This window comes from Pseudomonas sp. WS 5010 (assembly GCF_012985565.1).
Classification (GTDB): domain Bacteria; phylum Pseudomonadota; class Gammaproteobacteria; order Pseudomonadales; family Pseudomonadaceae; genus Aquipseudomonas.
Genome location: NZ_JAAQWQ010000008.1, coordinates 1 through 56,903 on the forward strand (window position 1 = coordinate 1; position 56,903 = coordinate 56,903).

The window sequence follows — 56,903 nt, forward strand, 5'->3', positions numbered from 1 at the left end:
GCGACATCAGCTATTACCTGATGCATCGGTACAACTGGATTAGACCGCATCAGTTCAATAATGGGCTGGCCCCGGCTCAGGCCGAGAAAAAACTTAACGTCGTGTCCGGGATTAGTTGACCACTACATGGTCGCCCTCTGTAGGAGCCGGCTTGCCGGCGATGGCGGCTGATAAGTCAGCACAAGGCTCAAAGGCCTCATCGCCGGCAAGCCGGCTCCTACAGGGGATATTCGTTGCTGACCTGATTCTGATGAGTCCCCATGAAAAGCAAATCCCCTGCCTGGCCGACACTCTCGCGGATGGTCGCCGCGCTGATCGGCGGCTACCTGTTTACCTATGCGTTTACCGCCGCCCTGGCGCGCCTGTTGCCCATGGACAAGGTAGATGCCCTGGTGGTCGCCAGCCTGCCCTCGTTCCTGATCTACACCCTGGCGATCCTCTGGGCCTTCGCCTGCCGCAACGCCTGGCGCGCGTGGGCCGGAATGGCCCTGGCGCTGCCCTTGGCCGCCATCGGCTTCTGGCCCCAATGGCGTGAGGTCCTGGGATGAAACACAAGACCCTGACCCAGGCCATGGCCTGGCTGCATACCTGGAGCGGGCTGGTGTTCGGCTGGCTGCTGTTTGCAATCTTCCTCACCGGCACCCTGGCGGTGTTCGACAAGGAAATCGACGGCTGGATGCGCCCGGAAATCCCCACCGCCACCCTGTCGCAAAGCGCTGCTGCGCAACAGGCCCTCGGCTATCTGGCGCGCCAGCATCCCGAGGCGCGCACCTGGAACATCGGCCTGCCCGGCGAACGCTCCGACACCCTGACCGTATCGGCCGGCGAACAACGGCGTGGCGGCGGCACCGCGCTCGACCCGCACACCGGCGAGCCGCTGGCCGTGCGCGAAACCGCTGGGGGCGGGTTCTTCTTCCGCTTCCACTTCACGCTAAACCTGCCGCGCGACCTGGGGATCTGGACGGTCGGCCTGGCTGCAATCGCGATGCTGGTGGCATTGCTCAGCGGAATCGTGATCCACAAGAAATTCTTCAAGGAATTCTTCACCTTCCGCCCGGCCAAGGGCCAGCGTTCATGGCTGGATGCGCACAACGCCACTGCAGTGCTGGTGTTGCCCTTTCACTTGATGATTACCTACACCGGGCTGGTGATTTTCTACCTGATCTACATGCCGGCGGCGGTGGACGCGCTGTTTGACGGCGACCGCGACAACCTCTTCCGCGCCTTGCGTGGCGCGCCCGCCGAGCACCAGGTACGCGGCGAACGCCCCAAGCACAGCGAGGCCGCCGAACTGACAGCGCTTGGCCCGGTGCTGGCCGAGGCCGAGCGCGCCATGGGGCCGGTGTCCAGCTTGTCGATCCACAATCCCGGACGCAGCGACGCACGGATCGAGGCGCGCCCGGTGCTGGGCAACCGCATCGAGTTGACCAAGGGCCAGAGCATGCTGTTTGACGGGGTCAGCGGTGAAGTCCTGCGCCAGCCGGCGGTCAGTCGGCCCAGCCTGCTGACCCAAAAGGTCATGGCCGGCCTGCACTTTGCGCAGTTTGGCGGCTATTCCATGCGCTGGTTGTACTTTGTCTGCGGCCTGGCCAGTTGCGCGATGCTGGCGACCGGCGTGGTGCTGTTTACCGTCAAGCGCCGCCGGCGCCACGATGGCGAAGGCGCGGTCGGCGCCCTGCTCTACCACATCGCCGAGCGGCTGAATGTGGCGGTGGTGGCCGGGCTGATAGTGGCGTGCGTGGCCTTGCTGTGGGCCAACCGCTTACTGCCGGTGGAACTGGCCCAACGCGGTGGCTGGGAGGTGCGGGTATTTTTCCTGGTGTGGCTGCTGAGTCTGGGCCACGCGATTGTCCGCCCCTGGCGCAGTGCCTGGCGCGAGCAACTGGGCTTGGCCGCCGCCCTGTGTATCACTCTGCCGGCCCTGAATCTGCTGGGGCAAAACCTGGGTGATTACGTCTACCTGGAATTGACCACCGTGGGCCTCGGCCTGCTGCTGGCCTGGCCGTGCTGGAAGCTGTACCAGGCGCCCAAGGAACGCAGCGCACGGCGCGTGGCCAAGCACGCCGTGGCGCAGGTCAATTGAGATGGTGTTGATAGTCGCGTTATTACTGGCCTGCGCGGGGATGGTGGGGTTGTGCCTTGGGTTGGAGCGCCATTACCAGCAACTCATGCGGCGCCTGCCCTCGCCGATGCTGCGACGTGGCCTGCGAGTGCTGGGCTGGGGGATGCTGGCGGCGAGTCTTGCCGTCAGCGTACTGGGTTGGGGCTGGGCCATGGGGCCGGTGGCGTGGTTTGGCTTGATGTCGCTGGCGGGGCTTGGCGTGGTGTTTCTGTTGCCGTATAGCACCCGTTGATTACCCAAAAAAACTTGTGGGGGCTGGGTTTGGGTACATATCCGTTGCTGCGGTCATGGCCACTTAGGGTTCCGCCCTTACGGCGGGTCACTTTCGGAAAAGAGCCCGGAGTGCCGGCCCAGCCAAAAGTCCACCAAAAGGGCTCCTGCCCCACCACTCGGTGCCTCGCCTAGGCTCGGCATGCCCCTGTAGGAGCTGGCTTGCCTGCGATAGCGGTGTATCAGTCGATGAATCTGTTGGCAGACCTGCCGTCATCGCAGGCAAGCCCGCTCCTACAGGGGGACGCGTACGCTTCGATGATCAGGTCGGCTGTCAGGCCGCCTCGCTTAGCTTGTGAAGGCGCCCCGTTAAACCACGCTGGCCGTCATCCGATATTGATTTGGGGGGGTAACCCGGCAGGACGCCGGGTTAGCCGCGCTGGGCCAGGGATGGCCCATCGCGGCGGCCCCCCAAATCAATGTCGGATGACGGGCACACCGAGCCTAGGCGAGGTGCCGAGTGGTGGGGCAAGAGCCCTTTTGGTTACTTTTGGCTGGGCCGGCACTCCGGGCTCTTTTCCAAAAGTGACCCGCCGTAAGGGCGGAACCAATAGCCGCCATGACCGCAGCAACGGATATGTACCCAAACCCCGCCCCCCCATCAGACCGCCTGGATCTCGCGCTTGAGGCTATCCATGTCGATCACAAAGCGATACTTCACATCACCCTTGAGCATGCGCTCATAGGATTCGTTGATGGCCTGGATATCAATCATCTCAATCTGCGAAACGATCCCGTGCCGGGCGCAGAAGTCCAGCATGTCCTGGGTCTCCTGGATGCCGCCAATCAATGACCCCGCCAGGCTGCGGCGCTTGAAGATCAGGTTGAACACCGAGGGCGATGGGTGTGGGCTGTCCGGCGCGCCCACCAGGGTCATGGTGCCGTCGCGCTTGAGCAGGTTGAGGAACACATCCAGGTCGTGGGGCGCGGCCACGGTGTTGAGGATGAAGTCCAGGCTATTGGCGACCTTGGCCATTTCGTCGGGGTTCTTCGACACCACCACTTCGTCGGCCCCCAGGCGCAGGCCGTCTTCGCGTTTGTTGGGCGAGGTGGTGAACAACACCACATGGGCGCCCATGGCATGGGCGATCTTCACCGCCATATGGCCCAGGCCGCCAAGGCCGACCACGCCGACTTTCTGCCCAGGGCCGACCTTCCAGTGGTGCAGCGGCGAATAGGTGGTGATGCCGGCACACAACAGCGGTGCCACGGCCGCCAATTGCGCCTCGTCGTGGGAGATGCGCAGGACGAACTGCTCCTTGACCACGATGTTGTCCGAATAGCCGCCAAAGGTGTTTTCGCCGCCAAACACCGGACCGTTGTAGGTGCCGGTAAAACCGTTCTCGCAGTACTGCTCCTCGCCTTCGGCGCAGGATTCACAGTGCTGGCAGCTGTCGACCATGCAGCCGACGCCGGCCAGGTCGCCGACCTTGAAGCGGCTGACATTCGCCCCCACCGCCGTCACCCGGCCGACGATTTCATGGCCCGGCACCGACGGATAGAGCGTGTTGTGCCACTCATTGCGCACGGTGTGCAGGTCGGAGTGGCAGACCCCGCAATAGAGGATATCGATCTGTACATCGTCGGCCCCGGGGGCGCGGCGCTCGAAGGTATAGGGCTTGAGGGCATCCTTGGCGTCACGGGCGGCGTAGCTGTAAGTCTTGGCCATTGCGGTCACCTCTTTGCGTCGACATTGAAGGTCAGTTGACCAGCATAGCCGCCCAAGCGTTCAACCGAAGTAAATCAGCGGTAGTTCAAACAAACACAGACCCTCTGTGGGAGCGGGCTTGTCGGATCGCCGCGAAGACGTCGGCCCAGCAAACATTGATGTTGACTGACCCACCGCTTTCGCGAGCAAGCCCGCTCCCACACAAGCCCACACACAAGGCCACGGTCAGTGAACCATCGCCCGGGTCACCAAAAAGCTCAGCAGTTGCGGCTCGTCATCCAGCTCAATGGCCTGCACCGGGCGCGGCAGGTTATCCAGTACGCTGCGCCAGAACGCCTGGGACACCTCGTCCTGGTCATAAAAGCGCACCAGCCAGTCGGCCTCGCCGCTGGTCAATACCTGGGTGGCCAGTGCTCGGCCTATGCCCTTGCGCCGATAGCGTTTCAAGATAAACAGGTCAGCCAGTTCCAGGGCGTTGATCCCCGGCAGTTCGCTGCGCTCGATCAACAGGAAACCGGCGATGTAGCCATCCACCAGCAGCAGATTGGCGCTCCATTGCGGGTCTTGCCAGTAGCGCGACAGGTGTTCTTCATGGATGTAGAAGCGGCCGTCCTGTTCGACGTCCTCTTGCTCCCAATCCGAGGATTCATAGGCATAGAACTGGTAGAGATTGCAGATCAGTTCGGCCTGTTCAGGGCCGGTCTGGATCAGTTCGACAGTGGTGTCACTCATGGCGGGGCTCACGCGGGCGGGGCGCCACAGTAGCGAAGGGTGGCGCCCCAGGCAAGCCGCTAGGCCTGCTGCTTGAGCAAGGGCTGCGCGCCCAACCACTGTCCCAGTTCGCGATGCACCTGCGGCGCCAGCAGTTGCCGGTCGGCCATCCATTGGTCGTTGAACACGGTGTCGAGGTACTTTTCGCCGCCATCGCACACCAGTGCCACGATCACGCTGTGGGCCGGCGCGTGCCGCGCCTCGCGCAGGGCCTGGTAGACCACTCCACCTGCCGAGCCGCCAAGCAGCAGGCCGTAATGCCGTGCCAGGTAGCGTGCGGTTTCAAAGGCCTGGGCATCACTGACGGTGAGGCCTTTATCAATCAGTTCGTAGTCGACCACGGCACCGATTTCCGCGCCCTCCGGGGTGCCGGTGCCGGACTGGTGATACGGCGCCCCGGGGCCGCCGAAGATCACTGAGCCGCAGGGCTCGACACCGATCACTTGCAGGCCGTGGGCATGGCGTTTCAACGCACGCGCGGTGCCGCACAGCGAGCCGCCGGTGCCCACGGCGCCCACCAGGTAGTGGATTTCAGCGCCGAGCACCGCACGCAGTTCCGCGGCCAGTTGCGTGTAGCCGTTGGCATTGGCCGGGTTGTGATGCTGGCGGGTCCAGTAGGCGCCCTGCTCCGTGGCGATACGCTCGGCGGTGGCATCGCGGTCGGCGGTGGCCAGCCCGCCACCGGGGTCGCCGACCCGCACCAGTTGCGCACCAAAGGCTTGCATCGCCCGCAGTTTGTCGGGGCTGGCGTGTTCGTCGACCACGGCGGTGAAGCGATAGCCGCGCTCGGCGGCCAGCAGCGCCAGGCCCAACCCGGTGTTGCCTGAGGTCGACTCGACAATCCGCCCACCCGGCTTGAGCTGCCCGCTGGCCTGCGCCTCGTCGAGCATTTGCCGGGCCATGCGGATCTTGGCGGTACCGGTGGGGTTGAATTGTTCCAGCTTGAGCAGCACGCAACTGCCGTTTTCGGTGACGCACAATTTGAGCAGCGGCGTATCGCCGATCAGTTCGGACAGGCAAGTCTTGATCATGACAACCTCTGGGCAGTATGAAAAACCGGCTCGGCGCTTACCCGGCCAGGGCCGCGACGGCGCGTTGCAGGCTGGCGAGAAACGCCTGGTTTTGTTGGGCCAGGCCCAGGGACACGCGGATAAAACCGGTGTACCCCGGCTCGCGCCAGGCCTTGACGATGATCCCGTCCTTGAGCAGTTCGTCGACCACTTCCAGGGCGTTGCACGCGGTGTCGATAAACAGGAAATTGGCCTGGGACGGTGCCACGCGAAACCCCGCCGCCTGCAACCCTTCGGTCAGCCGCTGGCGCTCGATGGCGACAAATTCTCGACTGCGCGCCACGTGTTCCTGATCGAGCCAGGCAGCCTTGGCGGCCTCCTGGGCCAGTTGATTGACGTTGTATGGCGTGCGCACCCGGTGCAGCGCATCGATCAGGCTTGGGTGCGAGGCAATGCCATAGCCGATCCGCAGCCCCGCCAGCCCATACGCCTTGGAGAATGTGCGCAGGACGATCCACGGCCGCGACTGCGCACCGAGGATCGCCAGGGCATCGGCGCCCTGCTCGACGAATTCGAAGTACGCCTCGTCGATCACCAACAAGGTGTCGGGATGGGCGGCGGAGATCAGTGCCGTCAGCTCAGCGCTGGACAGCGCGGTGCCCACCGGGTTGCAGGGGGTGCTCAGCATCAACAGCTTCGCCGGTTCCTTGAGGGCCGTGGCCCAGGCGTGCAGGTTGAAGCTGAAATCCGGGTTGAGCGGCACCTTGTCCAGCGTCGCGCCCATCATCAACGGCAGGCTTTCATGCAAGCTGAAGCAGGGTTGCTGGGTGACCACCCGGTCCTGGGGATCGAGCAGCGCCAGGCACAACAGCTCGAGGATATTTTCCGAGCCATTGCCGAGGATGATCCTGGCCGGATCCACATCCAACTGGCCGCCGATCAGGTGGCGCAGCGCCCGGCCAGTGGGGTCGGGGTAGCGCTCCAGCCCTGCCCCGCCCTGGCGTGCGAGCATGGCCGCGGCAGCCGGCGACATGCCCAGCGGGTTTTCGCAGTTGGACAGCTTCGTCACCATTGGCGTACCCATCTGGCGTGGGTCGGCGCCCGGGTCATACAGGGGCAAGCGCCGCACACTGGGCCGCACCAGCGCCTCGATGCGCTGTGCGGGGTTGTCTTGATGCATGGAACACCTCCTGGTCATGACAGTGCGATAGCGCCCGCGCGATCCAGCGCGTTGAGTTGGCGTTCAAACGAAACAATCAGCAGCAACGCCGTGGCCGCCAGGCCTATCGCCAAACCGGCCCACACGCCAAAGATCCCGTAGGGGCTGACAATGCCCAGTAACCAGGCAGCGGGCAGCCCCACCAACCAGTAGCCGAACAGGGAAATGCGCAGTGGCCCCGCCGTATCGCCGATGCCGCGCAGGATGCCGTTGCCGATGTTCTGGCTGGCGTCGAACACCTGCAGGACGATGGCGATCAACAAACCGGTGGTCGCCAGACGCACCGCATCCAGGTTGTTGGCGTGTTCGGTACTGATGAACAGGCCGATCACCTGTTCGGGCAGCAGTGCGTAGGGAATGGCAAACAGCAGCATGACTAGCAGCCCCAGCCCCAGGCCCAGGCGCCCCAGCTGCCGCGCGCGTTGATACTGCCCGGTGCCGCAGGCGTCGCTGATGTGGATCGAGGCGGCATGGGAGATACCCGCCGAAAACATGAACACGATGTAGATGATCTGGTTGAGCACGGTCTGCGCCGCCAGCGCTTCCATGCCCAGGGTGCCGATCAGCAGGGTCAGCACACTGAAAAACCCGGCCTCGCTGGCATAGGTCCCGGCAATCGGCAGCCCGAGCTTCCACACCGCCTTGATCGCCGCCGGCGAAAAACTCAAGTGCGAAAGCTTGAAGTAACCGGCCAGGCGCCGATGGGTCAGTACCACCGCGAAGAACATCAGGAACGACAGCAGGAACACCACGGCGCTGGTGATCGCCACCCCCGCCAGCCCGTAGGCCGGGACGCCGAACTTGCCGAACACCAGCACGTAGTTCAGCGCCGCCGTGAGGAAGATCGACACCAGGGTGATCGCCAGCAACGGCCCGGGGAATTTCAGGCCCACGGTAAAGTGGCGCAGCGCCTGGAACCACAGGCAAGGCAGCAGGCCGGGAGCAATGATCAGCAGGAAATCCATGGCATTGGCCACCACGCTGGCATCCTGGCCCAGCCAGGTCAGCGGCTGGCGCAACCCCAGCAACACCCCCATAAACACCAGGCCACTGACGGTCGCCCAGAACAGCCCCGCCACCAACAGCGCCCGCACCTGGGCTTCATCGCCCTGGGCATTGGCCTGGGCCACCAGGTTGCTGACGCCGGTGACCAGGCCAGTGCCGGTGGTGCGCAACTGGTTGAACAGCGCGATGGCCAGGCCACCGGCGGCCAGCTCCTTGGCACCCAGCATGCCGAGCACCACGATGTCGATGGTGGTCAGGGCCACGTAGGCCAGGTTGGTCAGGATCAGCGGCAACGCCAGCAACAGCAGGGCCCGGCTGTCGGCGCGCCAGGCGCCGGGTTGTGCGGCAGTCAGGCCGACCATAGTTGGACCCTCTGCCCACGGTTCTGCGCCAGGGCGCGGTCGGCCATCAGGCGGCCGAGGGCGACGTCGGTCACCACCATGCCGCTGTTGTAAGCGAACACCACATCGCTTGGATCGCGACGTGCGGGCGCCAGGCCCAGGAGAATGTCCGGCAGTTCGGCGTCTACCTCGGGCAGGCTGCCGTCGGCGGCGGCCAGGTCGGCGCTGGTGACTTGCATCTGCGCGGTGTCGGTGGCGATTAGGTAATCGGCGCCGTGCAGCACGTCGGCGTCGATGCCATAGCCGACCAGCACCGCCACGGCGCCCGGCTTGAGCCACGCCCGCTGCACTTGCTGGCGTGCCGAAAGCCCGGCCACGCCAAGGATGATATCGGCCTCGCCCGCCGCCGCCGGCAGGTCATCGACCACGATCACGTCGCGCAGCGGGTAGTGTTTGCGCAGGTTGTCCTGCACCGCGCGCAGGCCCTCGGCGTAGTGCCCGTAGACATACAAACGCTCCAGGTCCGGCATGGCCGCGAGCAACATGGGCAACGCCACCTGGCCCTGCACGCCGGTACCGACCACCAGGGCACTGCGGGCATCCGGGCAGGCGGCCCGGGCCATCAGCGCCGAGGTGGCCGAGGTGCGCAGCGGGCCGAGCTTGACCACGTCCATCAAGGCAATCGGGCGGCCGGTGCGGTCATCACACAGGAAGATAAACGAGTGGAACTGATAGGCGTCGCGAGCGCGCTGCGGGTCATGCTCGTAGACCACCTTGAAGCCCACGGTGTGGCTGGCGCCATCGCGGCCGACCATCGAGTAGCTGATGGAGTGGCGGTCCGCAGGTTCGACAATGGTCTTGAGCGGGTTCTGCGAGTCGCCGCTGCGCAAGGCCTTGTACGCCTGCTCGACCACCTGCAGCACTTCACGGTAACTCACCCCCAGGTCTTCGAGCGCAGCCTGGGGCAGCACCCATAGGTCGGCGGGGGCTGCGGGTTTATTCAAACTGTTCACTCGGGGCTCCTTGTTGAATGCGCTCAAGCCAGGCTGTCCAGCTTCCAGCGCAGGTAGGGGTTGCGCAGCTCCAGCACCACTTTGTGTGGCAATGGCGCTTCGTGAAACGGCGACTCGTTGGAGTCCATCTGATAGCCGGCGGTATTGAGGTAGATAAGCAAGTCACCCGCCTGGATCGGGTAGTCGAAGGCGACTTTGCGCCAGGTCAGCATGTCCGACTCCAGGCAGGTGGACCCGCCAATACACGCGACAAAAGGCGACCGCGACCGTGGCGAGGCCGGCACCAGCAGCGGGTCGGGCAAGAATTCGCTGTTGAACCACTGCTCGGAGAGGTTGAAGCTGCTGCCCTGCACGGTGACCTGGGCATAGCCGTCGCAGGCCGTGCGGTCCTTGACGCCCTGCACGCGGAACACGCTGATACCGGCCTGGTCGAGCAAGGCGCGGCCGGGTTCGATGATCAGCCGCACGCCCTGTTCGATGACCTTTTGCGCCAGGCTCAGGCCGGGGCCCACGGGCGTGGCGAGGACATCGTCAAGGGCCTCGGCGCCGGCGCGTGGCGCACCATAGGGATAGAAGCCGGCGAAGCCCTTGTCGCTGTGGTAGCGCTCGGCGCAGTCCTCGGCCATAAACGCCTGCCACTGCGCCGGGTCGACATAGCGCACGGCAAAGCCACCGCCCAGGTTGACCGTGCGGCAGTTGTCCAGCTCACTGGCCTGGCACAGGTCGACCAAGTGGCTGGCGACGTGCGCACGCTGCGCGGTGTCATAGCCACCAAGGTGAAAGGAAAAGCCTTGCAGATCCAGGTTCGCCACATGCTTGCGGCAAAACACCAGGGCCTGGTCACACTCCCGTGGATTGAGGCCGAAGCGGCTGTGGGGCTGGCTGGCAGGGCAATAGCGCAACAACAGGCGCGCCCGTTGGCGCAGGGATAACGCCAATTGCTGGATACGCAGCAACTCCTCCAGCGAATCCACCGCCAGCAGGCACTGGTGACTCAAACTCAACCCAAGCAATTGATCGCTTTTACGCGGCCCGGACACGCCGATCTCACGGCCGGCCACCCCGCCCGCCAGGGCCTTTTGCAGCTCGCCGACGCTGGCCACATCCAAGCCAATCGCACATTGCGCGCAGGCCTGGGTGAAGCAGTTGGCCTTGTTGGCCTTTTTGGCAAACAACAGGCTGCCGCGCACCTGGGCCTGGGTAAAGCTGTGCTGGAAGGCTTCGACATTGGCGTGAAATACCTGCGGGCACAGCAAGTGCAGCGGCGAGCCAAGGCCATCGACCAACTCGGTCAAGGTACCCGCGTGCCGCTCAAGCAGGCGCTCGACCCACAGGTGGCGCAGGCCGGGCAATGAGCTGGAATACGTCATGGTTCTAGAACTCGAACTTGGCCGACAGGAACACTTCGCGCTCGCGCCCCACATCCAGCCCGCCCTGGTAATAGGCGCTGGCGTAGTAGTACTTGTTGGTCAGGTTCTTGCCGTGCAGGCGGTAGGTCACCGGGGTATCCGCCAGTTTCGAGCGGTAGCTGATACCGGCGTCGAGCAAGGTGTAGCTGGGGATGTAGCCGCTGTTCTGCGCATCCACCGGGCGGCTGCCGACGTAGCTGACGGTGCTGTCCAACGACAGGCCGGGCACAGCGGCCACGGTGTACAAGGCACCGACCGCGCCTTTCCACTTGGGCACGCTTTCGGTGCGTTTGCCGTCCACGGTGACGTCATCCACATCTTCCATGCGCGTGGCCAGGTAGGCGGCGTTGGCGCTTAGAGTCAGGGCATTAGTGACGCGGTTGGACAGGGTCAGCTCGGCGCCACGGTGGTGGAATTCACCGTTGCTCACATAAGTGTTGCTGGTGTTCAGGTAACTGGCCTTGCGCCGGATATCGAACACCGCCAGGCCCAGGTTCAGGCGATCATTGAGGTCCAGCTTCAGGCCCACCTCGTATTGCTGGGACTCGATGGCGTCGGTGGGCTGGTTGGCGTTGGTCGCGTTATAGGGGGCGTAGTCGCCCTTTTCAAAGCCTTTGGAGTAGCTGACGTAAGTCATCACGCTGTCCCAGGGCCGGTAGATCAGCGCAGCGCTGGGCACGAATACGTCATGGCTTTGCGAAGGTGCGATGGCCGAGAGTTGATCCGCGCGGTACCAGATATAACGCCCGCCGAGCATCACCTGGAATTGCTCGGTGAGGGAAATCAGGTCGCTGGCAAAGACCGAGGTTTCCTTGATGGAAGACACAAAATCGGTGGGCCGTTCCGGGCCGAAATGCCACTTGGGCGGATTGACCGGGTGGCGGATATTGCCCACCGATACATCGCCGATGCCGATGCCGGGAGTGCCGCTGTCCACCGAATCCCAGAACGGGCTGACGTCCTTGAACTGCTTGTAGCCGGTGCCGAAGAACACGTCATGATAGATGTTGCCGGTGGCGAACTTGCCGGCCAGGTACGACTGCAGCGACCAGGTGCTGAACACTTCGCCACGGGACACGTAAAAGTCGGCCGAGCCGATATCGCCGTTGGGCTTGATCCCGAACAGGTCGTTATAGCCGCCGTGGCGCTCGACCCGCGAGTAGTTGCCCTGGGTCACGGAGGTCCAGTTGTCGTCCAGTTCGTACTCGAACTTGGCATCGAGGTTGGCGCCTTCGGTCTGGTGACGGAACCAGGAGCCGGTCAACAGATCGCGGCGATTGACCTTGGGCGGCAGCACATAGCTGGACGGGTCCAGCGGGTTGGCGCGACCACTCTGGTCGGCACGCAGCAACGGGTCGGAGACCGTGGACTTGCGCGACCAGTCGGCATTCAGTTGCAACAGTGCGCGATCGCTCAGACGCAAGTCGGTGGCCAGGCCGATAAACTTGCGCTCCATGTCGCGGGCATGATCGAAGTCGCCGTTTTTCTCGTAGCCGGCATTCAGGCGATAGCCAAAGGCGCCATCGTTGAACGAATCGCTGGTATCAATCGCCACGTAGCGGCCGAGCAACGAGGAGCCTTGCACGCTGACATTGAGCAGCGGCTCCAGGGTCGGGCGCTTGAGGATGTAGTTGATGGTGCCGCCCGGCGAGTTGAAGCCGTAGAGGAAACCCGACGGGCCCTTGAGCACGTCGATGCGCTCAACGTTTTCCAGGGGCACGTCGTGGTGCGGGGCCAGGGTCAGGCCATCGCGGCGGATGGTGTTGAAGTTGTCCATGGCAAAGCCGCGCAGGCGGAAGTTGTCAAAGCCGCTGCCGCCCGACGAACTGAGCACCGAAGGGTCGAGGCTCAGCACATCCACGGCGGTGCGCGCGGAGCTGTCGGCGATGGTCTTGCTGGAGTAGCTCTGGATGGCCAGGGGGATCTCCATGGCGTCCTTGGCGCCGAAGCCACCGGCGTTGACTTCCAGGGCCTTGTTCAGCGGCGCACTGACCCGCGTGGCTTCAAGCTCGGTGACCGACTCTTCACGTTCCAGCGCCGCGACGGCGGGCAAGCCGGTGAGCGAGGACATCAGGCCTACTGCCAACAACGTCGAAAACCCTGGAGCTACCCCGTGCAACTGGTTCATCTGCAATCCCTTGAGCCGAAAATAAACGTATCGACCTCAAGCCCGGCAACACTTGAGAATCGATCTCAAAAGATACAATATAACGTTTCTTTTAGCCTGGCAATCGCACGATCATTCAATACCCGTTCTCACGTGGCACTTAATGTCAGGCTTCGATCACCAGAGATGACTGCCATGCCCTCCTACACCGCCATCAACTTTGCGCAAAAATACAGCCTGTTCAGCGAGCAATGGACACCCAAGGTCATCGCGCAGATGAACGACTACCAATTCAAGGTGGTGAAGATCGAGGGGGATTTTATCTGGCACAGCCACGCGGACACCGACGAGACCTTTATCGTCCTCGAAGGCGCGCTGCGCATTGATTTTCGCGATGGCGCGGTACAGATCGGCACCGGCGAGATGTTTGTGGTGCCCAGGGGCGTCGAGCACAAACCGTATGCCGACGGCGAGGTGAAGTTGCTGCTGGTCGAACCCTGCGGCGTGTTGAACACCGGCAATCAGGGCGGCGAGCGGACCCAGCAGAATGATGTGTGGATCTAGATCACCACGTTGCGGATAAAGCGCACCGCCACTGGGCCCTCATTGCGATAGGCATGGGGCTGGTGGCTGGGAAACATAAAGAACTCGCCGGCGGCGATGGTGGTTTCGACGTCATCCACTACCAGGGTCAGGCTGCCCTCGAACACGAACAACTGCTCGCTCCAGCCTTCCAGGTCTGGGTCCGGGCAATAGCGATCGCCCGGTTCCAGGCGCCATTCCCATAGCTCCACCTCACGCCGGGCGGTGGCCTTGGCCAGCAATACGGCCTTGCTGCCATCGATCTCACCGGCCCAGGCCAGTTCGTTGATGCGGCTGTGGTCACGGGCGTCGGGGGCCTGGATCAGGTCGCTGAAGGCCACGTCCAGGGCTTCGGCCACGCGGTCGAGGGTGGACAGGCTGACGTTCTTTTCACCCGCCTCGATGGCCACCAGCATGCGGCGGCTGACCCCGGACTTTTCTGCCAGGGCTGTCTGGCTCAGTTCGGCCGCGTGGCGCAGGCGTCGAACGTTCTGGCTGACGTGCTGCAGGACCGAGGCCCGTTGCGGATTTTCTTTGTGCACTATATTGCTCACTCGGTGGGGTTGCGCAGTATACTGCCCAGCTGCGGCGCATTGTGCGTTCCGCGCCCTTCCTGTGCAAGACCAGAGCCGCCATGACCACCTCGACCGCCTCCCCATTGTTTTCCCGCTTCAGCAAAGCCGAATGCGTGCTGGTGCTGATCACCATGATCTGGGGCGGCACGTTTATCCTGGTGCAACATGCCATGACCGTCAGCGGGCCGATGTTCTTCGTCGGCTTGCGCTTTGCCGCGGCGGCACTGGTGGTCGGCTTGTTTTCCCTGCGCAACCTGCGTGGCCTGACACGTTTTGAGCTCAAGGCCGGCGTGTTTATCGGCACCGCGATCATGTTTGGCTACGGCCTGCAAACCATTGGCCTGCAGACCATCCTCAGCAGCCAGTCGGCGTTTATCACCGCGCTCTACGTGCCCTTTGTACCGCTGCTGCAATGGCTGGTGCTGGGACGGCGCCCGGGGTTGATGCCGAGCATTGGCATCATGCTGGCCTTCGCCGGCCTGATGCTTTTGACCGGACCGGCCGGCGCATCGTTGAATTTCAGCCCCGGCGAAATCGCCACTTTGATCGGTGCTATCGCAATTGCCGCCGAAATCATCCTGATCAGCGCCTATGCCGGCCAGGTGGATGTGCGCCGGGTGACCGTGGTGCAACTGGCCACCGCCTCGTTGCTGTCGTTCCTGCTGGTAGTGCCCACGGGCGAGGCATTGCCGGACTTTTCCTGGGTACTGCTGTTCAGCGCCGTGGGCCTGGGCCTGACCAGCGCGGTGATTCAACTGGCGATGAACTGGGCGCAGAAAAGCGTCTCGCCCACCCGCGCCACCCTGATCTATGCCGGTGAACCGGTGTGGGCCGGGATAATCGGGCGGATTGCCGGCGAGCGTTTCCCGCCGATTGCCATGCTCGGCGCGGTGTTGATTGTGGCGGCGGTGATTGTCAGCGAGATAAAGACGCGGGAGCAAAAGCCCGTTTCCCTATAGGAGCCGGCTCCTACAGCGCGACAGATAGGGGTTTTCGGTCCATCTTGTAGGATCCTGCCACAGGTTGCCGTTTGGTAATCCGGTTTCCGGCACGTATGATGCATCCCAAACCACCGCAGATTAGAAGCCTATGTCCCTGATAGTTCTACTGCTTCTGCCTTTCATCGGCAGCTGTCTGGCGGCCTTGCTGCCGCATAACGCACGTAATACTGAATCCCTGCTGGCCGGCCTTGTGGCTCTGGTCGGTACCGTACAAGTCGCCCTGCTCTACCCCCAGATCGCCGACGGTGGCGTGATCCACGAAGAATTTTCCTGGCTGCCCAGCCTGGGCCTGGACTTCGTGTTGCGCATGGATGGCTTTGCCTGGCTGTTCTCGATGCTGGTACTGGGCATCGGTAGCCTGGTGTCTTTGTACGCCCGCTATTACATGTCGCCGGATGATCCGGTGCCGCGTTTCTTCGCGTTTTTTCTGGCGTTCATGGGCGCGATGCTCGGGTTGGTGATCTCCGGCAACCTGATCCAGATCGTGTTTTTCTGGGAACTGACCAGCCTGTTCTCGTTCCTGTTGATCGGCTATTGGCACCACCGCTCCGATGCGCGCCGGGGGGCCTATATGGCGCTGATGGTCACCGGTGCAGGCGGGTTGTGCCTGCTGGCGGGGGTCATGCTGCTCGGCCATGTCGTCGGCAGTTACGATCTGGACCAGGTGCTCGCCGCCGGTGACCAGATCCGTGCCCACTCCCTCTACCCCATCCTGCTGACGCTGATCCTGATCGGTGCCCTGAGCAAAAGCGCGCAATTCCCCTTCCACTTCTGGCTCCCCCACGCCATGGCCGCACCGACACCCGTGTCGGCCTACCTGCACTCGGCCACGATGGTGAAGGCCGGCGTGTTCCTGCTGGCCCGCCTGTGGCCCTCGTTGTCGGGCAGCGAAGAGTGGTTCTGGATGGTCGGCGGTGCCGGCGCCCTGACCCTGTTGCTCGGCGCGTATTGCGCGATGTTCCAGAACGATCTCAAGGGCCTGCTGGCCTACTCCACTATCAGTCACCTGGGCCTGATCACCCTGCTGCTGGGCCTCAACAGCCCGCTGGCCGCCGTCGCCGCCGTGTTCCATATCCTCAACCACGCTACGTTCAAGGCCTCGCTGTTCATGGCCGCGGGCATCATCGACCACGAAAGCGGCACCCGCGATATCCGCAAGCTCAGCGGCCTGGTGCGCCTGATCCCGTTTACCGCGACCCTGGCCATGGTCGCCAGCGCCTCCATGGCCGGGGTGCCGTTGCTCAACGGCTTCCTGTCCAAGGAAATGTTCTTCGCCGAGACGGTATTCATCTCCTCGACCCAGTGGGTGGAAATCGCCCTGCCGGTGATCGCGACCATCGCCGGCACCTTCAGCGTGGCCTATGCCTTGCGCTTCACCGTGGATGTGTTCTTCGGCCCGGCCGCCACCGACCTGCCGCACACGCCCCACGAACCGCCACGCTGGATGCGCGCACCGGTCGAGTTGCTGGTGTTTACCTGCCTGCTGGTGGGGATCTTCCCGGCCCAGGTGGTCGGTTCGATCCTCGCCGCTGCCGCCCTGCCGGTGGTCGGCGGCGTGTTGCCCCAGTACAGCCTGGCGATCTGGCACGGCTGGAACGCCCCGATGATCATGAGCCTGGTGGCCATGACCGGCGGCGTGGTCCTGTACCTGCTGCTGCGCAAGCAACTCAAGCGCGGGCGCTTCAAGTACCCGCCGATCATCAGCTACTTCAACGGCAAGCGCATGTTCGAGCGCTGCCTGGTGGTGATGATGCGTGGCGTGCGCAAGGTCGAGAAACGCATCAGCACCAAGCGCCTGCAAACCCAATTGTTCCTGCTGGTGCTGGTGGCGGTGATCGCCGGGATGATCCCCATGCTGGGCAGCAGCCTGAGCTGGGGCGACCGGCCGAAGATCCCTGGCTCCATCGTGTTCGTCACCCTGTGGCTGCTGGCGATTGCCTGCGCCCTGGGCGCCGCCTGGCAAGCCAAGTACCACCGGCTGGCGGCCCTGACCATGGTCAGCGTGTGCGGCCTGATGACCTGCGTGACTTTTGTCTGGTTCTCCGCGCCGGACCTGGCGCTGACGCAACTGGTGGTCGAGGTGGTGACGACGGTATTGATCCTGCTGGGCCTGCGCTGGCTGCCACGGCGGATCGAAGAGGTCTCGCCACTCCCCAGTTCGTTGCGCAAGGCGCGCATTCGCCGCTTGCGCGACTTGCTGCTGTCGACCGTGGTCGGTGGCGGCATGGCGCTGTTGTCCTATGCGATGCTCACCCGCCAGACCCCCAACGATATTTCCTCGTTCTACCTCAGCCGCGCCCTGCCTGAAGGCGGCGGCAGCAATGTGGTGAATGTGATGCTCGTGGACTTCCGGGGTTTCGATACCCTGGGCGAAATCACCGTGCTGGGCGCGGTGGCCTTGACGGTGTATGCGCTGCTACGGCGCTTCCGCCCGCCCAAGGAAAGCGAGCAACTGCCCGCGCAACAGCGGCTGTTGGCGCCGGACGTGGACACCGACCTGGTCAACCCACGCCAAGCCAGCGACACCGCCCTGGGCTTTATGATGGTGCCCGCGGTGCTGGTGCGCCTGCTGCTGCCGATTGCCCTGGTGGTGTCGTTCTACCTGTTCATGCGCGGCCACAACCAGCCGGGCGGCGGTTTTGTCGCCGGGCTGGTGATGTCGGTGGCGTTTATCCTGCAATACATGGTCGCCGGCACCCAGTGGGTCGAGGCGCAGATGAACCTGCGGCCGATGCGCTGGATGGGCTTCGGACTGTTGTCGGCAACCCTGACCGGGCTTGGCGCGCTGTTCTTCGGCTACCCGTTCCTCACCACCAGCACCCTGCACCTCAGCTTGCCGGTGCTGGGCGACATCCATATCGCCAGCGCGCTGTTTTTTGACGTGGGTGTGTACGCCATGGTGGTCGGCTCGACCCTGCTGATGCTCACCGCCCTTGGCCACCAATCGGTGCGGGCCCATAAACCCGGCAACCAGGCGAAAGCCGCCGCCACGCCACCACAAGGAGCTGCTGCCTGATGGAAGAAGTCATCGCAATTGCCATTGGGGTCCTGGCGGCCTCCGGCGTCTGGCTGGTGCTGCGGCCACGGACGTTCCAGGTGGTGATGGGCCTGTGCCTGTTGTCCTATGGGGTCAACCTGTTCATCTTCAGCATGGGCAGCCTGTTTATCGGCAAGGAACCGATCATCAAGGACGGCGTGCCCCAGGACCTGCTCAATTACACCGATCCCCTGCCCCAGGCCCTGGTGCTGACGGCGATTGTGATCAGCTTCGCCATGACCGCGCTGTTCCTGGTGGTGCTGCTGGCGTCCCGGGGCCTGACCGGCACTGACCATGTGGACGGCCGGGAGCCCAAGGAATGAGCTGGATGAACCAACTGATCATCGCGCCGATCCTGCTGCCGTTGCTGACCGCTGCGTTGATGATGATGCTGGGCGAGAAACACCGCCCGCTCAAGGCCAAGATCAACCTGCTGTCGAGCATGACCGGCCTGGGCATCGCGATGTTGATGCTGTACTGGACGCAACAAGGCGGCCCCGCCTCCATCGGCGTCTACCTGCCGGGCAACTGGCAGGTGCCGTTCGGCATCGTGCTGGTGGTGGATCAACTGTCGGCCCTGATGCTGGTGCTCACCGGGATCATCGGCGTCAGCGCCCTGCTGTTCGCCATGGCCCGCTGGGACCGCGCCGGCACCAGTTTCCATGCGCTGTTCCAGATCCAGTTGATGGGCCTCTACGGTGCCTTCCTCACCGCCGACCTGTTCAACCTGTTCGTGTTCTTCGAGGTGCTGCTGGCCGCGTCCTACGGCCTGATGCTGCACGGTTCGGGCCGGGCGCGGGTGTCGTCGGGGCTGCATTACATCTCGATCAACCTGCTGGCTTCGTCGCTGTTCCTGATTGGTGCGGCGCTGATCTACGGGGTCACCGGCACCCTGAATTTCGCTGACCTGGCGCTCAAGATCCCGCTGGTCCCGCAAGCCGATCGCGGCCTGCTGCATGCCGGCGCGGCGATCCTCGCCACCGCGTTCCTGGCCAAGGCCGGCATGTGGCCTTTGAACTTCTGGCTGGCGCCGGCCTACTCCTCGGCCAGCGCGCCGGTAGCGGCGATGTTTGCGATCATGACCAAGGTCGGCGTGTACACCGTGTTGCGCCTGTGGACCCTACTGTTTTCCGGGCAAGCCGGCGCCTCGGCGCTGTTTGGCGGCGACTGGCTGGTGTACGGCGGCATGGCCACCATCCTCTGCGCCGCCCTGGCGATGCTCGCCGCCCAGCGCCTGGAGCGCATGGCCAGCCTGAGCATCCTGGTCTCGGCGGGCATCCTGCTGTCGGCGGTAGGCTTCGCCCAGCCCAGCCTGACGGCCGGCGCGCTGTTCTACCTGGTCAGCTCGACCCTGGCGTTGAGCGCGCTGTTCCTGCTGGCCGAACTGGTCGAACGCTCGCGCTCGGCCAACGAGCTGCCCCTGGACGATGAAATCGAAGTGTTGCCACGGCCAGTCGAATCCCTGCACCCGCCCAAGGGCACCAACCTGGACGATGAGCAAAAGGCCGTGGTCGGCCAGGTCATCCCGTGGACCATGGCGTTCCTGGGCCTGAGCTTTATTGCCTGCGCCCTGCTGATCATCGGCATGCCGCCGCTGTCGGGGTTTATCGGCAAGCTCAGCCTGCTCAGCGCGCTGATCAACCCGCTGGGCCTGGGCCAGGCCGTGGATGCGCCGATTCGCCCGGCAGCCTGGGGCCTGGTGGCGTTGTTGATATTCTCGGGCCTGGCCTCGCTGATCGCTTTTGCGCGCCTGGGCATCCAGCGCTTCTGGACCCCAGAAGAGCGGCCCTCGCCGCTGCTGCGCCGCTTTGAGTGCATCCCGATCTTCGTCTTGCTTGGCCTGGCGATTGGCCTGACCTTCAAGGCAGAAATGCTCATGCGCTTTACCCAGGACACTGCCGCCAGCCTGAACAACCCCGAGCACTACGTCATGGCCGTCATGGCCACGCGCCCGGTGCTCAGCCCGCAAGCCCAGGCCGCCGCCGTGGAGGTGCAGCCATGAAGCGCCTGTTCCCTGCCCCGTTACTGTCATTGGCGTTGTGGGTGCTGTGGCTGGTGCTGAACCTGTCGATCAGCCCCGGCAACCTGCTGCTGGGGGCGCTCCTGGGCCTGCTCGCGCCGCTGATGATGGCGCCGCTGCGCCCACTGCCGGTGCGTATCCGCCGCCCAGGGGTGATCATTGGCCTGTTTTTCCTGGTCGGGCGCGATGTGATCATCTCCAACCTGCACGTGGCGTGGGGCGTCTTGACCTGCGGCACACGGCCGCCGCGCTCGCGTTTTGTCAAAATCCCCCTGGACCTGCGTGACGCCAACGGCCTGGCGGTGCTGTCGATGATCACCAGCGTGACCCCCGGCACCGTGTGGTCGGAACTGGCCCTGGACCGCAGCATCCTGTTGCTGCACGTGTTCGACCTGGATGACGAAGTGCAGTTTATCGAGCACTTCAAGCAGGCCTACGAACGGCCCCTGATGGAGATCTTCGAATGAGTGCCCTGCTCGCCAATGCGATCCTGTTGAGCCTGTTCCTGTTTTCCCTGGCCATGGTCCTGACCCTGGTGCGCCTGTTCAAGGGCCCCTCGGCCCAGGACCGGGTCCTGGCCCTGGACTACCTGTATATCCTGGCGATGCTGATGATGCTGGTGCTGGGCATTCGCTATGCCAGTGATACCTACTTCGAGGCGGCGCTGCTGATTGCGCTGTTCGGCTTTGTCGGCTCGTTTGCCTTGGCCAAATTCCTGCTGCGTGGTGAGGTGATCGAATGATCAATGTCAGTGAACTGCCACTGTGGGTGGAAATTATCGTGGCGATCCTGCTGCTGCTCAGCAGCCTGTTTGCGTTGATTGGTGCGCTCGGGCTGTTGCGGATGAAGGATTTTTTCCAGCGCATGCACCCACCGGCGCTGGCTTCGACCCTCGGCGCATGGTGCGTGGCGCTGGCGTCGATTATCTACTTCTCGACCCTCAAGTCCGGGCCGGTGCTGCATGGCTGGTTGATCCCGATTTTGCTGTCGATCACCGTGCCGGTAACCACCCTGTTGCTGGCGCGCACGTCGTTGTTTCGCAAGCGCATGGCGGGGGAAAATGTACCTGCCGAGGTCAGCAGCCGCAGGGCTGACAGCGGTAGCTGATCCCTCTGAATGTACGCGGTAAACAATGTGGGAGCGGGCTTGCTCGCGAAGGCCGTGGGTCAGTCAACATCAATGTTTGCTGGGCCGACGTCTTCGCGGCGATCCGACAAGCCCGCTCCCACATTTGGCCCTGCATACCGTCAGTCAGGTCCAGGCGACGACCAGCAACCCCGTCCCCAACACCAGGCACAATGGCGAATAGAAAAACGTATCCAACCGCGCGAACCGTGACCCGCCGACTTTCTTGAAAAACCCCACCAGCTCCGAATCACCAATCGCCCGCCCAAACATGATCAGGGCAATCGCGCTGATCCCCCATTGCAGGGCCTGATGCCCCACTGGCTGGAAGAACAGCCCCGCCCGCAGGCACACCAACACGGCAATCAGCACCAGCCCCACGGCCACCAGGAACGTACCCAGCGCCGACGCCTTGAACGCCGGCCGTGGCCCGCTGGCGAATTCGCCGGGCAGTTGCGGGATCGCTACGCTGCTGCCCAGCTTGCCGCCTGCGGCCCAGTACACATGGATCATGCTGATAAACGCAAATACCCCGACGACCCACCTCGCAATGACAAAGCTCATGGTTGGATACCCCTGGAAAAGTGCGAAAGAGGATAGTCCTTTTCAGATTTTTTGCAGGCATTTAGTCGTCTGGTGATAAAGTGCCGCCCCATGAAACTCGCCCGTGCCGACCGCTCGTTGATTGCCTGGATGCTCTATGGCTGCGTCCTGTTCAACGTGTTCGCCTGCAGTATTGGCCATGGGCAAATGGTCGGCATGCAGCTCAACGGCATTGGCGGCCAGTTCTGTACCGTAGACCCCCGCACCCAGGCGCCAGCCCCCGTAAACACGGGCGATCAGTCGCTACCCACGCTGTCCAAGGCCTTCGGTTGCCCGCTGTGTTCCACCGGCGGCATGGGCCCGGCGCTCAACTCCAGCCTTAACGTTGCGGTACTGCCCCAGCCTCACGCGCCACCGCCGGCGGTGGTACTCACCGCTGATATTCCCACCCGCTTCACCTGGCCTGCGGCTAATCCGCGCGCCCCGCCTGCCTACGCCTGATACCTGCGCTTTTTGATCCGCACACCGCGCGGCTTCCCCAGGGAAGCGCGGGCGGCTGTGCGCTGCTTTCAAGCCCTGCTTTTCAGGATTTATCGATGAAACATTTACCTCTATTGGCGGGCCTGTTCGGCTGCCTGCCTTTTTGCGCCTGGGCCCTTGAGCTGGCCCCCACCACCATCGACGGCGCCGCCGCCAACGAGCCGGGCCTGGCTCTGGACCAATCCAGCGGCATGGCCTCGCGCCTGGGCCTGAGCGTGCGGGAAACCCCGGCCTCGGTCAGCATCGCCGACCGCAACGATATCGAGCGCCGTGGCGCCAAGACCTTCCAGGATGCGGCCAACACCCTGCCTGGGGTCAACGCCAGTGCGCCGCCGGGGTTTGGCGGGTTTATTTCCTATCGGGGCTTTACCAGCAGCCAGATCACCCAGATGTTCAATGGCATCAACGTCGCCGGTGGCCTGGCACGGCCCGTGGACGCATGGATTTATAACCGGGTGGAGCTGGTGGGCGGTCCCTCCTCGTTGATCAACGGCGCCGGCTCCGTGGGCGGCTCGCTGAACTACGTGACCAAGCTGGCCACCCGCGAGGAGCAGGCCGTCGAAGGCCAAATCAACTACGGCAGCTACGACACCACCGGCATCGCCCTGGGCCTCAACCACGCCCTGACCGAGCCCGGTGCCGAGGTCCAGCACTACGCGCGCCTGGATGTCAGCCGCAACACCAACCATACCCATATCGACCGCCAGCAACGCGATGCCTGGAGCGTGGCCTTTTCCCTGCTCAGCGACCTCACGCCCAACCTGTCCCATACCCTGGCCCTGGAGTACCAGGACGAACACGAGGACAGCCCATACTGGGGCACCCCGGTGCTCAATCCCAAGGCCGGCGAGCTGAAAATCGACAGGCACAACCGCTTCAACAACTACAACGTCGCCGATGGCCGCTACGAACAACGCACGATCTGGGCCCGGTCGATCATCGATTACCGGATCAACGACAGCACCACCCTGCGCAACACCCTCTATCACCTGGACAGCCAGCGCGACTACCGCAACCTGGAGACCTACCAGTACGACGCCGATAACAGCCTGGTGAACCGTTCGACGGCCTATCAGGTGCGCCATCAGGGCGAGCAGGACGGCAACCAGTTCGAGCTGCGCCATGACAGCAGCGTGTTCGGCCTGGCCAGCACCTGGTCCGGCGGTTTCGAATACAAGGTCAACAGCACCACCGCCAGCCCGCTGAACGTGTCGGCCAAGAACGCAGTGGACCCCAACCACTACGATCCGGGGCATTTCTACGACCTGCCAGGCACCAAGCCGGGATTTATCAAGGACAAGACCACCGAAGTGACGACCAAGGCGCTGTTTGTCGAGAACCGCCTGGGCCTGACCGACAAGCTGTCGCTGCTGAGCGGCCTGCGTTATGACGCCATCGACCTGGACGTGACCAGCCACCGCGACAACCTGGGTAACGTCAAGCGCCGTTGGGAGCCGGTGACCGGGCGCGTGGGCCTGACCTATCAGTTCATCCCGGCGGCCAATGTCTATGTGCAATACAGCACCGCAGCCGAACAGCCCACCAGCACCACCCAGGTGTTTGATGTCTCCACCGGCAAGCAATGGGAAGTGGGCAGCAAGTTCGATTACCTGGACGGGCGCGGTTCAGCCACCGTGGCCGCCTACCACATCGAGCGCAAGGACTTTGCCGTGACCGACCCACAAGACCCCACCCGCAGTATTGCGGTGGGTGCGCAGTCGTCCAAGGGCATCGAACTGGCCAGCTCGTTGCGCATTACCCCCAGGCTGTTGGCCGAAGGCAATTTCGCCTGGGTCGATGCGCAATACGATGATTTCAACGAGAAAATCGCCAGCGGCGCAGTGGTATCGCGCAAGGGCAACACGCCGACCAACGTGCCCAAGCGCGTAGGCAACCTGTGGCTGACTTATGACATCGCCCCGGCCTGGCAAGGTGGCGTGGATGCGCGGTATGTGGCGCAGGTGTACGCCGATAATGCCAACACCCTGACCGTGCCGGCGTACACCTTGTTTGGCACTTTCCTGACCTACAAGGTCGATCAACACACCTCGGTCACGGGCCGGGTGCGTAACCTGACCAACGAGGTATATGCGCAGTTTGCCCATGTGTCGCCGGCGTATTACCTGGGGTCGCCGCGTACCTTTGAATTGGCGGTGCAAACCAAGTTCTAAGGGGAGCGCAATCAAAACTGTGGAAGCGGGCTTGCCCGCGATGGCGGTGTATCAGGTTAGAAATACTTGACTGACACACCGCTATCGCGGGCAAGCCCGCTCCCACAGTTGGATCGTCGTTTGCAGTGACGGCGTGGCTATTTCAGGCTGGCTTGGACCTTTGTAGCCACATCCTCCGTCAACCAGGCCTTCCACACTTGCGGATGCTCTTTGAGAAACGCCTGTGCCACTTCGCGCGGCGGGGTGTGCTTTTCGCTCATGGTTGCCAGGGCTTCGTTCAACGGTCCAATTGGAAACTCGACCTTTTCGAAGAACCCGGCAATCTGCGGATATTCCTTCTGGAACGGAGTGGACACGCCAATGCTCAGTTTGGACGCCAACGAACGCGTCGGCTTGGGGTTGGGGTTGTCGGCATCCGTCAGGGTCTTCCACGCCTCGGCGTCGAAGGCAGGTTCCTCCAACTGGATCAACTTGTAGCGCCCCATCAGTGGGGTCGGCGACCAGTAGTAAAACAGGATTGGCTTGCCACGGCGGATCGACGAGGCTATCTCGGCATCCAGCGCCGCGCCCGAACCGCTACGAAAGTTGACGTAGCTGTCGTCCAGGCCATAAGCCTTGAGCTTCTGCTTATTGACCACCTCCGAAGTCCAGCCGATAGGGCTGTTGAGGAACCGTCCCTTGCCGGGGGCCTCCGGGTCCTTGAACACATCTTTATAGCGCGCCAGGTCCTGTACGCTGCGCAGCTCAGGGGCCAGTGGCTTGATCCCTTTGTCCGGGTCGCCCTTGATCACGTATTCCGGGACCCACCAGCCTTCGGTCGCGCCCTTGACGGTATCGCCCAGGCCAACCACCTTGCCTTCAGCCTCAGCCTTGACCCACACCGGGCTGCGGCCCGCCCATTCCTCGCCGATCACCTGGATATCATTCTTGGCCAGGGCGGTTTCCAGGGTGATGGTGGTACCGGGCAGGGTATCGGTGGGCAGGTCGTAGCCCTTCTCGACAATAAAGCGCAGTACTTCGGTGATCAGGCTGCCACTTTCCCAATTCAGGTCGGCAAAATGAATGGGCGCCTGGGCAGCCGCTACCGGTGCGGCCGCCATCGACAGGCCCGCGGCGGTAAGGGATGCTGCCAACAGCGCTCGTATTGCTTTCATGCCTTTGAACCTCGCGTTTACACAGCCATGGCGGATGGCTTTGCTGTCATGCGAAAGCCCTGAATAATTAAGTCCACCCAACTGTAGTAGAGGTTCAACCGATTGCCGGTGCGCTCGCTTATTACTCGCTGGCCTTGAAAGTCACCAGTTCACCCTTGCGCCACTTGGCGGCCTTGCCGGTCACGGCCTTGAGGGTCTTGCTCAGGCCTTCTTGCAGTTGTTCATTGGCGGCGAACACCAGCATCACGCTGTGACCTTCCTTGAACACAATGCCCTCGCCCTGCGCCGTGGAAACAAACGCGTAGTCACCCAGGCCATAGACCGTCAACTTGATATCGCGAAACTTCAGCTCGAACTTGCCACCTTCACGGCTGGGCAGGACTGCGGCGCGAAAGTGATCGCCGACCTTGAGCTCCAGGCGAGGTTTGTCATCGACCACCAACGCTGTTTCGGTATCGATTTCAGCAATGTAAATGCCTTCCGGGGTTTGTTCCGTGATGTAAACAAACCGCGACTGAAACTGCTTAACCAACTTCGCGCGCAAATCACCCAGCACGAACAATGCGTGCATATCCAGATTACTAACTGCCAAGGAAACGCCCCCACATCTAAAAAAGCGCCGCCCGCCCAGGGCAGACAGCACAAAAAAGGCCGATACGGCACGGTACATTAAAAAACTGAAGTTGATTCCCGCCAGACTCGTACAGCCGTGCCTGACAGCCCTTGTACAAGGTCGTCAGGCGGTGCAGGAAATCACAGGTTTATCGGCCAGAGAATACTGGACGCCCCACTTCAGAGAATACCCCATTTGAAAGGGTGGTTTTCCGACAGCCAAAAACCAAAGAAAAACGTTGGATGGAACCGAACGCGAGCTGCCGACAACAATATTAGAACAGCAACGCGGCTTAAAACCACCCGAAATGCTGCAAGCAGGTCAACAGATCAACAGGAGCTCGCCATGCAAAGACTTCATCGCGAACCGACACTGACTCGCGACACCTTATCGCGCAAGGATAGCGCGCTATTCTACAGCGTGTACGCCCACAACGCGTGCCCGGATTTCGCCCTGTATCGGGTCGTCCCGGCGGGCAAGAATTTTTTCCATATCCTGGAAGTGCCCAGCGGTCGGATCAAGGGCTTTCGCAGTGACCATAACAAGGCCTGCGCCCTGGCCAAGGAGTTGGAAGCTCTCCTGTGCATCAATGCCCGTTGACACGCGACTCAAGCAAAATCGAACTATGCGCGCTGGCACGCCTCCCATGGGAGTAGAGACTTAACTATCGTGGAGAATGACATGGACGCGCCAACGCATACCTTGCAAGACCTGTTCGAACAGTTGGGGTTGGAGGCCTCGCCTGCTGCCATCGACACGTTTATCGGTGAACATCCCCTGGCAGAGACTGTGAAGCTGATCGACGCGCCCTTCTGGACCCCGCAACAGGCGCAGTTCCTCAAGGAAGAACTGCGCGAAGACGCGGACTGGGCGATTGCCGTGGATGAGCTGAACCAGCGCCTGCACCAGAGCGTATAACCTGCAGTCAGTGCAGGCGGTCTGAGCGCTCCAGGTCCAGCAGCGCCTGCCAGGCCGCGCGGCATTCCTGGGCTTCGTCGCGACTGGCGAAGGCCGTGCCGCGCTGTTCACCGTTGAGCAACACCACCCAGCAGGCCCTAAGGCCCAGCGCACGCAGGGTCTGTGGCACACCGCTGCCAATCATCACCGCTACATCGACTTTGCTTTGCATGGAAGTTCTCCGCAGGATTAGTTAGCTAGCTAACAATGTGCAGCATCTTAAGCTGTTCCTCACGCCGGAAAAAGCTATCGGCGTAAAAGCTTCCTTGCATAACACGCAACAATCCGTGCCTGGGCCTAGTGCGCGCCAGCCTGCCCCTCAGGCTTATAGCCCAGGCGCAAGCCGCCCCAATGCCGGCCGCTGACCATGATCGGCACGGACAGATCGTGCATCAACTCGCCGGTATCACGGGTATAGGTCTGCAACAGCACAGCCTGCTGGTGGCTGCCGCAGCGGATGCCGGTGCGGTCTTCAAACTTGCGCTTGGTGCGATTGTTCACCGCGTCCACCTGAACATCGCCGGTAAGCGCCTGGGAAAACACCTTGTTGTGCGTCGGCACATAGCCCTGTGGTGTACAGGCAATCGCGAACACCAGGCCTTCGTGCCGGGGCAGCAAGGCTTCCTGGATAGCGGGCAATACCTGGTCGGTGTAGCCGTCGAAACGGCTGTGGTACTTGGTCGGCTGGCTGTTGGCAATCGGTGTGTAGCTGCGATTGAACAAGTCATCGAGGCTGATGCGGTTCTGCTGGACATCCGCCTCGAACTGCGCGGCGATGCGGCTCGCGCCTTCGCGGGCGAGGTCGTAGATGCGCTGGTGATAATCGTCCAGGCCGACTTCGGCCAGGCGCTCGCTGATCGTTTCGGCCTGCCCTTCCATTTGTATGGCGGCCTCGGCCAACTGCTGGGTCTGCTGGTCGCTGACGGTCAGGTCGCTGCGCATCTGCTCCACCGCATGGAACAGGCTGTCGAGCTGCACCCGATTGGTCTCGGTGCCCTGGGCAATCGCGTTGACCTGGCCTTCCACCCCCGCCGCCAACGTGGCAATGCTCTCCAGTTGCTCGCCGGCGTGCTCCACTTGCTCGACGCCGGCCTGCAGATCCACGGACAACTGGCGGATTTGCTCCACCACCTGGGCGGTACGCTGCTGGATGTCCGCCACCATCACCCCGACTTCGTCGGTGGCAGTCGCCGTACGGCCCGCCAGGCCGCGCACCTCATCGGCCACCACGGCGAACCCGCGCCCATGCTCACCGGCCCGGGCGGCTTCAATGGCGGCATTCAAGGCCAGCAGGTTGGTCTGGCTGGCAATCGACTGAATCACCAGGGTCACGCGCTGGATCTCTTCGCTGCGCTGGCTCAGGGCCTCGATCAATTGCCGGCTGTCGCTGGCGCGCTGGCTGAGTTGATGCATGCGGCTGATGGACTCCCCGAGCACCGCGCGCCCCTCGGTGCTGCGCTGATGGGCCTGGCCCGCCGCGCCGAGGGCTTCACGACTGAGCAGGGACGTCAGTTGCTCAGTGCCAATCATCACTTCGGCACTGCTGACGATTTGCTGGGCGGCGCCCAATTGCGATTGCAGGCGGGCCGCCAGTTGCTTGACCGAATAGGCCACGCCGGCGGCTGACAGCGCGTTATGGCTGGTGGTGTAGGACAGATCGCGGGTCAACGCGCCAATGGCATCCTCGACGACAGCCGGCGCAAGGCTGCGGGCCGGCTTTTTCAGCAGCGGTAGCCAGACCAGCAACAGGGCCACGGGCACGCAGAGGTACATCGACAGGTCGGCAAACGCCAGGCCCGACAATACCAGCACCAGGGCGATGCTTTGCAGGAACGGTGTGACCCAGCCAGGCAGTTGGCGGCTCACCGCGTGCGGCACCACGGCGGCGCCCATCAGAGATCCATCCCCAGCCATGCTTGTTACCCCACTGCTTGTCATTATTGTCTCTGCATTAAACGCCACTAATTGGCCATTATCTATGGGCCTTTGGTGTTAGGGCTTGCAGCAGATCAATAGACGGGGGGATGACACGCGCAGGATCACTGCAGGAGCCAGCGTGCTGGCGATAGCGGTGTTGATCGACCGCCTTCGCCAAGCCAGCTCCCTACACAATCAAACAGATCAGGCTTGGCGCTGATGCTTGTCGATTTGCTCGTGGCGCTCTTGCGCTTCGATGCAGTACTTGGTGGTCGGGCTGATCAGCAGGCGCTTGAGGCCGATAGGCTCGCCGCTGTCATCACACCAGCCAAAGGAATCTTCCTTGATACGGCCCAGGGCCTGTTCAAGTTGCGGCAGCATGCGCTGGTCGCGGTCGATGGCGTTGACCAGCCAGGTGCGCTCTTCTTCTACCGAAGCAGCGTCAGCAGGGTCAGCCGGGGTGTCCAGGCTTTCAATGGCGATGCGGTTCTGCTCAATGCGCTCGTGGTGCTCGACTTTCATGTCTTGCAACAACTGCTCGAAAAAAGCGTGCTGCTCGGCATTCATGTAGTCATCCGCCGGCATGGCCAGCAACTTTTCCTTTGTCATTGATTTCTCTATAAAAAATACGTGCATTAAGGCGAATAAGGGAGCGTTCCGGCCAACCTCTGCAGGTCGGGGAAAGACGCCGTCCATTCCAAGCGCCACCCGGCACTCAATTTACGAGGGGCGGCAGTCTACGGCTGACTTGAGGGCGCAGCAACTGAAATGACAGGCAATTTGTCCGACATTCCCCCAAAAGGCACCAGGACGGGCTCGGCAGGTGGTTATCGGAGTGCGTTTATAGCAAGAAATTCAGTGTTGTGGAGCTATATAGAAGACAAACGGTTGGCGGTGCATAAATGTAGGAGCGGGCTTGCCCGCGATAGCGGTGGGTCAGTTGATAGATATTTGACTGACCCATCGCTATCGCGGGCAAGCCCGCTCCCACACAAACAAGCCCCACTTTTTGATTCAAATCTCGCTCAGCGCTTGAGCTTGCGTTTATTGCGATACTGGTCGATCACCACCGCCACCACGATGATCAGGCCCTTGATGATGTCCTGGATGTACGCGTCCACCCCCACGAAGGTAAACCCGCTGGCCATCACCCCGAGGATCAGCGCGCCAATCACCGTGCCGGTGATGCGCCCTACCCCGCCCGCCAGGCTGGTGCCGCCGATCACCGCAGCGGCAATCGCGTCCAGCTCATAAGACATGCCCATCCCCGCCTGCCCGGTAGCCGCCCGAGCCGAGGCAACCACACCCGCCAACCCGGCCAGCAGCCCGGCAATGCTGTAGACAATGATCAGGTGCCGCTTGACGTTGATCCCCGAGGTACGCGCCGCCTGCATATTGCCGCCGATGGCGTAGGTGTACTTGCCGTACTTGGTGTAGCGCAAGGCAATGTGGAAGATCACCGCCACCACCAGAAAGATGATCACCGGCATCGCGCCATGGCCGATGGCCGTGTAGGAATCCGACAACATGCTCACCGGCTGGCCTTCGGTGTAATACCGCGCCAGGCCACGGGCCGAGACCATCATGCCCAGGGTCGCAATAAACGGCGGGATGCCGGTAATGGCGATGATGCTGCCGTTGATCGCCCCCGCCAGCAGGCCCACGCCCAGGCCGGCCACCACCGGGATCCACACCGGCAAGTCCGTCAGCGATGGAAACACCGCGCGGGAAAAGTCCGAGGTTTGCGCCAGGCTCGCGGCAATCATTGCCGACAACGCCAGCACCGAGCCCGACGACAGGTCGATCCCCGTGGTAATGATCACCTGGGTCACGCCAATCGCCAGCAAGCCGATGATCGACACCTGCAGGATCATCAGCACCAGGCGCTGGGAGTTCATCAAAAAGCTCTGGTCACGCACGATCCAGCCAAACACTTCGAACACCAGGCCGATACCGATCAGCACCAGGAAAATGCTCAGCTCGGTAGGAAACCGCCGCCGGCTCTTGACCGGTGCCGCAGCGGGCTTTTTTTCCTCGGGTTTGCTTTCCAGTATTGCGTTCATTACCCGTCACCTTTTTTATTCGTTAGTGGACTGCCGTCATACCGGAAGCCAACTGCATGACTTTTTCCTGGGTGGCCTCGGCCCGGTCCAGGGTGCCCATCAACTCGCCTTCGTGCATCACCATCACCCGGTCACTCATGCCCAGCACTTCCGGCAGTTCCGAAGAAATCATGATCACCGCCATGCCCTCGCTGGCCAGGAAGGCAATCAGGCGATAGATCTCGGCCTTGGCCCCGACATCGATGCCACGGGTCGGCTCATCGAGGATCAACAGCCGCGGCTGGGTCATCAACCAGCGGGCCAACAGGGCCTTTTGCTGATTGCCGCCCGACAGGGTGTCGATGCACTGCTCAAGGGAGGGGGTTTTTACCCGCAGCTTCTTGCACATGTCCTCGCACAAGGCCCGCAGGGCTTTTTGCTGGATAAAGCCCTTGCCCGAGTAATGGGGCAGCACGGCCATTTCCATGTTTTCCAGGACTGACAGGCACGGGAACAGGCCACTGAGCTTGCGGTCCTCGGTCAACAGCGCAAAACCCTGCTTGATCGCCATGTGCGGGTCGCTGATGCGCAGCACCTGGCCGTCGAGGCGGATCTCGCCGCCGTCGCTTGGGGTAATGCCGAAAATCGTTTCCGCCACATTGGTGCGGCCCGAGCCCATCAGCCCGGCAATGCCGAGGATCTCGCCGGCATGCAGGTCAAAGGACACGCCCTGGAACACCCCGTCCAGGCGCAGGTCGCGCACCGACAGCAGCAACTCGCCGATGGGTTTGTCGCGCACCGGGAACAGTTGGCTCAATTCGCGCCCGACCATCATCGAGATCAGGCTGTCGCTGTCCATGCTGTCGGCACGCTGCAGGCCGATATAGGCGCCATCGCGAAACACCGCCACCTCATCGGCAATGGCAAACACTTCATTCATTTTATGGGTGATATAGATGATGCCTTTGCCCTGGGCCTTGAGGTCGGCAATGATCGAAAACAGGTGGGCCACTTCCTTGTCGGTAATCGCCGACGTCGGCTCATCCATGATCAGGATGTCGGAGTCGTAGGACACCGCCTTGGCAATCTCCACCATCTGCCGCTCGGCAATGCTCAAGTTGCCGACCTGCTCCTCGGGGTCAAGGTTGATCCGCAGCCGCGCCAGCAACTGCGCAGTGCAACGGTGCATGGCCCGGTGATTGACCAGGCGCAGGCCATTGAGCTGCTCGCGGCCGATCCAGATGTTCTCGGCGATGCTCATATGGGGCATCAGGTTGAGTTCCTGGTGGATCATCGCAATGCCCGACTGCAAGGCGGCCAGGGGGGTATCAAACACCACCGGCTTGCCCCGCAGGCGGATTTGGCCGGCGTCGGGCTGGTAGATGCCGGCGATGATTTTCATCAGCGTCGACTTGCCGGCACCGTTCTCTCCCATCAGCGCCAGGACCGAGCCGGGGCGCACCCGCAGTTGCACATCGTCCAGGGCCACGACGCCGGGAAAACCTTTGCTGATATGGGCGATTTCCAGCAGGTAAGGCTCTTCTAGACCTGCGGGCTGCAAAGCAGTCGCTTGAGCGAGCATATCGGGGCTCCATCGGCAGGGCGATTGCGACCGCCCTGCGGGCTTATTGTTGTTATTGAACGCTACTTGAACGACGCGACATTGTCCGGGGTGATCAACTGGAACGGCACCACGACGTTTTGCTCGACCGCCTCGCCCCTGGCCATTTTCACCGCCGCCTCCACCGAACCGACCGCCTGCCCCTTGGCATCCTGGAACACCGAGAGCGCCATCTCGCCCTTGGTAATCGCATTCAAGCCGTCGGGCGTGCCATCGACGCCGCCAATCAACACGCTGCCCGGTTTGACGCCCGCGGTTTTCAAGGCCATGGCCGCGCCAATCGCCATTTCGTCATTGTTGGCCACGACCGCATTGAACTCGCGGCCCTGGGTCAGCCAATCGTTCACCAGGGTCATGCCCTTGTCCCGCAGCCAGATCCCGGTCTGCTCCTGTTCAATCTTGATGTCCGGGTATTTGCCGAGGACCTCCTTGACGCCCTTGGTGCGATTGGTCGTCGAGTTGTTGGCCAGGTCACCCAGCAGAATCACGATTTTGCCTTTGCCGCCCAGTTTCTCGGCCAGGTACTGCATTTGCAGTTTGCCGGCCTCGACGTCATTGGACGTCACCGTCACCACCCCTTTGGGCAGGTCGGTCTGATCCGGGCGGCGGTTGACGTAGACCAGCGGGATACCGGCTGCCACCGCGGCCTTGGTAATGCGTGCGGTGGAGGCGGTGTCCACCGGGTTGACCACCATGGCATCGACTTTCTGGCTGATAAAGTTCTCGACCTGGCTCAGTTGCTTGACCACGTCGGCGCGGGCATCTTCGAACTGCAGTTGCACGCCGTCGCCCTTGGGGTAGGACTTGGCTTGCTTGTCCATATCCTCACGCAGGTAGGTGAGGAAGGTGTCGTCGAACTGCGACATGCTGACGCCAATCTTGATATCGGCGGCCGCGGCCACGCCGCTGGCAAGCAGCATCGACAAGGCCAGCGAGGCGAAACGGATCTGGGTCTTCATGAACGGTCTGTCTCCACTTTCTTGTTGGTTTTCTGGACGTAGCGTTTATCAGAGCGATGAGTTGGCAGCAGGCAGCCGTACCACGGGCGCCCCCGGAATGCAGCACACCAGGGCGCCCTTGCTTTCGATGCAAAGGACATTGAGAAAAGAGAAATAGAAGGGCCGTGCGCGGGGCGGGAAGGCAGTACGTAACACTCGCAGTACAGCGTTGAAGATTTTCATCTGACGGTACCTGGTTGTTTTTTTATCTTGTTTTTGTTGAGCCCACCGCGTCCTTTATAAAGGAAGGCCGGGACAGACTTTCAGCAACCTAGAAATGACTTTATTGGAAAATAATTTCCATATCAACTCATTTTAGAATTTTATTCTATTTCCACTCTACCCCTTCCAGCGTGGCCATCTCCACCACTTGCCGGCGCTCGGCGCTGAGCCTGGCGGCATCCAGCACGCAGGTGGTTTCCCAGGCATCCCTGGCCTGCACCGGCAGTTCGCCCTGGCCCTGGACTGCGCTTTGCAATTGGCGATAGAACTGGTTCCAGGCGCCCTTTTGCGAAGGGATCCGCTCGCGTTCCGCGCCTTGTTCGAACCAGCCCCAGCGGCGATGATCTTCGGCGCCCCAGTGTTCACCTTCGGTCTTCGGATTCTTGCCGGCCAGCAGCGCCTGTTCCTGGCCATCCAGGCCTTCGACGGTGTAGCAGCCCGCCGTGCCGTTCACTCGAAAACGCGGGGCCTGGCTGTTTTGCAGGGCGCTGCCCCACAGGTGGGAAATCACCCCGTTGGCGTGGGTCAGGCAGACAAAGAAGCCATGATCGACCGTGGGATGCTCGGCGCTGTACTGCAATTGCGCATACACCAGCTCTACCGGACCGAACAGCTGCAAGGCCTGGTCCACCAGATGGCTGCCCAGATCCCGCAGGAACCCGCCGCCGCTGGCGTTGCCCACCGCTTGCGGGCTGTAGCGCTCTACCCTGGATTCAAAGCGGGTGATAGTACCCAGGGCGCCAGCCTCGATCAGCTTGCGCAGGGTCAGGTAGTCCGAATCCCAGCGCCGGTTCTGGTAGACGCTGAGTTTTACCCCTTCACGTTCGGCGGCGCTAATCAGCGCCCGCGCCTGCTCGGCATTGGCGGCGAAGGGTTTGTCGCTGACCACCGCCACACCATATTCAATGGCCTCCAGCACCAGGGCCGGGCGGCCCTTGAGGGTGGTGGAGATCACCAGCACCTCCACCCCGGCTTCGACGATCTGCGCGATGCTGTCGAATGCCGGCACCCCGGGATGCTCCGTCGCCAGTTGCTGGCGGCGCTCGGGGGCGCGGGTCACCACGCCAACGAAGATTGCCCCGGGCAAAGTGGCGATCAGCGGGGCATGAAAAAAACGGCCACCGTGGCCGTATCCAACCAGTCCGATTCGCATGAACCAACTCCTCTTGTGATCTGCAAACCCAATCAAAATGTAGGAGCTGGCTTGCCTGCGATAGCGGTAGATCAGTCAAGTATTTCTAACCTGAACCACCGCCATCGCAGGCAAGCCAGCTCCTACATTGACCGCGCTAGCCGTAGAATGCCGGGCGCTGCGGCAAGCTGACCGCAACGATCTGCCCACTGCCCTGGGCCTCGATACACGCATCCGCCGCCACCGCCGCCGCAAAACCATCCCAGGCCGAAGGTCCCCCCACCTGACCGGCGCGCACGCCATCGATAAAGGCCTGCAACTCGACGTCATAAGCGCCAATAAAACGGTCTTTCCAATCCATCAGAATTGCATTCGATAGCTTGGCGCCGCTGCGCAGTTGCACCTGGGACGGTTCTGGCAATTTGGCAATGCCCGTCTCCCCCACCACTTCACACTGGATGTCGTAGCCGTACTGGCAGTTCACAAACACTTCCACATCGATCCGCGTACCCCTGGCGGTTTCCAGCAGCACGATCTGCGGGTCGCGCAAATGGCTCAGGGCCTTGCTGGTTTTACGCGGGAACACCACCTGCACTGACACATAGTCATCGGCCAGCAGCCAGCGCAGCACGTCCAGCTCGTGGATCAAAGTGTCGGTGATGGCCATGCCGGTGTTGTAGTTTTCCCCCACCGTCGGGTTGCGGTGGGCGCAGTGCAGCATCAACGGCTCGCCGATCTGGCCGCTGTCGATCACCGCCTTGAGCGCCTGGTAGCCCTGGTCATACGGGCGCATGAAACCGACCTGAACCAGGCGCTTGCCGTGGGCCACTTCCGCCTCGACGATCTTGCGACAGCCTTGGGCCGTGACAGCCAGGGGTTTTTCACAGAACACCGGTTTGCCAGCTGCGATAGCCGCCAGCACAAATTCCTCATGGCTGGGGCCCCAGGAGGTGACCAGCACCGCCTCGACCTGCGCCGAATGGATCAGCGCATGACCGTCGGCGTACACCTCGGCGTTCAGTTGCAGGTCAGCCACCACCTGGGCCGCCTGCTCAAGGTTGATATCGGTGACCGCCACCACCTGGCTGTTGAGCAAGGTCTGGCTGCACCGGCGGATATGGTCCCGGCCGATGGCGCCCGTACCGATCACACCCAGCTTCAAAGACATGGCAACGCTCCTCTTATGGTCAGTACTGCCGGGCCTTGGCCAGGCGTTCATTGAGTTGTTTGGCGCAGGCATTGGTGCGTTCGCTGGTGGACACCTGCGCCACGCCAACCCGCCACCACGACAGGTAGCCGTGGATCATGGTCTTGGGCAGCACCTTGATATCGATCAGCGTCGACACGCTCTGCGCGCGTGCATCAGCCAGCGCGGCGTGCAGCTGCGCAACCGTCGTGACCTTGTAGGTCTTGCAACCATAGGCCGCCGCGCTCATGGCGAAATCCACCGGCACCAGGCCGCCATCGAGCTTGCCGCTGTCGGGGTTGCGGAAGCGGAACTCGGTGCCGAAGCTGTCCATGCCATTGCCCATCTGCAGGTTGTTGATGCAACCGAAGGCCATGTTGTCCAGCAGCACCACGTTGATTTTGCGCCGCTCCTGGATCGAGGTGGCCAGCTCCGAATGCAGCATCATGTAGGAGCCATCGCCCACCAGGGCGTAGACCTCGCGCGCCGGCTCGGCCAGCTTCACCCCCAGGGCTGCGTTGATCTCGTAGCCCATGCACGAATAACCGTACTCGACGTGGTAGGTGTTGACCCCCTTGCTGCGCCAACTGCGCTGCAAATCCCCCGGCAGGCTGCCGGCGGCGGCCACAATCACCGCGTCGTCGGCCAGGGTCGCGTTAAGCACACCCAGTACCTGGCTCTGGGTCAGGCAGGAGCCGGTCAGCTCGATGAATTCGCGTAGCACCGCCGCATCCATGTGGTCGTGGATCTCGGGGCTGAAGTCGGCGTCGGTGTAGCGCGCCTGATAGACCCGGTCCACTTCGGCATCCCCCTGCGCACGGGCCTGGCGGGGCTGCTCGCCCCATTGCGTGGCGTAATCGCCCAGCGCGTCGGCCAATGCCAGCAGCCCGACCCTGGCATCTGCCAGCACCTGGACACCGTCGAGCTTCAGCACATCGCCAGGGCTGATATTGAGGTTGAGAAACTGCACCTCGGGATGTTGGAACAGGGATTTCGACGAGGTGGTGAAGTCGCTGTAGCGCGTGCCGATGCCGATGATCAGGTCGGCATCCCGGGCCAGCAGGTTGGCGGCCAGGCAGCCGGTTTCACCGATGCCGCCGACATTCAGCGGGTGGCTGGAGACGATGGCGCTCTTGCCGGCCTGGGTCTCGGCAAAGGGGATCTGAAAGCGCTCGGCAAACGCCTGCAGCGCGGCATTCGCGCCGGAGTACTTGACCCCGCCCCCGCAGATAATCAGCGGCTTGCGCTTGGACTTGAGCAGCGCGGCAGCGTCGCGCAGCATCGCTTCGGTGGCCGGGCGTCGGTCCAGGCGGTGCACGCGTTTTTGCAGGAAGTAATCGGGGTAATCCCAGGCCTCGGCCTGCACGTCCTGGGGCAAGGCCAGGGTCACGGCGCCGGTTTCGGCCGGGTCGGTCAGTACGCGCATGGCGTGGATCGCCGCACTCATCAACTGTTCAGGGCGGTTGATGCGATCCCAGTATTTGCTCACGGCGCGAAACGCATCGTTGGTGCTGATGCTCAGGTCATGGAATTGCTCGATCTGCTGCAACACCGGGTCGGGCTGGCGACAGGCATACACATCGCCGGGCAGCAGCAACAAAGGGATGCGGTTGGCGGTGGCGGTTGCCGCGGCGGTCAGCATATTCGCCGCGCCGGGGCCGACCGAAGCGCTGCAGGCGTAGACCTTGCGCCGCAGGTGCTGCTTGGCAAACCCAATCGCGGCATGGGCCATGCCCTGCTCGTTGCGGCCCTGATGCACCACGAGCTCGCCACTGTCTTGCTCCAGGGCCTGGCCCAGGCCCAGCACATTGCCGTGGCCAAAGATGGTGAACACGCCGGCGACAAACTTGCTCTGCACGCCATCGACTTCGATGTACTGGTTATCCAGGAACTTCACCAGGGCCTGGGCCATGGTCAATCGGGTTGTGCTCATGTTTGGCCCCCTCGGCGCCTACGGGTTAAAGATCCAGCAACCAACTGTGCTGCGGGTCATTGTGAAAGTGCCAGGCGCGCTTGGGGCCGGCCATCACGTTCAGGTAATACGATTCGTAGCCATAGGGCACGCTGACCGGGTGATAACCCTTGGGCACCACCACCAGGTCGTGGTTTTCCACGGCCATGGCCTGGTCGATGCTGCGGTCATCGGTGTACACCCGCTGGAACACAAAGCCCTGGGAGGGGTTGATCTGGTGGTAATAGGTCTCTTCAAGAAAGCTCTGGTGCGGCAGATCATCGGTATCGTGCTTGTGCGGCGGGTAGCTAGATGAGTGCCCGGACGGCGTACGCACCTCCACCACCAGCAGCGAATGGGCCGGCTCGCTGTCGGGCAGGATGTCGCAGACGTAGCGGGTGTTGGCGCCCTTGCCGCGCACACTGCGCCGGCACTGCTCGGGGCGGATCAGCCGGGGCGCGAGACCGGCGGCAAGGGCGCCGGGCGCGGCGCAGACGGCGATCTGCACATCGCTCAGGGCTGTCACCTGGGCCCGCGTGCTGGGCGGCAGATAAGCTGCGAACGGCGACTTATCCTCGAACACCGACTGGCGATCCCCGAGGTTTTGCCAGCTGAAGCCCTCGCCTTCGATGGTCACCCGGCCGCTGAGCAGCACCAGGCACAGCTCGTCGTCGTTGGCGCTGACCGGCAGTGTTTGCCCCAGGCTCAGGCGGTAAGCGGCAAACCCTACATATTCCAGGCGCCCCTCTGGCAGCGCGACCATGGTTGGCCCGCGCGGGGTGCTTTTGACCAGCAGGCTCATTGTGCAGCCCTCGCATCCAGCAGCGCGCGCAAGGTATCAAAGCCTTTTTTCGCATAGATATAGCTGGGGGCCACGGCCGGGTCCTGCTCAGCCTCCACCACCAACCAGCCGCTGTAGCCAGCGCCCAGCAACACGTCCAGCAACTGGGCGAAGTCGATATCGCCATCGCCCGGCACCGTGAAGGTGCCGTTGACGATACAGTCGGGAAAGCTCCACAGCTGGTTGCGCGCCAGTTGCACCACCGGTTTGCGCACATCCTTGAAGTGCACATGGCAGATACGGTCCAGATGCTTGCGCAGCACCTCGACCGGCTCGCCACCGCCCATGTAACAGTGCCCCGAATCGAACAACAGGCCGACCTCCGGGCCAGTGAGGCGCATCAGGGTGTCGATGTCCTCCGGGGACTCGACGTACGCGCCCATATGATGGTGGTAGGCCAGGCGCACGCCCTGGGACAGGGTAAAACGCGCAAGCTCAGTGAGCTTGTCGGCGTAGGCCTGCCATGCCTGTTCGCTGTGAAAGCGCGGGCGCTCAATCAGGCGGATCGGCGAGCCCTGGATCGAGTCGGCCACTTCACCGTAGACCAATACCGTGGCGCCGTTCTCGCGCAGCAGTTGCACATGGCTGGCGATGGCGTCGATTTCCTCGGCCACCGAGCGCCGGGCCAGGCGGCTGGAGTACCAGCCGGAGACCAGCGCCAGGTCGTAGGGGCGCAACACATCACCCACGCCCTTGGCGTCCTTGGGGAATTTGCCGTTGAGTTCGAAACCTTCGTAGCCGATGGCCTTGCCTTCGCTGAGCGCGGTGCTCAACGGCGTCTCGCCGCCCAGGGCCGGCAGGTCGTCGTTACTCCAGGAGATGGGGTTGATGCCAATACGGATTGCGGGCATGGCTGCACCTTTTATTGTTTTAACCTTGAGGCTGCTGAAATCTGCTTGTGTGGGAGCTGGCTTGCCGGCGCCCACATTTGAGCGTGTTTAAACTCTCGAGCTGCGCCAGGCCTGGATCAGTTGTTCGAAGGTCTGCTGTACCTGCTGGATCAGCGTTTCGTCGTCGATTTCCCCTGCCATCCACGCCCTGCTCGGCTCCTGGAAGATCGTGCGGCCCACGGCAAACCCGCGGCAGGTCCGGCTCTGGCTGGCCTGCTGGAAGCCCTCGGCCAAAGATTGCGCCGGCGCATTCAGGCCCAGCAATACCACGCCCCGGCAATAGGGGTCGCGTTCCTCGATCAGTTCATCGAGCTGGTGCCACTGCTCGGCCGACTGCGCCTCAATCTTCCACCACGCCGGGTAGATACCCAGGTTGTACAGGCGCTTGAGGCTGCGATAGAGCACATCCGGGTAGGTCGAAGGGTGATCCTTGGGCGGCACCACTTCCAGCAGCAGCTCGTGGCCGCTGGCTTGCGCGGCTTGGTACAGGCCCTTGAGCTGCGCTTCCTGTTCCAGGCGCAGCAGCGGCTCGTCGTCGGGGTGAAACTGCACCAGGCACTTGATGATCTGCTCCTGGGGCCAGCCGATCAGGTTACTGCCGATCGAGCGCCCGTGTTCGAACGCCAGCGGCCGCGAACCCTGGACCTCTACCGGGCGCGCGACCCACCAGCCACGGCCGGTGGCGGCGTTCAGCGCGTCCTGGCCAAAGCGCTGGTCGGCCAAAATACCCACATCGGCCTCCACACCCTGCTCGTGCAGTTTGCCTTCGACGCGTTCTACCGCCTGGATAAACAGTTGCTTGATCGCACTGATCCGCGCCGGGTCCTGGCCGCCTTTTTGCGCCAGCTCCAGCAGTTGCCAGCGATGGTCGAAGGCAAACACAAACAGCTGCTTCCAGGTTTTGCGCGGCACACTGACCTGATGCAAACGCTGCAGTACCAAATCCTGATCCGGCCGGGTGATAGGCACCGGGCTGTTGAACAGATACTCAAGCTCCGCCGGGGTCGGCATTGCCGGGGCGCAGGCATGGCGCGACACCACCAACCCGCCGCAGGCATTGGCTAGTTGGCAGCAACGCGCGTCACCGGCGTCGTTCAACCAGCCACTGAGGAAGCCCGACATAAACGCATCGCCGGCGCCCAGCACATTCAGCACTTCGACGCGCACGCCGGGATAGATCGCACCGTCTTCGAGGCGCGCCGGTATATCCCCATGAATCACCGTGCACCCTTGCGGGCCGAGCTTGACCACCAGGGTCGCCGCCGTCAGTTGGCGCACCGTGCGCAAGGCGCTTTGCAGATCGTGGCTGGCGCCGGCAATCAGGAACTCTTCCTCGGTGCCGACAATCAGGTCAAAGCGCGGCAGGATCCCTTGCAGATGCTGGCTGACGCTCTGGTCGGCGACAAAACGGGTCTCACCGTCAGCCTTGCCCGCCAGGCCCCAGAGCACCGGGCGGTAGTCAATATCGAGCACGCGCTTGACGCCGTGTTGCTCGGCGTAATCCAGGGCCTGGAGGCTGGCCTGGTACACGCCGTCGGTGGAAAAGTGAGTGCCGGTGATCAGCAGCGCCTTGCTGCTGGCAATAAAGGCTTCGCTGATATCGGCGGCACACAGGGCCATATCGGCGCAGTTTTCGCGGTAGAACACCAGGGGGAAGGTTTCGCGGTCCTTGAGGCCCAGCAGCACCATGGCGGTCAGGCGCTGTGGGTCGACGGTGATGCCACTGACATCACAGCCCTCGCGCACCAGCGACTCCACCAGAAAGCGCCCCATGTGATCGTCGCCGACCCGGCTCAACATCGCCGACTTGAGCCCCAACCGCGCAGTGCCGAAGGCGATGTTGGCGGAGGAGCCGCCCAGGTACTTGGCAAAACTGGCGACATCTTCCAGGCGCGCCCCGACTTGCTGCGCATAGAGATCGACGCCCAGGCGCCCAAGACAAATCAGATCCAATTGACGCCCACTGGCAAAACGAGTCTGGCCCATGCTGGCTCCTGTTATTTTTATCAGCCCGCGCCTGCCGTCGTGACGGCGACGCTCTTGGTGGATGCAGACTAGGACGTCCGGCGCCAGCAATCAATATTTATTCTATAAATATTTTATGTGGAATATATTTTCCATTAAGATATTTTTTGCCGCCTTCCCTGTAGACTTGCGCCCATCGACCTATTGTCATGGGCGAGGTGCGCCTCACCTGCCCTGTAAGAACAAGCCAGAAGGATTGCCTATGTCCCGCTCCGATCAGCAGGCTCCCGCCGAGATGCTCGCCAGCCCTCCGATCAATGCCGAGCGTCTGTTGCAGCTGATCACCGATGAATACGAAAGCCTGCCCCGCCAGCTCAAGCGCATCGCCAGCTACATGAGCCAGCAGAGCGATCGGATCATGGTCGACCGCATCAGCGACATCGCCCGGGAATGCGAAGTCCATCCTTCGGCCATCGTGCGGTTTTCCCAGCGCTTTGGGTTCAGCGGGTTCAGTGAGATGCAGGCGCTGTTTCGCGAGGCGTATACCCACAAGACCACGCCGGTGCAGAACTACCAGCAGCGCATCCGCAGCATGATCGCCAACAAGTCGCAGAAAGCCAGCGCTGGCGACCTCGCCCGTGAATGCGTGAATGCCACACTGTCCGGCATCGAGCGCTTGGGCCTGGAACTGGACGACGCAGCCTTCGAGAAAGCCGTGGACCTGGTGGTCAACGCCGACAATATCTACGTGGTCGGGGTGCGCCGCTCTTTTGCGGTGGCCGACTACCTGGTCTACAACCTGCAGCACACCAACAAGCGCATCCACCTGGTCTCGGGCCTGGGTGGCAGCTATCGCGAGCAGATGCGCAGCGTGCGCGCCAATGACCTGGTGATCGCCATCAGCTTCACGCCCTACGGCAAGGAAACCCAACACTGCCTGCGTATCGCCCAGCATCACCAGGCCAAGACGCTGATCATCACCGACAGCAACCTGTCACCGCTGGCCAAGCGCGCCAACACGGTGTTGCTGGTCAATGAAGGTTCCTCGTTTGCGTTCCGCTCGCTCAGTGCCACGCTGTGCCTGTGCCAGGCGCTGTTTATTGCGGTGGCGTACCGGCTGGAGTTGAAGGTCGATGAGATTCACGAACAGGTGGGGTTTGACGACTGATAAAAAGGCCGCCCCTGCCATGCAGGAGCGGCCTTGATCAAGCGGGTACGCGGGTTAGTGCATGAAGATCGCGATCAGGATAATGACCGGGATCGGCACACCGAGGAACCACAGCAGTAATGAGCGCATGACGTTCTCCTTGAATTAACGAATGGTTTCCAGATACACCACGGCATCCCGGCGGCGACCGCCGAAGGTCGCGGCGAAACTGGCGAAGAAGGCACCGAGCAACAGCGCGACGAAGGTCCACAGCGAGGTCACCGCGGCGATCTTGCTGGCGGTATCGGCGGCCTGTTTGGCCTTCAACTTGGCATCTTCCAGGGCTTTGCGGGCATCACCGTAGACCTGGTCGACACGCCGCTCGGCATCGGCCTGGCTGAGGTTGGTACGCTGGCTGATCAACTGCGCCAGGTAAGTACGGTCTTGCGGCGCCAACTGGCCGTCGTTGCCCAGGGTGCGGGCGAAAATCCGCGCCACCACGCCATGCACCGCATCGTCACTGGCAGCGGCCGGGCGATCATCGCGGAACAGGCTGTCGACGTAGTAGCCGAAGTCATCGCCATTGGCCGCGTTGCCGGCAGCCTGGGTCAAGCCGCTGGCGGCACCCGAAACCACGCTCGCACCGGCCTGCACACCGCCGCCGACAATGCTGCTGACCGAGCCGACCACCAGGGTCGCGGTCACCAGCGTGGCCACGGCCCAGGACAGAAAGCCGTGGGCGGTGTCGCGAAAGTACACCTCATCGCCATGCATATTGGCCCATTTGACCCGCAGCCGGCCCGCGATATATCCGCCCAGCCCCGCCGCGACAATCTGGGTAAAGGCCAGCCAGACAATCGTGGAAATGCCCAGGCCCTTGGCGCTGATGCCGCTGTCGGCCCACGGCGACACCGCCGAAAACCCCAGGCCGAAGCCCAGCAACACCAGGACCAGGGATAACGCAGCGGCAGCTGCGGCCCCGGCAAAGATCGCCCCCCAGGAAACCCCGGAGAGCGTGCTCGACTCTTGCAAAGTGGATGAGGATGTCATCATTGTTGTTGTGCTCCAGGCATTGAAAAATGGTGTTACATCTGTCGGAAAGGACAGTGCAGGCGGCGTGCCAGTCGCCGTTAAAATAAAAACCTATTAATTTCAATGAGATAAGTAAGTTGAACTTCCTAGGATCATGCAACTTGCAAGAACGCAGGTTAAGTGGCGGGCGTTATGCATTCCCGGGCCATCCGCCAACCTTGTGGGAGCGGGCTTGTCGGATCGGCGCATCGCCGCGAAGACGTCGGCCCAGCAAACATTGATGTTGAATGACCTACCGCTTTCGCGAGCAAGCCCGCTCCCACATTGACCGAGGCCTACATGAATTTTCTTTTAGAAACCTCGCTATCATTTCTTGGCAAAATGCCCCCCACTCCCGTGTGACCAGGTAACCCTTATGACCCGCATTTTGACCATCGAAGACGACGCCGTGACGGCTCGCGAGATCGTCGCCGAGCTGAGCAGTCATGGACTGGACGTGGACTGGGTCGACAACGGCCGCGAAGGCCTGACGCGGGCAGTCAGTGGCGACTACGACCTGATCACCCTCGACCGTATGCTCCCGGAGCTCGATGGCCTGGCCATCGTCACCACCTTGCGCACCCTCGGCGTGTCGACGCCGATCCTGATGATCAGCGCCCTCTCCGACGTGGATGAACGGGTGCGCGGCCTGCGGGCCGGTGGCGATGATTACTTGACCAAACCCTTCGCCTCCGACGAGATGGCCGCGCGGGTCGAGGTGCTGCTGCGCCGTAACAATGCGCTCAAGGCCGCGCAAACCGCGCTGCGCGTGGCCGACCTGGAACTGAACCTGATCAGTCGCGAAGCCAGTCGCGCCGACCAACCCCTGAGCCTGCTGCCCACCGAGTACAAGCTGCTGGAATTCCTGATGCGCAACACCGGGCAAATCCTCTCGCGGATGATGATCTTCGAGGAAGTCTGGGGTTATCACTTCGACCCGGGCACCAACCTGATCGACGTGCACATTGGCCGCCTGCGCAAAAAAATCGACCCGCCGGGCCTGACGCCACTGATCCGCACGGTACGAGGTTCGGGCTATGTCATTGCTGAACCCGTCTAACGGCTGGCGCTCGTCCAGCAGCCGCCTGCTGGCCCTGTACAGTTCGCTGTTCGTGGCCTGGAGTTGCATCCTCATGGGGGTGCTGTACTACGAAGTCTCGGGTTACCTGGGCGACCTGTCGCGCCATTCGCTGATGCAGCGCCAGCATCTGTTCCAGCGCTTCGAGGGCGCGCAACTGGATGAAGCCCTGGCCACCAGCATGACCTTCGATATGAAGGGCATTGACGCCTATGGCTTGTTCGATGGCCAACAGCGCCCCCTCAGCGGCCCGCTCCAGCAAATCCCCCCAGGCCTGCCCTTGGACGGGCGCATCCATGCCTTGGCCAACTGCATCGAATCGGATGACCCGAAACTGCCCCGGGGCAGTTGCGACGCGGTGGCGACCCATACCCAGGATGGCCGCTGGCTGGTGCTGGTGCGCGATAACGGTTCATTGCTGGGCGTGACAAGGATCATCCTGCAGGCCCTGCTCTGGGCAATCTCCCTGACCATCATCCCCGGCGTCGCCGGCTGGCATCTGCTACGCCGGCGCCCGTTGCGGCGGATTCGCGGGATCCAGGCCAGCGCCGAAGCCATCGTCGCCGGCGACCTGACCCACCGCCTGCCGCTGTCCAACCGCCGCGACGAACTGGACATGCTCGCCGCTATCGTCAACGCCATGCTTGAGCGCATTGAAAAACTGATGAACGAGGTCAAGGGCGTGTGCGACAACATTGCCCACGACCTGCGCACCCCACTGACCCGCTTGCGCGCGCAGTTGTACCGGATCAAGCAACAGGCCAGCGAGGAGTCCCCCCTGGCCCTGCAGCTCGATGCAGTGATCAGCGAGACCGACACCCTGATGGCGCGTTTTCGCGGTTTGCTGCGTATTTCCGAGCTGGAGGACCGTCAACGACGCTCCGGCTTCCTGGTCTTCGATCCCCTGCCGTTGCTCCAGGAACTCCATGACTTCTACCTGCCCCTGGCGGAAGAAGGTCAGTTGGAACTGCTGCTGCAAGTCCCCGAAGCATTGCCACCGATTACCGGTGACCGGGCACTGCTGTTCGAGGCCCTGGCCAACCTGCTGAGTAATTCGATCAAGTTCACCCCGCCGGGCGGCGAGGTGATTCTGCGCGGGATCGACGTTGCTGGCAGCACGCGCATCGAAGTCCTGGACAGCGGCCCTGGGATTCCCGAAGCGGAACGGGCGGCGGTGTTCCAGCGTTTCTACCGGGTCGATGAGGTTAACCAGCAGGGCAGCTTTGGCCTGGGCCTGTCGATTGTGGCGGCGATCATCAACCTGCATGGCTTCCGTCTGGAAGTTGGCAGCAGCGAGCGTGGGGGCGCGCGACTGACCCTGGACTGCCGCACACACACCCCACTGTAGGCGCCGGCTGGCCGGCGATAGTGGCCGATCAGGCCGGGAAGTTCTTGCGCAGGGCCTCGACGCCGCCGGTGTAGACGCCGCTGAACAGCTCTTCAACCTCAGCATCCGTCACGCCCGCAACCGGAGTGAACACACCCGACCAGGTGACCTTGGCCGAGTGCTCACCCAGCGCTTCAACCTGCAATGTCGCCAGATACGCACTGACCGGAAACGGCGATTCGCTGAGGGTGTAGCTGTAGGTACGCGCAACGTTATCGAAGGTCTGCAAGTGCTCGACCACCACCGCGCCATCCACGGTTTGCAGGTGCCGCACGCGCCCGCCTTCGCCCGGCTCGCTCTTGGCAATCAGCGGCAGCCAATCGGGCAACGAGTTGAACCCACCGACCAGTTGCCAGACTTGATCGGCCGACACCGGGATTTCAATGACAGCAGCAGCTTTGGCCACGATATAACTCCACGACTGGGAAAAAGTCAGGCAGCTTACGCTGCCTGGCGGTGTTGGCGCTATTGGCCGCTCAGCCGTGGGCCGACTTGGCACACTCGCAGCCGGTGGCCGACTCGCACGGTTCACCATGGGCATGGTGATCGGCACAACCCTGGCAGCAATAGCCCTTGCCGTCTTTGGTCACAGCGTTCTGCCCCAGTACACATTTGCAATGCGGGCAGGCACAGGTTGGATCTGGCATGATCAGACTCCTTTTTTTGGTCGTCCCGGTGCAGCGAATGCCGGCACCTTTAGCAGTGACTGCGGGCCGCTGCCCTTGGTTCAGCGCCGTTAATCAGCCTGGCGCGTGCTGCTGCGATACATGAACACCAGGGCCAGCACCAGGCACAGCATCGCCAGCACCCGGCTGCCGGACAGTTCGATGGCCGTGTTGCCCATCCAGCCGAAGTTGTCGATCAGCATGCCCATGGCCAATTGGCCGACGATCACCGCCACCGTCGCCACCGCCGTGCCCACGATCGGCACCGCGCCGACCATCACCATCATGTACACCACACCGAACAGCGCCCCGGTCAGCTGCCACTTGGGCACCTCGAGCAGGCTGACGGCCTGGGCCGGCTCAAAAAACAGGATCAGCAGGCCGGTCACCAGCGTGCCCACCGAGAACGTCACCAGGCTGCTGCGCAGCACGCCGACGGTTTGCCCCAGGCGCCCATTGATCGCCGCTTGCACACTCAACACCGCGCCGGCGGCAACCACCAGCACCAACAATGCAATCAGATTCATCGTCTTAACCTCGCGCAATCAAAACAAGGGCTATCACAATCAACAGCAGGGCAACCCAGCGTTCGCCATTGACCCGCTTGCGGGCGGTGCCGAACCAACCGAAGTGGTCGATCAGCACGCTCTTGCCGACCTGGCCGCAGAGGATCGCGATCATGGTCATGGCAATGCCGATATGGGGCGTGGCCAGGGTCAGCACCACCACATACATCGGCCCCAGGAAACCCCCGATCAACTGCCAGCGCGGCAGTTCATTGAGGGCCGGACCTTTTTGCGGGCCGCTGAACAGCAGGAGCAGCAGCAAGATTGCCGTGCCCACCGCGAAGATGCTCAAGGTCGCCCATAAGTGCCCCACCTGGGCGCCCAGCGGCCCCAACAAGCCCGCCTCCACCGACAGGCCCATGCCTGCCAGGATCACCAGCGGCAACAGCAGCAGCCCCAGACGGTTTTTAGGCCGGGCCTGGGCCGCGGCCTCGAGAGAAGAAGTTTGCATACACCACCTACACGTCAGATTAAACAATGACGCGCATTATCCGCTGGCCCATCTGTGCGATAAATGGGAGCATGCAGACAACACCTTTGCGTAAATCGCACAGCACGGAGGGCCCATGCAGGGCTTCAATGAGTTGAGTTTCAAGGCGCTGCGCCTGTTCGTGGCGGTGCTGGACCACGGCAGTTTCTCCGAGGTCGCACGCCGCGAAGGCCTGGCGCCCTCTTCCATCTCCCGGCAGATCCAATTGATGGAACAGGCCCTGAGCCAGCAATTGCTGTATCGGCACACCCGCGCCGTCAGCCCCACGGAAGCCGGGCGCCTGCTCGGGCATCATGCGCGCCTGATGCTGCAACAACTGGAAGAGGCCGGGCAGGCCCTGCAAGAACAGGAAAGCGAACCCAGCGGCCTGGTGCGCATCAATGCGCCCATGGTGTTCGGCCAACGGCACCTGTCGCCCTGGCTGGCGGAGTTGTGCCAGCGATATCCCAAGCTGCAACTGGACATCCAGCAGACCGACACCTACGTCGACCCCTTGCAGGAAGGCGCCGACCTGCTGTTCCGGATCGGTGTGCTCAACGATTCGGGAATGCAGGCGCGCATTTTCGCGCCCCAGCGCTACCGCATCGCCGCCAGCCCCGAGTACCTGGCGCGCTATGGCACGCCGCGCCATCCCGATGAGCTGCGCAATCATCAGTGCCTGGCGTACAAGGGCGTGAACGGCCAGCAGCGTTGGTTCTTCCGCCGCGCCCAGGACGACTGGACGCCCTATACAGTCAAGGGCCCGATCACCGGCAACCACGCCGACACCCTGGCACGCGCCGCCGAACAAGGCCTGGGGTTCGTGGTGTTCCCCTCCTGGCTGATCGGCGACAGCCTGCGCGCCGGGCGCTTACAGGCGGTACTGAGCGATTACGAAGTGGCGACCACCCTGGAGCCGCAGCAGATTGCCGCGCTGTGGCCCGGCAGCCGGCGGTTGTCGGTGAAGGTGCGCACGGTCATCGACTTTTTTGTCGAGCGTTTTGGCAGCGTGCCCTACTGGGACCGCTGACTCAGAACAGCCACTGGCCGATCAGCCAGGCGTTGGCGCCGCTGATCACGGTGAACAGGCTCCAGGCCAGGATCCTGGTGGGCAGGCGATTGACGAACGGCCCCATCAATTGCCGGTCGCCGGTCATGCGGATCAGCGGGTACAGGGCAAACGGCAGCTGCAGGCTGAGCACCACCTGGCTGAGGATCAGCAACTTGCCAATGGCCTGGTCGCCCATCAACCACACCCCGAGGAACGCCGGGATCAGCGCCAGGCCACGGGTGATCAGGCGGCGTTGCCAGCAGGGAATGCGCAGGTTGAGGTAGCCCTCCATGATCACCTGGCCGGCGATGGTGCCGGTGAAGGTCGAGCTTTGCCCGGACGCCAGCAAGGCAATGCCGAACAGGATACTGGCGAAGGCACCGCCCACCAGCGGGTCCAGCAGGTGGTAGGCGTCCTGGATTTCCACGACCTCGGTATGACCGCTCTGGTGGAATGCCGCGGCGGCCAGCACCAGGATCGCGGCGTTGACCAGCAAGGCCAGGGCCAGGGAGCCGATGGTGTCGATACGCGCCAACTTGACCGCGTCCTGGCGGCTGGCCAGGTCCTTGCCGAACAAGCGGGTCTGCACGATGGACGTGTGCAGGTACAGGTTATGCGGCATCACGGTGGCCCCGAGGATGCCGATGGCCAGGTACAGCGGCGCGGCATCGCTGATCGCCGAGAGCGACGGCGTGAAACCGCGCAAGACGTCCGGCCAATACGGTTTGATCAAAACCAGCTCGACAAAAAAACACACACCGATGGTCGCCACCAGCGCCAGCATGATCGCTTCCAGGCGCCGGAAGCCGCGGTTTTGCAGGGCCAGGATCAGCAGCGTGTCAAACGCGGTGATGACAATCCCGGTGGTCAGCGATACCCCCAGCAGCAGATGGAACGCCAGGGCGCAGCCGAGGACTTCGGCGAGGTCGGTGGCAATGATCGAGATTTCCGCCAGCACCCATTGCGTGCGCGCTGAACGCCGGCTGTAGCGTTCGCGGCACAACTGCGCCAGGTCCTTGCCAGTGGCGATGCCCAGGCGCGAACACAGGCACTGCACCGCCATCCCCGCCAGGCTGGCGAGCAACACCACAAACAACAGGCTATAGCCATAGCGCGACCCGGCCTCGATGGCCGTGGCCCAGTTGCCGGGGTCCATGTAGCCGATGGAAATCAGCAGGCCGGGGCCGGCAAACTGCACGACCCGTTTGAAGAACGATGCGCGGGGATCGACGGGGATGGTGCCCGCCACTTCCGGTGGGCAGAACGGCGCGGTAGCAATTTTCGGCAGGCTGAATTTCACGCGGGGTACCAGGCAGACACACAGGACAAGCCCGCAGCTTAGCAGTCAGGCGAGACCGTGCGCATCAGCGTTTCACGGGGCAGATCGAACGCCTCGACCACCTGCACCACCAGGTCCATTTCCTGATTCAGCGCCTCGCGTTCCATGCGCTGGCGAATCACCCCCAGCACCAGCACCGCCAGGGTCGTGATGGAATACGCCGGCCCGGAAAACGCGCGCACCCCGCTCACCAGCAACATCGCCGCCGCCAACGCCTGCCCCACCACCGGAATCGCCGTGGCCGCGCCGCGCCGCACGATAAACCCGGTCAACCCGGCCAGCGCTGTACCGCTCAAGGCGGTGGTGGCCGAACGGCCGACATCGAAACGGTGGAAAAACCCCTGCTCCTTTTGCGCCGCCGCCCGCAGTTCAGCCTCGAACACCTGGCGGTCGGCCAGGCTGAGTTTGTCCTTGTACTGCTCGATCAGGGTCTCGGCGACCCGTTCTTCCAGGCTCACCAGGGCCACGCTGTCGAGGGGCTGGTCAAACTTGATGCCGACGCGCAAGGCCACGTCCTGGGCCAATTGGCGATAACTCACACCGTGCCCACGGGCCAGGTTCATGAAGCTGTCACCGCCCATGCGCTGCAACTCGATGGCCAACTGCAATGGGTCACGTACATCCGCAGCGATGGTCGCACTGCGCTTGGCGGCCATCAGCTCGGCGAGGAACTGCAACTCCGGCGCCCGTGCCTGGAGCAGCACCGGGAACAGGTCCACATCCTCCTCGGCAAAGCGCACCTGGGCACTGCGCTGGTCCGCACGGATCATGCCCCGGCGCTCGTGCAGCAAGTCGGTGTACTGCACCACGGTCTGCAACTGCGGCCAGTAGGCGGCGTGGTCGAAGGTGACCAGATGCACGTTGGTCACCTTGCCCTTGAGCGATGGGGTCAGGGGAATGGCATAGCGGCCGATGCAGCGCTCGGTATCCGGCTTGAGCGCCAGGGCCCAGTCCTTGCTGGAATGGCAGTTGATCACCCGCCCCTTGAGCGGTGCCGACACCTGCTCCCAGGGGCTGGACGTGCAAATCGCGCCGCCCATCAACAACAGGTGATTGAGCGGCAGCTCCCGGGCCAGCTCCGGGCTGGCCAGCAGGCTCTTGACCAGCAGGCGAGCGCCCAGGGAATGGCCGATCAGGTTGATCTGGCGCACCTCGATCGACTCGGCATGCAGGTAGTTGGCCAGTTCCGCCAACAGCGTCCTGGCCACTTCGTCCACCCGCGCCTCGACACTTTTGTAGTGATCGAGAAAATAGCCCACCGCCTTGCCCAGGCCCACGGTCGCCGCGCCCAGGGTCCCGCCGCCGAGCATCGAGGCGATGATGTCCTTGAAGGGGGCGAACAGGTTTTCCAGGAAGTGCCCGGCCGGCCAGAACAGCATCACGTTGGTCGAACCTTCGATCCCCGCCAGTTGCGCCTGGAAATTGGCCAGTTGTTGCGGGTTGAAAAACGCAGAATAACCATGGACATAGAGATTGAGCACCGGCCCCTGGGGCGCGCCGCACAGTACGAACGAAGGCTTGCGGGTACGGTGCATTTGGTCCCACTGGTGTTGCATGAGGCGCTGGCTCCTGGTGAAAACGCAGCGCGATAGTAGCAAGAATCGGCGCGAGGCCGCGGGGGTCATGGGCACACACCCAGCTTTAATGCAAAAAAAACCGCCCTCGCGGGCGGCTTGAAGAACCCGGCCTTGATCAGAAGCCGAGGGAGAAACTGATGGTCATCCCATGGTCCTTGTCGTTGCGTGACAACTGGCCCGAGTAGCCCAGTCCCAGTTTGCCGTTAGGGCTGATCTGGTAATCGACGCCCGCCTCCACCACCGCGCTGTCCTTGGCAATCGGCACGCCTTGAGTGCTGAAGGACGCGCCGCCATTGATAAAGCTCAGGTCGGCATCCGGCTGGGTGTCACCAAAGGCATGGCGCCAACCGATGCTGCCCCGTGGGGTGATGCTCGAACCGTTGCCCAGGGCGATGGTTTTACCCAGGCGCACGCCAAGGGTGGAGAACGTGATGTCCTGGTCGGCATCCCCTTTGAGGGCGGCCGAACCGCCTTTTTCCTTGAGGGTGTCGCTTGCGTAGTTGACGTAGGCCAGGCCCGCGAACGGTTCCACGGCCAGGCCGCCGGCCTCCACGGTGTACCCGACTTCACCGAACACTTGCGCACTGCGCGCCTTGTAGTCGGCTTTCAGGCGCTGGCCCTCGGTGCCCACGGCCACGTCACGTTTGCTTTCGATGTCGTGCCAGGTGTAGCCCACGCCCATGCGTGCGGCGAAGGCCTCCTGCTGATACGCGGTGTAGGCCATCAGGTGGTAGCTGTCGACGTCGGCACTGGCGTTGCGGCGCTTGGCGTCCAGGTCACTGCGGGTATAGCCAGCAGCGATACCGGCGCGCCAGGCATCGTCCAGTTGCTTGTCGGTGCCCAGCAGGAAGCCGCTGAGGTTGCGATCCAGGCGCGCGGTGTTGCTGTCGCCGCCCAGGTGGCCCCAGGTGCCGAGGACGCGCATCCAGCCGACCATTTCGCCGTGGCACCCGGCGCTGCTCAGGCGGTTTTCGCTGGGTGCCAGGCTGTTGCGTGGATCGTCCTGGCGGTAGCAGCCCGGTTGGCGCATGCGCTCGTTGACCGCGTCACGCACGTAGCGCGAATCCTCGAGCAAGGCGCTGGCGGTGCTGGCGTGGATTTCCCCCGACAGGCTGTCGAACGCTGCGCGGGCATTGGCTGCATCGCCGGTGAGCAAGGCGTTTTGTACGGCACTGCCGGCCACTGCCACGCCGCTGCCCAAGGCCGTGGCCACGGCCCGCTGGTTGCCGGTGGCCGCCACGCTGGCGAAGCTTGTGGTGTTGCGGCTCACGGCCAACGCTACCTGGTTCGGGCTGTAGTTGAGGGCCGTATCGAGGAACGCCAGGTTCTGCAGGTTGGTGTTGGTAAAGGTGCCGGTCACGCCACCGCCAGCCGTCAACAGGGTGTAGGTGGTGGGCCCGGTGTAGGGCACCAGGTTGAGCACATTCAGGCTGCCCGCCAGGTTCGCGCTGCCGCCGACCGCCAGGGAACTGGCCACCGATGGGGTGATCACCAGGTTGAGAGTGCCGTCGGCAGCGTTGGTGAAGTTCCCGGCGACGCTGAGTTTGCCGCTGTCGGGAGTGACCACGCCATGGTTGACCAGCGAGCCGACACTGCCGTTGCCACTCAGGCCCGCGCCATTGGCCACAGTCACCTGGCCGCCGAGCACAGTCCCCGGGTTGCTGGCATTGCCCACTTGCAGCAGGCCCTGGTTGACGGCCACTGCACCGCTCAACGGCTGGTTGCCGGTCAGCAACAGGCTGCCGTTGCCCTGTTTGACCACAGTGCCGGTACCGGTCAGCGTGCCGTTGAACTGGCCATTGCTGTCTTGCTGGAACAGCAGGTTGGCGTTGTTGGTGATTGCCCCTTGCAGGCTGCCGGTGTTCCCGGCCAGCGTCCCCCCGCTGACGGTGGTCCCGCCGCTGTAGGTGTTGGCGCCGGTCAGCAACAAGGTGCCCGCGTCGGTTTTGTTGATCCCACCGCTACCCACCAGGGGCGCCGAGACCTCGGCGGTCACGCCGGCATTGATACGCACCGTCGCCAGGCTGCCGTCTGCGGCATTGGTGGGGCTGAGGCTGCCGCCCGTGCCGGCGACCAGCGTGTAGCCACTGTCCAACACTTGCAGGCCGGTGAAACTCTGATTGCCCGCCACGGTGACGGTCCCGCCCTGCCCGCCGAACACGGCAAACTGGTTGTTCGAGGCCTGGCCTTGGGTGCCGGTCGGGTCGGTCCAGTTGGTGCCGGGGCCCCAGGTGCCGCTGCCGCCATGTACCGTGCCGTCAGGGCTGGTGGTGGTGCCGTTCCAGAACTGGATCTGCCCTGGCGCGGTTTGCACCAGCAGGTTGAGCTGGTTGGCCAGCGCCGTTTGCAGGCTCAGCGCGCCCGGCACAATCGCGCCTGGCAAGTTGCCCAGCAGCAGGCCGTTATCGGTCAGGCTGCCGCCATAACGGAACAGTTGGTAGACGCCAACGCCGAACCCTCCTGCGTCGCTGATGTTAAGGGTGCCATCCAGGGTCAGGTTGCCGGCCACGTTGACCACCGTGGTCGATGCGCCCGGCGCGCCGAGGGCGAAGTCCAGGCTGGTCCCCGCTGACAAGGCCAGGGCACCCACGGACAGCGGCGTCGCAGTTCCGGCCGTGAGGGTGGAGCCGTCAGCCATGCTCACCGCCCCCGCCAATTGCCCGCTACCGCCCAGGGAGGCGCCGCTGGCGACCTGGACGGCGGCACTGTTCAAGGTGCCGTTGACCAGCAGGCCACCGGCCGTGACGTTGGTGCTACCGGTGAAGCTGTTGTTGCCGGTCAGCAGCAGATCACCGCTGCCGGTCTTGGTCAGCGAGCCGCTACCAGTGAGGTTGCCGGTGTAGGTGCCATCGACATTTTGCTCGAAGGTCAGCGCCGCGTTATTGGCTATCGCCCCTTGCAGGCTGCTGGTGCTACCGGTGGTGCTGCCGCCATTGAGAATTGTCCCACCGCCATAGCTGTTGCTGCCGGTGAGCAACAGCGCACCGTTGCCGTTTTTCACCAGGCTGGCGGTGCCGCTGAGCGCGCCACTCAAGGTCAGGTCATGGCTGCCCAACAGCGTCAACTGACCACCCAGGGCAATGGCATTGGCCAGTTGCAGGGCGCTGCTGCCATCCAACTGCGCCGCGCCGCCCACGCTCAGGGCGCCACTGCCCAGTGCCGCATTGTTGCCCAACGTCAGTTGCCCGGCATTGAGGCTGGTGCCGCCGCTGTAGGTGTTGACGCCATTGAGGGTCAGGCTGGATGCGCCGATTTTCACCAGGCTGCCATTGCCGCTGACCACGCCATCCAGGGTCAAGGCACTGGCCCCGCCCACGGTCATCGCACCGTTGAGCAGCGCGTTATTGCCCAGGGTCACAGCACTGTTGCTGGCCAGGGTGGTGCCGTTGGCGGCGGTCAATACGCCGCTGCCCAGGGCATTGTTGTTGCCCACCACCAGGGTGCCGCCGTTCAGAGCGGTACCCCCGGTGTAGCCATTGGCGGCGTTGAGCACCAGGGTGCCGCTGTCCAGTTTGGCCAGGGTGCCACTGCCATTGAGGCTTACACCGAGGGTGGCAGTGACGTTGGGGTCGACCCGCACGGCGGTGTTGCCAGTGCCGCCGTTCACCAGGTTCAACTGGCCAGAGGTACCGGCCACCAGGTTGTAACCGTCGCTGACGAACTGCATGCCCGTCAGGCTTTGGCTGCCGTCCACCGTGACCGTGCCAGCCGCGCCCTGGAACACCGCAAACTTGTCGTTCCAGCTCTGGTTGAGGCTGCCGTCGACATTCGCCCAATTGGTGCCGTTGCCCCAGGTGCCGTTACCGCCGTCGATGGCGCCGTTGCCGATCAATTGGCCGCCGTCCCAGAACTGCACGGTGGTGTTGGGCGCGATGACCACCAGGTTGACCTTGTTGCTGATCACGGTTTGCAGTTGCAGGTCATCGGCAGTCACGCTTGAGGGCAGAGTCCCGAGGGTCAGGCCGTTATTGGTCAGGGCCCCGGCGTAGTTGATGAGGTTGTAGACCCCAGTGCCAAAACCACCGAGATCACTGACATTGAGGTTGCCATCCAGGACCAGGTCGCCGCCGACATTCAGCAGCCCGCTGCCGCCACCGACTACCGGTACGCCAAGGCCGACATCCAGGTTGGCATTGCCCCCCAGCACCAGCGAACCCACGGTCAGCGCACTGGCGCTGCTCAGGCCCAGGTGGCCGCCATCGGCCACCGTCACCGCACCGGCCAAGCTGCCGCCGCCGCTCAAGGTCGCGCCGTTGTTGACCGTCACGCTGCTGCTGGCCAGGCTGCCCGCCACGTTGAGCGTGCCGCCCGTGACGCTGGTAGCGCCGGTCAGGCCGCTGTTGCCGGTGAGGTTGAGGGTGCCGGTGCCGACTTTATCCAGGGCTCCGCTGCCGCCCAGGCTGCCGCCGAAGGTGTTAGTGCCGCCGACGGTCAGCGTATTGCCCGCCGCCACTTGCAGCGCACCGTTGCCGGCCAGGGTGTTGAGTGTGGCGCTGCTGCCCAGGTTGAGGGTGGCGCCGCTGCCCACGGTGAC

51 protein-coding genes (1 of these 51 running past the window's edge) are annotated in these 56,903 nt (G+C 63.0%); 19 read left to right on the forward strand and 32 right to left on the reverse strand.

The genetic code is table 11. From position 1 onward, the window contains the following. Positions 1-260: 260 nt before the first annotated feature. Genes HBO11_RS24385 through HBO11_RS24395 form a run of 3 tightly spaced genes read left to right on the forward strand, consistent with a single transcriptional unit; the run spans position 261 to position 2,354 of the window. Positions 261-548, forward strand: a complete 288-nt coding sequence (locus HBO11_RS24385; RefSeq protein WP_169957354.1) for a DUF3649 domain-containing protein — start codon at positions 261-263, stop codon at positions 546-548. Then, positions 545-2,083, forward strand: a complete 1,539-nt coding sequence (locus HBO11_RS24390; RefSeq protein ID WP_169957353.1) for a PepSY-associated TM helix domain-containing protein — start codon at positions 545-547, stop codon at positions 2,081-2,083. The genes HBO11_RS24385 and HBO11_RS24390 overlap by 4 nt, the downstream gene beginning before the upstream one ends. Position 2,084: 1 nt before the next feature. Continuing rightward, positions 2,085-2,354: a DUF3325 domain-containing protein gene (locus tag HBO11_RS24395; protein ID WP_169957351.1), complete on the forward strand. Its 270-nt coding sequence runs from the start codon at positions 2,085-2,087 to the stop codon at positions 2,352-2,354. Positions 2,355-2,993: 639 nt separating this feature from the next. Here the strand turns inward: HBO11_RS24395 and HBO11_RS24400 are convergent. The 8 genes from HBO11_RS24400 to HBO11_RS24435 form a co-directional block, all read right to left on the reverse strand. Continuing rightward, complete coding sequence (locus HBO11_RS24400; protein WP_169954705.1) at positions 2,994-4,061, reverse strand: NAD(P)-dependent alcohol dehydrogenase; 1,068 nt, start codon at positions 4,059-4,061, stop codon at positions 2,994-2,996. A gap of 225 nt (positions 4,062-4,286) precedes the next feature. Further along, a complete protein-coding gene (locus tag HBO11_RS24405; RefSeq protein WP_169954706.1) occupies positions 4,287-4,793 on the reverse strand; it encodes a GNAT family N-acetyltransferase in 507 nt (168 codons plus the stop codon). 59 nt (positions 4,794-4,852) lie between these two features. Then, positions 4,853-5,863: a cysteine synthase family protein gene (locus HBO11_RS24410; RefSeq protein WP_169954707.1), complete on the reverse strand. Its 1,011-nt coding sequence runs from the start codon at positions 5,861-5,863 to the stop codon at positions 4,853-4,855. Positions 5,864-5,900: 37 nt separating this feature from the next. Next, positions 5,901-7,022 carry a histidinol-phosphate transaminase gene (gene hisC / locus HBO11_RS24415; RefSeq protein WP_262381112.1) on the reverse strand — a complete coding sequence of 374 codons (1,122 nt, stop codon included), beginning with the start codon at positions 7,020-7,022 and terminating at the stop codon, positions 5,901-5,903. Between the two features lie 14 nt (positions 7,023-7,036). Then, complete coding sequence (locus HBO11_RS24420) at positions 7,037-8,428, reverse strand: MATE family efflux transporter (protein ID WP_169954709.1); 1,392 nt, start codon at positions 8,426-8,428, stop codon at positions 7,037-7,039. Then, positions 8,416-9,420: a hypothetical protein gene (locus HBO11_RS24425; RefSeq protein ID WP_222931753.1), complete on the reverse strand. Its 1,005-nt coding sequence runs from the start codon at positions 9,418-9,420 to the stop codon at positions 8,416-8,418. The genes HBO11_RS24420 and HBO11_RS24425 overlap by 13 nt, the downstream gene beginning before the upstream one ends. A 23-nt stretch (positions 9,421-9,443) precedes the next feature. Next, the gene (locus HBO11_RS24430) at positions 9,444-10,790 is read right to left on the reverse strand and encodes an alanine racemase (RefSeq protein WP_169954710.1); all 1,347 of its coding nucleotides are present in this window, start codon (positions 10,788-10,790) and stop codon (positions 9,444-9,446) included. Between the two features lie 4 nt (positions 10,791-10,794). Then, positions 10,795-12,957, reverse strand: a complete 2,163-nt coding sequence (locus tag HBO11_RS24435) for a TonB-dependent siderophore receptor (RefSeq protein WP_169954711.1) — start codon at positions 12,955-12,957, stop codon at positions 10,795-10,797. Positions 12,958-13,131: 174 nt separating this feature from the next. Here HBO11_RS24435 and HBO11_RS24440 point away from each other — a divergent pair, with 174 nt between their 5' ends. Beyond that, positions 13,132-13,500: a cupin domain-containing protein gene (locus HBO11_RS24440; protein ID WP_169954798.1), complete on the forward strand. Its 369-nt coding sequence runs from the start codon at positions 13,132-13,134 to the stop codon at positions 13,498-13,500. On the opposite strand, the gene HBO11_RS24445 is transcribed toward HBO11_RS24440, so the two are convergent. Then, a complete protein-coding gene (locus HBO11_RS24445; RefSeq protein ID WP_169954712.1) occupies positions 13,497-14,060 on the reverse strand; it encodes an XRE family transcriptional regulator in 564 nt (187 codons plus the stop codon). The two genes, HBO11_RS24440 and HBO11_RS24445, sit on opposite strands and share 4 nt — an antisense overlap. A 92-nt stretch (positions 14,061-14,152) precedes the next feature. Between HBO11_RS24445 and HBO11_RS24450 the strand changes: the two genes are divergently transcribed. The 7 genes from HBO11_RS24450 (at position 14,153) to HBO11_RS24480 (ending at position 21,258) form a co-directional block, all read left to right on the forward strand. Then, complete coding sequence (locus HBO11_RS24450; protein ID WP_169954713.1) at positions 14,153-15,052, forward strand: DMT family transporter; 900 nt, start codon at positions 14,153-14,155, stop codon at positions 15,050-15,052. Positions 15,053-15,182: 130 nt separating this feature from the next. Further along, positions 15,183-18,110: a monovalent cation/H+ antiporter subunit A gene (locus HBO11_RS24455; RefSeq protein ID WP_169954714.1), complete on the forward strand. Its 2,928-nt coding sequence runs from the start codon at positions 15,183-15,185 to the stop codon at positions 18,108-18,110. Next, on the forward strand, positions 18,110-18,454 hold the full coding sequence (locus tag HBO11_RS24460) for a Na+/H+ antiporter subunit C (protein ID WP_005789164.1): 345 nt from the start codon (positions 18,110-18,112) through the stop codon (positions 18,452-18,454). The genes HBO11_RS24455 and HBO11_RS24460 overlap by 1 nt, the downstream gene beginning before the upstream one ends. Further along, positions 18,451-20,133: a monovalent cation/H+ antiporter subunit D gene (locus HBO11_RS24465; protein ID WP_169954715.1), complete on the forward strand. Its 1,683-nt coding sequence runs from the start codon at positions 18,451-18,453 to the stop codon at positions 20,131-20,133. Before HBO11_RS24460 ends, HBO11_RS24465 begins: the two co-directional genes overlap by 4 nt. Further along, positions 20,130-20,618 carry a Na+/H+ antiporter subunit E gene (locus HBO11_RS24470; RefSeq protein WP_169954716.1) on the forward strand — a complete coding sequence of 163 codons (489 nt, stop codon included), beginning with the start codon at positions 20,130-20,132 and terminating at the stop codon, positions 20,616-20,618. Before HBO11_RS24465 ends, HBO11_RS24470 begins: the two co-directional genes overlap by 4 nt. Further along, positions 20,615-20,893, forward strand: coding sequence for a K+/H+ antiporter subunit F (locus HBO11_RS24475; RefSeq protein WP_038440496.1), 279 nt, complete (start codon positions 20,615-20,617; stop codon positions 20,891-20,893). The genes HBO11_RS24470 and HBO11_RS24475 overlap by 4 nt, the downstream gene beginning before the upstream one ends. Continuing rightward, positions 20,890-21,258 (forward strand): Na+/H+ antiporter subunit G, encoded by a 369-nt coding sequence (locus HBO11_RS24480; protein WP_169954717.1) that lies wholly within the window; start codon positions 20,890-20,892, stop codon positions 21,256-21,258. Before HBO11_RS24475 ends, HBO11_RS24480 begins: the two co-directional genes overlap by 4 nt. Positions 21,259-21,402: 144 nt before the next feature. On the opposite strand, the gene HBO11_RS24485 is transcribed toward HBO11_RS24480, so the two are convergent. Then, on the reverse strand, positions 21,403-21,840 hold the full coding sequence (locus tag HBO11_RS24485; protein ID WP_169954718.1) for a DUF3995 domain-containing protein: 438 nt from the start codon (positions 21,838-21,840) through the stop codon (positions 21,403-21,405). 90 nt (positions 21,841-21,930) lie between these two features. Here HBO11_RS24485 and HBO11_RS24490 point away from each other — a divergent pair, with 90 nt between their 5' ends. Both HBO11_RS24490 and HBO11_RS24495 read left to right on the forward strand, forming a co-directional pair. Further along, complete coding sequence (locus tag HBO11_RS24490; RefSeq protein ID WP_169954719.1) at positions 21,931-22,320, forward strand: DUF2946 domain-containing protein; 390 nt, start codon at positions 21,931-21,933, stop codon at positions 22,318-22,320. A 95-nt stretch (positions 22,321-22,415) separates the two neighbouring features. Continuing rightward, positions 22,416-24,530, forward strand: a complete 2,115-nt coding sequence (locus HBO11_RS24495; protein WP_169954720.1) for a TonB-dependent receptor — start codon at positions 22,416-22,418, stop codon at positions 24,528-24,530. A 137-nt stretch (positions 24,531-24,667) separates the two neighbouring features. Here the strand turns inward: HBO11_RS24495 and HBO11_RS24500 are convergent, their stop codons facing one another. After that, on the reverse strand, positions 24,668-25,684 hold the full coding sequence (locus HBO11_RS24500) for an ABC transporter substrate-binding protein (RefSeq protein ID WP_169954721.1): 1,017 nt from the start codon (positions 25,682-25,684) through the stop codon (positions 24,668-24,670). Positions 25,685-25,805: 121 nt separating this feature from the next. Further along, positions 25,806-26,255, reverse strand: a complete 450-nt coding sequence (locus tag HBO11_RS24505; RefSeq protein ID WP_057439059.1) for a hypothetical protein — start codon at positions 26,253-26,255, stop codon at positions 25,806-25,808. A gap of 387 nt (positions 26,256-26,642) precedes the next feature. Between HBO11_RS24505 and HBO11_RS24510 the strand changes: the two genes are divergently transcribed. Beyond that, positions 26,643-26,897, forward strand: a complete 255-nt coding sequence (locus HBO11_RS24510; protein ID WP_169954704.1) for a hypothetical protein — start codon at positions 26,643-26,645, stop codon at positions 26,895-26,897. Positions 26,898-26,978: 81 nt separating this feature from the next. Beyond that, a complete protein-coding gene (locus HBO11_RS24515) occupies positions 26,979-27,215 on the forward strand; it encodes a DUF2789 domain-containing protein (RefSeq protein WP_169954722.1) in 237 nt (78 codons plus the stop codon). 7 nt (positions 27,216-27,222) lie between these two features. Here the strand turns inward: HBO11_RS24515 and HBO11_RS24520 are convergent, their stop codons facing one another. The 12 genes from HBO11_RS24520 to iolC form a co-directional block, all read right to left on the reverse strand. After that, on the reverse strand, positions 27,223-27,426 hold the full coding sequence (locus HBO11_RS24520) for a hypothetical protein (RefSeq protein WP_032861075.1): 204 nt from the start codon (positions 27,424-27,426) through the stop codon (positions 27,223-27,225). A gap of 125 nt (positions 27,427-27,551) precedes the next feature. Next, positions 27,552-29,147, reverse strand: a complete 1,596-nt coding sequence (locus HBO11_RS24525; protein WP_169954723.1) for a methyl-accepting chemotaxis protein — start codon at positions 29,145-29,147, stop codon at positions 27,552-27,554. 228 nt (positions 29,148-29,375) lie between these two features. Continuing rightward, positions 29,376-29,780 carry a TraR/DksA C4-type zinc finger protein gene (locus HBO11_RS24530; RefSeq protein ID WP_010173153.1) on the reverse strand — a complete coding sequence of 135 codons (405 nt, stop codon included), beginning with the start codon at positions 29,778-29,780 and terminating at the stop codon, positions 29,376-29,378. A gap of 416 nt (positions 29,781-30,196) precedes the next feature. Continuing rightward, a complete protein-coding gene (locus tag HBO11_RS24535) occupies positions 30,197-31,234 on the reverse strand; it encodes an ABC transporter permease (protein ID WP_169954724.1) in 1,038 nt (345 codons plus the stop codon). 22 nt (positions 31,235-31,256) lie between these two features. Further along, positions 31,257-32,795: a sugar ABC transporter ATP-binding protein gene (locus tag HBO11_RS24540; RefSeq protein ID WP_169954725.1), complete on the reverse strand. Its 1,539-nt coding sequence runs from the start codon at positions 32,793-32,795 to the stop codon at positions 31,257-31,259. 62 nt (positions 32,796-32,857) lie between these two features. Then, positions 32,858-33,793 carry a sugar ABC transporter substrate-binding protein gene (locus tag HBO11_RS24545; RefSeq protein ID WP_169954726.1) on the reverse strand — a complete coding sequence of 312 codons (936 nt, stop codon included), beginning with the start codon at positions 33,791-33,793 and terminating at the stop codon, positions 32,858-32,860. Between the two features lie 367 nt (positions 33,794-34,160). Further along, positions 34,161-35,207, reverse strand: a complete 1,047-nt coding sequence (locus HBO11_RS24550; protein WP_169954727.1) for a Gfo/Idh/MocA family oxidoreductase — start codon at positions 35,205-35,207, stop codon at positions 34,161-34,163. A gap of 136 nt (positions 35,208-35,343) precedes the next feature. Further along, complete coding sequence (locus HBO11_RS24555; RefSeq protein ID WP_169954728.1) at positions 35,344-36,354, reverse strand: Gfo/Idh/MocA family oxidoreductase; 1,011 nt, start codon at positions 36,352-36,354, stop codon at positions 35,344-35,346. A 19-nt stretch (positions 36,355-36,373) separates the two neighbouring features. Further along, complete coding sequence (gene iolD, locus HBO11_RS24560) at positions 36,374-38,305, reverse strand: 3D-(3,5/4)-trihydroxycyclohexane-1,2-dione acylhydrolase (decyclizing) (RefSeq protein ID WP_169954729.1); 1,932 nt, start codon at positions 38,303-38,305, stop codon at positions 36,374-36,376. Positions 38,306-38,330: 25 nt separating this feature from the next. Continuing rightward, entirely contained in the window at positions 38,331-39,125 is a 795-nt protein-coding gene (gene iolB / locus HBO11_RS24565) for a 5-deoxy-glucuronate isomerase (protein ID WP_169954730.1), read from the reverse strand. Continuing rightward, on the reverse strand, positions 39,122-40,015 hold the full coding sequence (gene iolE / locus HBO11_RS24570) for a myo-inosose-2 dehydratase (protein ID WP_169954731.1): 894 nt from the start codon (positions 40,013-40,015) through the stop codon (positions 39,122-39,124). Before iolE ends, iolB begins: the two co-directional genes overlap by 4 nt. A gap of 87 nt (positions 40,016-40,102) precedes the next feature. Beyond that, entirely contained in the window at positions 40,103-42,040 is a 1,938-nt protein-coding gene (gene iolC / locus HBO11_RS24575) for a 5-dehydro-2-deoxygluconokinase (RefSeq protein ID WP_169954732.1), read from the reverse strand. Between the two features lie 241 nt (positions 42,041-42,281). Here iolC and HBO11_RS24580 point away from each other — a divergent pair, with 241 nt between their 5' ends. Then, on the forward strand, positions 42,282-43,187 hold the full coding sequence (locus HBO11_RS24580; RefSeq protein WP_169954733.1) for a MurR/RpiR family transcriptional regulator: 906 nt from the start codon (positions 42,282-42,284) through the stop codon (positions 43,185-43,187). A gap of 144 nt (positions 43,188-43,331) precedes the next feature. Here HBO11_RS24580 and HBO11_RS24585 read toward each other — a convergent pair whose 3' ends face one another. Further along, positions 43,332-44,219: a hypothetical protein gene (locus HBO11_RS24585; protein WP_169954734.1), complete on the reverse strand. Its 888-nt coding sequence runs from the start codon at positions 44,217-44,219 to the stop codon at positions 43,332-43,334. A 394-nt stretch (positions 44,220-44,613) separates the two neighbouring features. Between HBO11_RS24585 and HBO11_RS24590 the strand changes: the two genes are divergently transcribed. Together HBO11_RS24590 and HBO11_RS24595 are read left to right on the forward strand one after the other, a co-directional pair. Then, on the forward strand, positions 44,614-45,297 hold the full coding sequence (locus tag HBO11_RS24590) for a response regulator transcription factor (RefSeq protein WP_169954735.1): 684 nt from the start codon (positions 44,614-44,616) through the stop codon (positions 45,295-45,297). Then, positions 45,275-46,663 (forward strand): HAMP domain-containing sensor histidine kinase, encoded by a 1,389-nt coding sequence (locus HBO11_RS24595; protein WP_169954736.1) that lies wholly within the window; start codon positions 45,275-45,277, stop codon positions 46,661-46,663. The genes HBO11_RS24590 and HBO11_RS24595 overlap by 23 nt, the downstream gene beginning before the upstream one ends. Before the next feature lie 28 nt (positions 46,664-46,691). On the opposite strand, the gene HBO11_RS24600 is transcribed toward HBO11_RS24595, so the two are convergent. The 4 genes from HBO11_RS24600 to HBO11_RS24615 form a co-directional block, all read right to left on the reverse strand. After that, on the reverse strand, positions 46,692-47,108 hold the full coding sequence (locus HBO11_RS24600) for an SRPBCC family protein (RefSeq protein ID WP_169954737.1): 417 nt from the start codon (positions 47,106-47,108) through the stop codon (positions 46,692-46,694). Between the two features lie 70 nt (positions 47,109-47,178). Then, positions 47,179-47,349: a metallothionein gene (locus HBO11_RS24605; protein ID WP_169954738.1), complete on the reverse strand. Its 171-nt coding sequence runs from the start codon at positions 47,347-47,349 to the stop codon at positions 47,179-47,181. A gap of 89 nt (positions 47,350-47,438) precedes the next feature. After that, entirely contained in the window at positions 47,439-47,894 is a 456-nt protein-coding gene (locus tag HBO11_RS24610; protein WP_169954739.1) for a DMT family transporter, read from the reverse strand. 4 nt (positions 47,895-47,898) lie between these two features. After that, the gene (locus HBO11_RS24615) at positions 47,899-48,384 is read right to left on the reverse strand and encodes a DMT family transporter (protein ID WP_169954740.1); all 486 of its coding nucleotides are present in this window, start codon (positions 48,382-48,384) and stop codon (positions 47,899-47,901) included. Positions 48,385-48,499: 115 nt separating this feature from the next. Here HBO11_RS24615 and HBO11_RS24620 point away from each other — a divergent pair, with 115 nt between their 5' ends. Then, a complete protein-coding gene (locus tag HBO11_RS24620) occupies positions 48,500-49,432 on the forward strand; it encodes a LysR family transcriptional regulator (protein WP_169954741.1) in 933 nt (310 codons plus the stop codon). Between the two features lies 1 nt (position 49,433). Here HBO11_RS24620 and HBO11_RS24625 read toward each other — a convergent pair whose 3' ends face one another. From HBO11_RS24625 to HBO11_RS24635, 3 genes are all read right to left on the reverse strand, one after another. Beyond that, positions 49,434-50,753 carry an Nramp family divalent metal transporter gene (locus tag HBO11_RS24625; RefSeq protein ID WP_169954742.1) on the reverse strand — a complete coding sequence of 440 codons (1,320 nt, stop codon included), beginning with the start codon at positions 50,751-50,753 and terminating at the stop codon, positions 49,434-49,436. Positions 50,754-50,791: 38 nt separating this feature from the next. Then, entirely contained in the window at positions 50,792-52,348 is a 1,557-nt protein-coding gene (locus tag HBO11_RS24630; protein WP_169954743.1) for a DUF726 domain-containing protein, read from the reverse strand. A 136-nt stretch (positions 52,349-52,484) separates the two neighbouring features. Continuing rightward, a protein-coding gene (locus HBO11_RS24635) for an autotransporter-associated beta strand repeat-containing protein (RefSeq protein ID WP_346266882.1) crosses the window boundary here: on the reverse strand, positions 52,485-56,903 show its final stretch. 6,474 nt of this gene lie beyond the right edge of the window; 4,419 of the gene's 10,893 nt are visible here — the last part of the coding sequence; its start codon lies off the right edge, out of view; its stop codon occupies positions 52,485-52,487.

Excerpts from the sequence above, each read along its gene's own strand:
- HBO11_RS24435 (WP_169954711.1), bottom strand. The coding sequence starts at position 12,957 with ATGAACCAGTTGCACGGGGTAGCTCCAGGGTTTTCGACGTTGTTGGCA.
- HBO11_RS24385 (WP_169957354.1), top strand. The coding sequence starts at position 261 with ATGAAAAGCAAATCCCCTGCCTGGCCGACACTCTCGCGGATGGTCGCC.
- HBO11_RS24430 (WP_169954710.1), bottom strand. The coding sequence starts at position 10,790 with ATGACGTATTCCAGCTCATTGCCCGGCCTGCGCCACCTGTGGGTCGAG.
- HBO11_RS24465 (WP_169954715.1), top strand. The coding sequence starts at position 18,451 with ATGAGCTGGATGAACCAACTGATCATCGCGCCGATCCTGCTGCCGTTG.
- HBO11_RS24590 (WP_169954735.1), top strand. The coding sequence starts at position 44,614 with ATGACCCGCATTTTGACCATCGAAGACGACGCCGTGACGGCTCGCGAG.
- HBO11_RS24630 (WP_169954743.1), bottom strand. The coding sequence starts at position 52,348 with ATGCAACACCAGTGGGACCAAATGCACCGTACCCGCAAGCCTTCGTTC.
- HBO11_RS24615 (WP_169954740.1), bottom strand. The coding sequence starts at position 48,384 with ATGCAAACTTCTTCTCTCGAGGCCGCGGCCCAGGCCCGGCCTAAAAAC.
- HBO11_RS24610 (WP_169954739.1), bottom strand. The coding sequence starts at position 47,894 with ATGAATCTGATTGCATTGTTGGTGCTGGTGGTTGCCGCCGGCGCGGTG.
- HBO11_RS24520 (WP_032861075.1), bottom strand. The coding sequence starts at position 27,426 with ATGCAAAGCAAAGTCGATGTAGCGGTGATGATTGGCAGCGGTGTGCCA.
- HBO11_RS24395 (WP_169957351.1), top strand. The coding sequence starts at position 2,085 with ATGGTGTTGATAGTCGCGTTATTACTGGCCTGCGCGGGGATGGTGGGG.
- HBO11_RS24555 (WP_169954728.1), bottom strand. The coding sequence starts at position 36,354 with ATGTCTTTGAAGCTGGGTGTGATCGGTACGGGCGCCATCGGCCGGGAC.
- HBO11_RS24390 (WP_169957353.1), top strand. The coding sequence starts at position 545 with ATGAAACACAAGACCCTGACCCAGGCCATGGCCTGGCTGCATACCTGG.
- HBO11_RS24470 (WP_169954716.1), top strand. The coding sequence starts at position 20,130 with ATGAAGCGCCTGTTCCCTGCCCCGTTACTGTCATTGGCGTTGTGGGTG.
- HBO11_RS24580 (WP_169954733.1), top strand. The coding sequence starts at position 42,282 with ATGTCCCGCTCCGATCAGCAGGCTCCCGCCGAGATGCTCGCCAGCCCT.
- HBO11_RS24475 (WP_038440496.1), top strand. The coding sequence starts at position 20,615 with ATGAGTGCCCTGCTCGCCAATGCGATCCTGTTGAGCCTGTTCCTGTTT.
- HBO11_RS24505 (WP_057439059.1), bottom strand. The coding sequence starts at position 26,255 with ATGCACGCATTGTTCGTGCTGGGTGATTTGCGCGCGAAGTTGGTTAAG.
- HBO11_RS24535 (WP_169954724.1), bottom strand. The coding sequence starts at position 31,234 with ATGAACGCAATACTGGAAAGCAAACCCGAGGAAAAAAAGCCCGCTGCG.
- HBO11_RS24450 (WP_169954713.1), top strand. The coding sequence starts at position 14,153 with ATGACCACCTCGACCGCCTCCCCATTGTTTTCCCGCTTCAGCAAAGCC.
- HBO11_RS24545 (WP_169954726.1), bottom strand. The coding sequence starts at position 33,793 with ATGAAGACCCAGATCCGTTTCGCCTCGCTGGCCTTGTCGATGCTGCTT.
- HBO11_RS24525 (WP_169954723.1), bottom strand. The coding sequence starts at position 29,147 with ATGGGCGCCGCCGTGGTGCCGCACGCGGTGAGCCGCCAACTGCCTGGC.
- HBO11_RS24455 (WP_169954714.1), top strand. The coding sequence starts at position 15,183 with ATGTCCCTGATAGTTCTACTGCTTCTGCCTTTCATCGGCAGCTGTCTG.
- HBO11_RS24400 (WP_169954705.1), bottom strand. The coding sequence starts at position 4,061 with ATGGCCAAGACTTACAGCTACGCCGCCCGTGACGCCAAGGATGCCCTC.
- iolD (WP_169954729.1), bottom strand. The coding sequence starts at position 38,305 with ATGAGCACAACCCGATTGACCATGGCCCAGGCCCTGGTGAAGTTCCTG.
- HBO11_RS24550 (WP_169954727.1), bottom strand. The coding sequence starts at position 35,207 with ATGCGAATCGGACTGGTTGGATACGGCCACGGTGGCCGTTTTTTTCAT.
- HBO11_RS24585 (WP_169954734.1), bottom strand. The coding sequence starts at position 44,219 with ATGATGACATCCTCATCCACTTTGCAAGAGTCGAGCACGCTCTCCGGG.
- HBO11_RS24410 (WP_169954707.1), bottom strand. The coding sequence starts at position 5,863 with ATGATCAAGACTTGCCTGTCCGAACTGATCGGCGATACGCCGCTGCTC.
- HBO11_RS24405 (WP_169954706.1), bottom strand. The coding sequence starts at position 4,793 with ATGAGTGACACCACTGTCGAACTGATCCAGACCGGCCCTGAACAGGCC.
- HBO11_RS24420 (WP_169954709.1), bottom strand. The coding sequence starts at position 8,428 with ATGGTCGGCCTGACTGCCGCACAACCCGGCGCCTGGCGCGCCGACAGC.
- hisC (WP_262381112.1), bottom strand. The coding sequence starts at position 7,022 with ATGCATCAAGACAACCCCGCACAGCGCATCGAGGCGCTGGTGCGGCCC.
- HBO11_RS24460 (WP_005789164.1), top strand. The coding sequence starts at position 18,110 with ATGGAAGAAGTCATCGCAATTGCCATTGGGGTCCTGGCGGCCTCCGGC.
- HBO11_RS24485 (WP_169954718.1), bottom strand. The coding sequence starts at position 21,840 with ATGAGCTTTGTCATTGCGAGGTGGGTCGTCGGGGTATTTGCGTTTATC.
- HBO11_RS24605 (WP_169954738.1), bottom strand. The coding sequence starts at position 47,349 with ATGCCAGATCCAACCTGTGCCTGCCCGCATTGCAAATGTGTACTGGGG.
- HBO11_RS24595 (WP_169954736.1), top strand. The coding sequence starts at position 45,275 with ATGTCATTGCTGAACCCGTCTAACGGCTGGCGCTCGTCCAGCAGCCGC.
- HBO11_RS24515 (WP_169954722.1), top strand. The coding sequence starts at position 26,979 with ATGGACGCGCCAACGCATACCTTGCAAGACCTGTTCGAACAGTTGGGG.
- HBO11_RS24510 (WP_169954704.1), top strand. The coding sequence starts at position 26,643 with ATGCAAAGACTTCATCGCGAACCGACACTGACTCGCGACACCTTATCG.
- iolE (WP_169954731.1), bottom strand. The coding sequence starts at position 40,015 with ATGCCCGCAATCCGTATTGGCATCAACCCCATCTCCTGGAGTAACGAC.
- HBO11_RS24500 (WP_169954721.1), bottom strand. The coding sequence starts at position 25,684 with ATGAAAGCAATACGAGCGCTGTTGGCAGCATCCCTTACCGCCGCGGGC.
- HBO11_RS24530 (WP_010173153.1), bottom strand. The coding sequence starts at position 29,780 with ATGACAAAGGAAAAGTTGCTGGCCATGCCGGCGGATGACTACATGAAT.
- HBO11_RS24440 (WP_169954798.1), top strand. The coding sequence starts at position 13,132 with ATGCCCTCCTACACCGCCATCAACTTTGCGCAAAAATACAGCCTGTTC.
- HBO11_RS24490 (WP_169954719.1), top strand. The coding sequence starts at position 21,931 with ATGAAACTCGCCCGTGCCGACCGCTCGTTGATTGCCTGGATGCTCTAT.
- HBO11_RS24480 (WP_169954717.1), top strand. The coding sequence starts at position 20,890 with ATGATCAATGTCAGTGAACTGCCACTGTGGGTGGAAATTATCGTGGCG.
- iolB (WP_169954730.1), bottom strand. The coding sequence starts at position 39,125 with ATGAGCCTGCTGGTCAAAAGCACCCCGCGCGGGCCAACCATGGTCGCG.
- HBO11_RS24540 (WP_169954725.1), bottom strand. The coding sequence starts at position 32,795 with ATGCTCGCTCAAGCGACTGCTTTGCAGCCCGCAGGTCTAGAAGAGCCT.
- HBO11_RS24495 (WP_169954720.1), top strand. The coding sequence starts at position 22,416 with ATGAAACATTTACCTCTATTGGCGGGCCTGTTCGGCTGCCTGCCTTTT.
- iolC (WP_169954732.1), bottom strand. The coding sequence starts at position 42,040 with ATGGGCCAGACTCGTTTTGCCAGTGGGCGTCAATTGGATCTGATTTGT.
- HBO11_RS24620 (WP_169954741.1), top strand. The coding sequence starts at position 48,500 with ATGCAGGGCTTCAATGAGTTGAGTTTCAAGGCGCTGCGCCTGTTCGTG.